Source organism: Pseudomonas sp. W5-36 (assembly GCF_046540455.1).
Classification (GTDB): Bacteria; Pseudomonadota; Gammaproteobacteria; order Pseudomonadales; family Pseudomonadaceae; genus Aquipseudomonas; species Aquipseudomonas graminis_B.
Window position 1 is genome coordinate 54899 of sequence record NZ_JAXCIQ010000015.1, and the last position, 56536, is coordinate 111434.

The 56536-nt window shown below is 62.5% G+C and carries 51 protein-coding genes, 3 pseudogenes and 1 riboswitch (1 of these 55 only partly in view); of the genes and pseudogenes, 28 read left to right on the top strand and 26 right to left on the bottom strand.

What is annotated here, in order from left to right; all coding sequences use genetic code 11:
• From SLW74_RS21000 to SLW74_RS21040, 9 genes are all read left to right on the top strand, one after another.
• A protein-coding gene (locus SLW74_RS21000) for an esterase/lipase family protein (protein ID WP_410929974.1) crosses the window boundary here: on the top strand, positions 1–68 show its 3' end. Its footprint begins 814 nt before the window's first position; the window shows 68 of its 882 coding nt (coding positions 815–882); its start codon lies off the left edge, out of view; the stop codon is at positions 66–68.
• Between the two features lie 108 nt (positions 69–176).
• Positions 177–458: a peptidylprolyl isomerase gene (locus tag SLW74_RS21005; RefSeq protein ID WP_065990442.1), complete on the top strand. Its 282-nt coding sequence runs from the start codon at positions 177–179 to the stop codon at positions 456–458.
• Positions 459–669: 211 nt separating this feature from the next.
• Positions 670–2538, top strand: a complete 1869-nt coding sequence (locus SLW74_RS21010) for an extracellular solute-binding protein (RefSeq protein ID WP_410929975.1) — start codon at positions 670–672, stop codon at positions 2536–2538.
• Positions 2538–3602 carry a microcin C ABC transporter permease YejB gene (locus tag SLW74_RS21015; protein WP_192131888.1) on the top strand — a complete coding sequence of 355 codons (1065 nt, stop codon included), beginning with the start codon at positions 2538–2540 and terminating at the stop codon, positions 3600–3602. The genes SLW74_RS21010 and SLW74_RS21015 overlap by 1 nt, the downstream gene beginning before the upstream one ends.
• A complete protein-coding gene (locus SLW74_RS21020; protein WP_065990436.1) occupies positions 3602–4624 on the top strand; it encodes an ABC transporter permease in 1023 nt (340 codons plus the stop codon). Before SLW74_RS21015 ends, SLW74_RS21020 begins: the two co-directional genes overlap by 1 nt.
• Before the next feature lies 1 nt (position 4625).
• Positions 4626–6209, top strand: a complete 1584-nt coding sequence (locus tag SLW74_RS21025; protein WP_410929976.1) for an ABC transporter ATP-binding protein — start codon at positions 4626–4628, stop codon at positions 6207–6209.
• 63 nt (positions 6210–6272) lie between these two features.
• Positions 6273–7688, top strand: coding sequence for a sigma-54 interaction domain-containing protein (locus SLW74_RS21030; protein ID WP_296315185.1), 1416 nt, complete (start codon positions 6273–6275; stop codon positions 7686–7688).
• A gap of 257 nt (positions 7689–7945) precedes the next feature.
• Positions 7946–9337 carry a GntP family permease gene (locus SLW74_RS21035; protein WP_410929977.1) on the top strand — a complete coding sequence of 464 codons (1392 nt, stop codon included), beginning with the start codon at positions 7946–7948 and terminating at the stop codon, positions 9335–9337.
• 10 nt (positions 9338–9347) lie between these two features.
• On the top strand, positions 9348–10118 hold the full coding sequence (locus SLW74_RS21040; protein WP_410929978.1) for a 3-hydroxybutyrate dehydrogenase: 771 nt from the start codon (positions 9348–9350) through the stop codon (positions 10116–10118).
• Positions 10119–10272: 154 nt separating this feature from the next.
• On the opposite strand, the gene SLW74_RS21045 is transcribed toward SLW74_RS21040, so the two are convergent.
• Positions 10273–11439, bottom strand: a complete 1167-nt coding sequence (locus SLW74_RS21045; RefSeq protein ID WP_065990428.1) for a PilT/PilU family type 4a pilus ATPase — start codon at positions 11437–11439, stop codon at positions 10273–10275.
• A 255-nt stretch (positions 11440–11694) separates the two neighbouring features.
• Here SLW74_RS21045 and SLW74_RS21050 point away from each other — a divergent pair, with 255 nt between their 5' ends.
• Positions 11695–11970, top strand: a complete 276-nt coding sequence (locus tag SLW74_RS21050) for a peptidylprolyl isomerase (protein ID WP_037009819.1) — start codon at positions 11695–11697, stop codon at positions 11968–11970.
• A 179-nt stretch (positions 11971–12149) separates the two neighbouring features.
• Here SLW74_RS21050 and SLW74_RS21055 read toward each other — a convergent pair whose 3' ends face one another.
• The 8 genes from SLW74_RS21055 to SLW74_RS21090 form a co-directional block, all read right to left on the bottom strand.
• Positions 12150–13091 carry a sugar kinase gene (locus tag SLW74_RS21055; protein ID WP_296313729.1) on the bottom strand — a complete coding sequence of 314 codons (942 nt, stop codon included), beginning with the start codon at positions 13089–13091 and terminating at the stop codon, positions 12150–12152.
• 12 nt (positions 13092–13103) lie between these two features.
• On the bottom strand, positions 13104–14309 hold the full coding sequence (locus SLW74_RS21060; protein ID WP_410929979.1) for an amino acid deaminase: 1206 nt from the start codon (positions 14307–14309) through the stop codon (positions 13104–13106).
• A gap of 40 nt (positions 14310–14349) precedes the next feature.
• Positions 14350–15111 (bottom strand): IclR family transcriptional regulator, encoded by a 762-nt coding sequence (locus SLW74_RS21065; protein WP_410929980.1) that lies wholly within the window; start codon positions 15109–15111, stop codon positions 14350–14352.
• Positions 15112–15268: 157 nt separating this feature from the next.
• Positions 15269–15655: a RidA family protein gene (locus SLW74_RS21070; protein WP_296313728.1), complete on the bottom strand. Its 387-nt coding sequence runs from the start codon at positions 15653–15655 to the stop codon at positions 15269–15271.
• Between the two features lie 24 nt (positions 15656–15679).
• Entirely contained in the window at positions 15680–16471 is a 792-nt protein-coding gene (locus SLW74_RS21075) for an amino acid ABC transporter ATP-binding protein (RefSeq protein ID WP_410929981.1), read from the bottom strand.
• Positions 16468–17130, bottom strand: a complete 663-nt coding sequence (locus SLW74_RS21080; protein WP_065990416.1) for an amino acid ABC transporter permease — start codon at positions 17128–17130, stop codon at positions 16468–16470. The genes SLW74_RS21075 and SLW74_RS21080 overlap by 4 nt, the downstream gene beginning before the upstream one ends.
• A gap of 12 nt (positions 17131–17142) precedes the next feature.
• Entirely contained in the window at positions 17143–17805 is a 663-nt protein-coding gene (locus tag SLW74_RS21085; protein ID WP_065990414.1) for an amino acid ABC transporter permease, read from the bottom strand.
• 75 nt (positions 17806–17880) lie between these two features.
• The gene (locus tag SLW74_RS21090; protein ID WP_410929982.1) at positions 17881–18729 is read right to left on the bottom strand and encodes a transporter substrate-binding domain-containing protein; all 849 of its coding nucleotides are present in this window, start codon (positions 18727–18729) and stop codon (positions 17881–17883) included.
• Between the two features lie 584 nt (positions 18730–19313).
• Here SLW74_RS21090 and SLW74_RS21095 point away from each other — a divergent pair.
• From SLW74_RS21095 to SLW74_RS21110, 4 genes and pseudogenes are all read left to right on the top strand, one after another.
• Positions 19314–19682, top strand: coding sequence for an NUDIX hydrolase (locus SLW74_RS21095; protein WP_065990412.1), 369 nt, complete (start codon positions 19314–19316; stop codon positions 19680–19682).
• A 319-nt stretch (positions 19683–20001) separates the two neighbouring features.
• Positions 20002–20688 (top strand): annotated as a pseudogene (locus SLW74_RS21100) (PAS domain-containing protein); the annotation flags it as partial.
• Positions 20689–20790: 102 nt separating this feature from the next.
• Positions 20791–21222, top strand: a pseudogene (locus SLW74_RS21105) (methyl-accepting chemotaxis protein); the annotation flags it as partial.
• 152 nt (positions 21223–21374) lie between these two features.
• Positions 21375–21905: a GAF domain-containing protein gene (locus SLW74_RS21110; RefSeq protein WP_065990408.1), complete on the top strand. Its 531-nt coding sequence runs from the start codon at positions 21375–21377 to the stop codon at positions 21903–21905.
• A gap of 120 nt (positions 21906–22025) precedes the next feature.
• Here the strand turns inward: SLW74_RS21110 and SLW74_RS21115 are convergent, their stop codons facing one another.
• Positions 22026–22643 (bottom strand): polyribonucleotide nucleotidyltransferase, encoded by a 618-nt coding sequence (locus SLW74_RS21115; protein ID WP_410929983.1) that lies wholly within the window; start codon positions 22641–22643, stop codon positions 22026–22028.
• Positions 22644–22760: 117 nt separating this feature from the next.
• Between SLW74_RS21115 and SLW74_RS21120 the strand changes: the two are divergent.
• From SLW74_RS21120 to SLW74_RS21135, 4 genes and pseudogenes are all read left to right on the top strand, one after another.
• Positions 22761–22976, top strand: a pseudogene (locus SLW74_RS21120) (site-specific integrase); the annotation flags it as partial.
• A 12-nt stretch (positions 22977–22988) separates the two neighbouring features.
• Positions 22989–24575 (top strand): ABC-F family ATPase, encoded by a 1587-nt coding sequence (locus SLW74_RS21125; RefSeq protein ID WP_410929984.1) that lies wholly within the window; start codon positions 22989–22991, stop codon positions 24573–24575.
• A 321-nt stretch (positions 24576–24896) separates the two neighbouring features.
• Positions 24897–26123, top strand: coding sequence for an MFS transporter (locus tag SLW74_RS21130; protein ID WP_410929985.1), 1227 nt, complete (start codon positions 24897–24899; stop codon positions 26121–26123).
• A 228-nt stretch (positions 26124–26351) separates the two neighbouring features.
• Positions 26352–27101, top strand: a complete 750-nt coding sequence (locus SLW74_RS21135) for an endonuclease/exonuclease/phosphatase family protein (RefSeq protein ID WP_410930014.1) — start codon at positions 26352–26354, stop codon at positions 27099–27101.
• Between the two features lie 12 nt (positions 27102–27113).
• Here SLW74_RS21135 and SLW74_RS21140 read toward each other — a convergent pair whose 3' ends face one another.
• Positions 27114–27278: a hypothetical protein gene (locus SLW74_RS21140; protein ID WP_410930022.1), complete on the bottom strand. Its 165-nt coding sequence runs from the start codon at positions 27276–27278 to the stop codon at positions 27114–27116.
• Between the two features lie 226 nt (positions 27279–27504).
• Here SLW74_RS21140 and SLW74_RS21145 point away from each other — a divergent pair, with 226 nt between their 5' ends.
• The 5 genes from SLW74_RS21145 (at position 27505) to SLW74_RS21165 (ending at position 32689) form a co-directional block, all read left to right on the top strand.
• Positions 27505–28500: an aldo/keto reductase gene (locus SLW74_RS21145; protein ID WP_410929986.1), complete on the top strand. Its 996-nt coding sequence runs from the start codon at positions 27505–27507 to the stop codon at positions 28498–28500.
• Between the two features lie 60 nt (positions 28501–28560).
• Positions 28561–29283 carry an aspartate/glutamate racemase family protein gene (locus tag SLW74_RS21150; RefSeq protein WP_410929987.1) on the top strand — a complete coding sequence of 241 codons (723 nt, stop codon included), beginning with the start codon at positions 28561–28563 and terminating at the stop codon, positions 29281–29283.
• Positions 29284–29503: 220 nt separating this feature from the next.
• Positions 29504–29698: riboswitch (cobalamin riboswitch) on the top strand.
• A 143-nt stretch (positions 29699–29841) separates the two neighbouring features.
• Positions 29842–30843: an ABC transporter substrate-binding protein gene (locus SLW74_RS21155; protein ID WP_410929988.1), complete on the top strand. Its 1002-nt coding sequence runs from the start codon at positions 29842–29844 to the stop codon at positions 30841–30843.
• An 11-nt stretch (positions 30844–30854) separates the two neighbouring features.
• Entirely contained in the window at positions 30855–31886 is a 1032-nt protein-coding gene (locus SLW74_RS21160) for a FecCD family ABC transporter permease (protein ID WP_410929989.1), read from the top strand.
• Entirely contained in the window at positions 31883–32689 is an 807-nt protein-coding gene (locus SLW74_RS21165; RefSeq protein ID WP_410929990.1) for an ABC transporter ATP-binding protein, read from the top strand. Before SLW74_RS21160 ends, SLW74_RS21165 begins: the two co-directional genes overlap by 4 nt.
• 556 nt (positions 32690–33245) lie before the next feature.
• Here SLW74_RS21165 and SLW74_RS21170 read toward each other — a convergent pair.
• Together SLW74_RS21170 and SLW74_RS21175 are read right to left on the bottom strand one after the other, a co-directional pair.
• The gene (locus tag SLW74_RS21170) at positions 33246–34520 is read right to left on the bottom strand and encodes a glucarate dehydratase family protein (protein ID WP_410929991.1); all 1275 of its coding nucleotides are present in this window, start codon (positions 34518–34520) and stop codon (positions 33246–33248) included.
• A gap of 31 nt (positions 34521–34551) precedes the next feature.
• Positions 34552–35895: an MFS transporter gene (locus tag SLW74_RS21175; RefSeq protein ID WP_410930015.1), complete on the bottom strand. Its 1344-nt coding sequence runs from the start codon at positions 35893–35895 to the stop codon at positions 34552–34554.
• Between the two features lie 169 nt (positions 35896–36064).
• Here SLW74_RS21175 and SLW74_RS21180 point away from each other — a divergent pair, with 169 nt between their 5' ends.
• On the top strand, positions 36065–36973 hold the full coding sequence (locus SLW74_RS21180; protein ID WP_410929992.1) for a LysR substrate-binding domain-containing protein: 909 nt from the start codon (positions 36065–36067) through the stop codon (positions 36971–36973).
• Between the two features lie 93 nt (positions 36974–37066).
• On the opposite strand, the gene SLW74_RS21185 is transcribed toward SLW74_RS21180, so the two are convergent.
• Positions 37067–38356: an MFS transporter gene (locus tag SLW74_RS21185; RefSeq protein ID WP_065990385.1), complete on the bottom strand. Its 1290-nt coding sequence runs from the start codon at positions 38354–38356 to the stop codon at positions 37067–37069.
• Positions 38357–38692: 336 nt separating this feature from the next.
• Here SLW74_RS21185 and uxuA point away from each other — a divergent pair, with 336 nt between their 5' ends.
• The gene (gene uxuA / locus SLW74_RS21190; protein ID WP_065990383.1) at positions 38693–39736 is read left to right on the top strand and encodes a mannonate dehydratase; all 1044 of its coding nucleotides are present in this window, start codon (positions 38693–38695) and stop codon (positions 39734–39736) included.
• Between the two features lie 43 nt (positions 39737–39779).
• On the opposite strand, the gene SLW74_RS21195 is transcribed toward uxuA, so the two are convergent.
• The 3 genes from SLW74_RS21195 to SLW74_RS21205 form a co-directional block, all read right to left on the bottom strand.
• Complete coding sequence (locus tag SLW74_RS21195; protein ID WP_410929993.1) at positions 39780–40487, bottom strand: FadR/GntR family transcriptional regulator; 708 nt, start codon at positions 40485–40487, stop codon at positions 39780–39782.
• Between the two features lie 223 nt (positions 40488–40710).
• On the bottom strand, positions 40711–41841 hold the full coding sequence (locus SLW74_RS21200; RefSeq protein ID WP_410929994.1) for a mannitol dehydrogenase family protein: 1131 nt from the start codon (positions 41839–41841) through the stop codon (positions 40711–40713).
• 11 nt (positions 41842–41852) lie between these two features.
• Complete coding sequence (locus SLW74_RS21205) at positions 41853–42863, bottom strand: zinc-binding alcohol dehydrogenase family protein (protein ID WP_410929995.1); 1011 nt, start codon at positions 42861–42863, stop codon at positions 41853–41855.
• 301 nt (positions 42864–43164) lie between these two features.
• Here SLW74_RS21205 and SLW74_RS21210 point away from each other — a divergent pair, with 301 nt between their 5' ends.
• Entirely contained in the window at positions 43165–43566 is a 402-nt protein-coding gene (locus tag SLW74_RS21210) for a hypothetical protein (RefSeq protein WP_192136043.1), read from the top strand.
• A gap of 45 nt (positions 43567–43611) precedes the next feature.
• Here SLW74_RS21210 and SLW74_RS21215 read toward each other — a convergent pair whose 3' ends face one another.
• Entirely contained in the window at positions 43612–44463 is an 852-nt protein-coding gene (locus tag SLW74_RS21215) for an urea carboxylase-associated family protein (RefSeq protein WP_065990374.1), read from the bottom strand.
• Positions 44464–44678: 215 nt separating this feature from the next.
• On the opposite strand from SLW74_RS21215, the gene SLW74_RS21220 reads away from it, so the two are divergent.
• Together SLW74_RS21220 and iolG are read left to right on the top strand one after the other, a co-directional pair.
• Positions 44679–45704: a LacI family DNA-binding transcriptional regulator gene (locus SLW74_RS21220; RefSeq protein WP_369319022.1), complete on the top strand. Its 1026-nt coding sequence runs from the start codon at positions 44679–44681 to the stop codon at positions 45702–45704.
• A gap of 58 nt (positions 45705–45762) precedes the next feature.
• Positions 45763–46761, top strand: coding sequence for an inositol 2-dehydrogenase (gene iolG, locus SLW74_RS21225; RefSeq protein WP_065990369.1), 999 nt, complete (start codon positions 45763–45765; stop codon positions 46759–46761).
• Positions 46762–46817: 56 nt separating this feature from the next.
• Here the strand turns inward: iolG and SLW74_RS21230 are convergent, their stop codons facing one another.
• The 8 genes from SLW74_RS21230 to SLW74_RS21265 all read right to left on the bottom strand — a co-directional run bounded on the left by SLW74_RS21230 (position 46818) and on the right by SLW74_RS21265 (position 56156).
• Complete coding sequence (locus tag SLW74_RS21230) at positions 46818–49919, bottom strand: error-prone DNA polymerase (RefSeq protein WP_410929996.1); 3102 nt, start codon at positions 49917–49919, stop codon at positions 46818–46820.
• The gene (locus tag SLW74_RS21235; protein ID WP_410929997.1) at positions 49916–51343 is read right to left on the bottom strand and encodes a Y-family DNA polymerase; all 1428 of its coding nucleotides are present in this window, start codon (positions 51341–51343) and stop codon (positions 49916–49918) included. The genes SLW74_RS21230 and SLW74_RS21235 overlap by 4 nt, the downstream gene beginning before the upstream one ends.
• 7 nt (positions 51344–51350) lie before the next feature.
• Positions 51351–51968, bottom strand: coding sequence for a translesion DNA synthesis-associated protein ImuA (gene imuA / locus SLW74_RS21240; protein ID WP_192136057.1), 618 nt, complete (start codon positions 51966–51968; stop codon positions 51351–51353).
• A complete protein-coding gene (gene lexA, locus SLW74_RS21245; protein WP_192136031.1) occupies positions 51968–52585 on the bottom strand; it encodes a transcriptional repressor LexA in 618 nt (205 codons plus the stop codon). The genes imuA and lexA overlap by 1 nt, the downstream gene beginning before the upstream one ends.
• A 120-nt stretch (positions 52586–52705) precedes the next feature.
• Positions 52706–53509, bottom strand: coding sequence for an isocitrate lyase/phosphoenolpyruvate mutase family protein (locus SLW74_RS21250; RefSeq protein ID WP_410929998.1), 804 nt, complete (start codon positions 53507–53509; stop codon positions 52706–52708).
• Positions 53510–53584: 75 nt separating this feature from the next.
• Positions 53585–54124, bottom strand: coding sequence for a methylated-DNA--[protein]-cysteine S-methyltransferase (locus SLW74_RS21255; protein ID WP_410929999.1), 540 nt, complete (start codon positions 54122–54124; stop codon positions 53585–53587).
• A gap of 216 nt (positions 54125–54340) precedes the next feature.
• Positions 54341–55261 (bottom strand): DNA-3-methyladenine glycosylase family protein, encoded by a 921-nt coding sequence (locus SLW74_RS21260; protein WP_296307150.1) that lies wholly within the window; start codon positions 55259–55261, stop codon positions 54341–54343.
• A gap of 250 nt (positions 55262–55511) precedes the next feature.
• Complete coding sequence (locus SLW74_RS21265; RefSeq protein WP_410930016.1) at positions 55512–56156, bottom strand: hypothetical protein; 645 nt, start codon at positions 56154–56156, stop codon at positions 55512–55514.
• Positions 56157–56536 lie beyond the last annotated feature (380 nt).

The window sequence follows — 56536 nt, forward strand, 5'->3', positions numbered from 1 at the left end:
GCAAGCAGGTGGACCCGGTGAAGCTGTACGTGGATCACGCCGCTCTGCTGTTCCGCAAGGGGCTTTGACCGGCGATGTCGTCTGTCACGGGCCGTCAAAGGCGCCTGAACTTTCTCGGGAAACGAGGCCCTTATTCCGGTACGCTTCGTTTCTTTTTTTCACAGGAGTCACCCAAAATGGCCAAAGCCACTGCCCGCCACATCCTCGTTTCCAGCGAAGACAAGTGCAACGAACTCAAAACGCAGATCGAAGGCGGCGCTGATTTTGCTGAAGTCGCAAAATCCAATTCCAGCTGCCCGTCCAGCCGTCAAGGCGGCGACCTCGGCTCCTTCGGCCCCGGTCAAATGGTCAAGGAATTCGACACCGTGGTGTTCAGCGCGCCGCTGAACGTTGTTCAGGGCCCGGTGAAAACCCAGTTCGGTTATCACCTGCTGGAAGTGACCAGCCGCCAGGACTGATCCTCCGCGCTGCTGCACCAACGGCCCGCCCTTGAAAGCGGGCCGTTTGTTTATCCGATGCCCGCTCGGCAATGCATTGTCCGGTTACAAAGACGCCGGCTTTGCGGTACCTTGCCTGCGGGGCAATCAATAAAAAACCGGACCGGCCACCCCGCGCCGTCATGACCTTCAACCCAGATGTTGCTCGCCGATGTCAGTCAGGATTCGTGCAATGCGTTTTGTTTTGTCATCGCTGATGGTCGCAACACTCGTCCTCGTTTCTGGTTTTCAGGTTTTATCCGCCGCCCCTCAACACGCATTGACCGTTTACGGCGAGGCGCCGCGTTACCCGGCGAACTTCGGGCATTTCGATTACGTGAATGCCGACGCCCCCAAAGGCGGAAGCATGCGCCGCTCGGCCCAGGAAATCGGTCAGTTCGATCACATCATGCCGTACCTCGACAAAGGCACCGGCGTGGCCCAGGTCAACGGCTTGCTGTACTCGCCCCTGGCGGTCAGGTCGCTGGACGAGCCCTACACCGTTTATGGCCTGATCGCAGAGAAAATGGAGCGCGCCCCCGACGGCCTGTCATTGCGTTTCTACCTGAGCCCCAAGGCTAAGTTTTCCGACGGCTCGGCCATCACCGCCGAGGACGTGCGCTTCACCTACAACCTGCTGATGACCCAGGGCAGCCTGTCGTACCGCACCGAGTTTCAAGACGTCAAAGGCGTCGAAGTCGAGTCGCCGACGCAGATCCGCTTTGATTTCAAAAGCAGTGAGAGCCGCACTTTGCCGCTGGATCTGGCTTCGCTGCCGGTGTTTCCCGAGCACTGGTGGAAGGACCGCGACTTCGCCAACGGCGGCGGCTTCGAGATTCCGGTGGGCAGCGGCCCGTATTGCATCGGCAAGGTCGACCCCGGGCGCAGCATCACCTTCGAACGCAACCCGGACTGGTGGGGCAAGGACCTGCCGGTCAATCGCGGCCTGTACAACTTCGATCACTTCAGCGTCGAGTATTTCGGCGACACCGACGTCGCCCGCCAAGTGCTGCGCGGTGGCGGTTATGACTACAACCGCGAATATTCCGCCACGGGTTACTCCATCGGCTACGACAGCCCGGCATTAACCGAAGGCCGTCTGCAGCGGGCGCACCTGGCCAAGGGCGCGGTGCAGAGCTCTCAGGGTTTCATCTTCAATCTGGACCGTCCGAAATTTCAGGATCGCCGCGTGCGTCAGGCGCTGGCGATGCTGTGGGATTTCGAATGGACCAACAAACAGATGATGCGCAACGTGTACGTGCGCCAGAACAGCTACTTCTCCAACAGTGACCTGGCGGCAACGGCCCTGCCCACCGAGTCCGAGCTGAAGATCCTTGAACCGCTGCGCGGTCAGGTGCCGCCGGAAGTGTTCACCACCGTCTTCCAGACCCCGAAAACCGATGGCAGCGGCTTCATTCGCGACAAACAGCTGCAAGCCCTGGCGTTGCTCGAAGAAGCAGGCTGGATGCCCCGGGGGGACAAGCTGGTCAACGCCCAGGGCGAACCGTTGAGTTTTACCTTCCTCAACGGGCAGAGCGGCTTCGAGAAAATCCTGTTGCCGTACAAGCGCAATCTGGCGCAGATCGGCATTGATTTCGAAATCCGCCGCATCGACTCGGCGCAGTACCTGAACCGGGTCATGGCCCGGGATTACGACATGATCGTCACCGGCTACGGCGTTTCGACCTCCCCGGGCATGGAGCTGTACAACAACTTCGGCTCGAAAGTCGCCACCGATTCCGGCTCCAGCAACTACATGGTCTTGCGCAACCCGGCCGTCGACACCCTGATCGAAGGCCTGGCCAAAGCCGACAGCAAGCCGGCGATGGTGGATTACGCCCATGCCCTGGACCGGGTGCTGCAGTGGGGCTTCTACTGGATTCCCAACTATTACCCGCCCGGCTCGTCCACGGTGTGGTGGAACCGTTTCGGCATTCCCAAGGTGCAGGCCAGCAACAGCGAAGCCATCGATACCTGGTGGGAAGTCAGCCCCCAGGCACTGACCAACGAACAGTTCGCCCAGCAACGGGGCGCTTCGGCCATTCCCTCGGAGGTCAAGTAATGCTCGGCTACCTGATGAGGCGCCTGCTGCTGATCATTCCGACGCTGCTGTGCATTCTGCTGGTCAACTTCTTCATCGTGCAGGCGGCGCCCGGCGGCCCCGTCGAGCAAGCCATCGCCAAGCTGCAAGGCGTCGCGGGCGGCACCATCGGCGCAGGCCACACCGAAACCATGAACGCCGGGCAGTCCCGGGCCAGTCGCGGGCTCGACCCCAAGCTGATCAAGGAAATCGAGCACCAGTACGGTTTTGACAAGCCCCTGCATGAGCGCCTGTGGCTGATGCTGAAGAACTACGCGCAACTGGATTTCGGCAACAGCTTCTTTCGCGGCGCCAAGGTCACGGACCTGATCCTGCAAAAGATGCCTGTCTCTATCTCGCTGGGGCTGTGGGCGACGCTGATCACCTACTTGGTGTCGATCCCCCTGGGCATCCGCAAGGCGGTCAAGCACGGCAGTCACTTTGATATTTGGAGCAGCACGGCCATCATTATCGGCTACGCGATGCCGGCCTTTCTGTTCGCCATGCTGCTGGTGGTGCTGTTCGCTGGCGGCACGTCGCTGAGCTGGTTCCCGGTCCGCGGGCTGGTGTCCGAGAACTTTGATCAACTGAGCACCCTGGGCAAGATCGCCGACTACTTCTGGCACCTGGTGTTACCGGTCACGTCGCTGGTCATTGGCGGTTTTGCAACGCTGACCATTCTGACCAAAAACTCCTTCCTGAACGAAGTCACCCGCCAGTACGTGGTGACCGCCCGGGCCAAGGGGCTGAGTGAGCGACGGGTCCTCTACGGCCACGTGTTCCGCAACGCCATGTTGCTGATCGTGGCGGGCATTCCCCAGGCGTTTATCAGTGTGTTCTTTGCCGGTTCGTTGATGATCGAAGTGATCTTCTCCCTCGATGGCCTCGGCCGCATGAGCTACGAAGCCGCGGTGTCGCGGGATTACCCGGTGGTGTTCGGCTCGCTGTTCATCTTCACGCTGTTCGGGTTGCTGATAAAGCTGGTCGGGGACATCTGCTACACCCTGGTCGACCCCCGGATCGACTTCAGCGCGAGGAATGCGTGATGCGCAGACTGTCTCCGGTGGCACGCCGTCGCTTCGAGCGCTTTCGCAATAACCGCCGGGGCTGGTGGTCGCTGTGGCTGTTTTGCGGGCTGTTCGTGCTCAGCCTGTGCGGCGAGCTGATTGCCAACGACAAACCCCTGGTGCTGAGTTATCAGCATGAGCTGTACTTCCCCGCCTTCAAGCGCCACACCGAGCAGGAATTCGGCGGCCAACTGCCCTTTCAGCCGGACTACCGCAGCGACTACGTGCGCCAGCTGATCAGCAAGGGCGATGGCTGGATGCTGTTTCCGCCGATTCCGTTCAGCGATGACACACCCAACTATGACCTGAACAAACCGGCGCCGAGCCCGCCCTCTTCGATCAACTGGCTGGGCACCGACGATCAGGCCCGGGACGTGCTGGCCCGGGTCATTTTCGGCGCGCGGGTATCGATTCTGTTTGCCCTGGCGTTGACGTTCATCAGCGCGCTGATCGGCATCGCAGCCGGCGCGTTACAGGGCTATTACGGCGGCTGGGTGGATTTGATCGGACAGCGCCTGCTGGAAGTCTGGTCTGGCCTCCCGGTGCTGTACCTGCTGATCATCCTGTCGGGCTTCGTCGAGCCAAACTTCTGGTGGCTGCTGGGGATCATGGCGCTGTTTTCATGGCTGGCGCTGGTAGACGTGGTGCGCGCCGAATTCCTGCGCGGGCGCAATCTGGAGTACGTCAAAGCGGCGCGGGCGCTGGGCCTGAGTGATCGCAAGGTGATCCTGCGGCACATTCTGCCCAACGCGATGAACGCCACCCTGAGCTATCTGCCGTTCATCCTCACCGGGGCGATTTCCACGCTGACCGCGCTCGACTTCCTCGGCTTCGGCATGCCTGCCGGCAGCGCGTCACTGGGCGAGCTGATTGCCCAGGGCAAACAGAACCTGCAAGCGCCATGGCTCGGTTTCACGGCATTTTTCACACTGGCGCTGATACTGTCGCTGCTGGTGTTTATTGGCGAGGCCCTGCGGGATGCCTTCGACCCGAGGTCCTGAGATGTCCGAAAACCTGATCGAAATCCGCGACCTTTCGGTGTCGTTCAACGGGCACACCGTGGTCAAGCACCTCAGCCTGGACATTCCGGCCGGCGAGTGCCTGGCACTGGTCGGCGAGTCGGGCTCGGGCAAATCGGTGACCGCCCATTCGATCCTGCAACTGCTGCCCCAGGCCGGCACGCTGAGCACCGGCAGCATTCGCTATCGCGGCAAAGAGTTGCTCGGCGCCGATGGCAACGTCATGCGCGAGCTGCGCGGCAATCAGATCGCGATGATCTTTCAGGAGCCAATGACCTCGCTGAACCCTCTGCACACGGTGTCCCGGCAGATCGGCGAGACCTTGTTGCTGCACAAGGGCATGGCAGGCAAGGCGGCCCAGGCAAGGATCATCGAGCTGCTGGAGCTGGTCGGCATTCAGCACCCGAAAAAGCGCCTAAAGGCCTATCCCCACGAGTTGTCCGGCGGCCAGCGCCAGCGGGTGATGATCGCCATGGCGCTGGCCTGCGAGCCGGAACTGCTGATTGCCGATGAGCCCACCACGGCGCTGGATGTGACGGTGCAGCGCAAGATCCTGCTGCTGCTCAAACAGCTCCAGCAACGGCTGAACATGTCGCTGTTGCTGATCAGCCACGACCTGAATCTGGTGCACAGCATCGCCCAGCGGGTGTGCGTGATGCGCGCCGGGGAAATCGTCGAGCAGTCCAACTGCCAGTCGCTGTTCAAAAACCCGCAACACGCCTACAGCCGCTTGCTGCTGGACGCCGAACCGGCGGGCGAGCCGTTACCCCGGGACACCCGCGAGAAGGTGCTGGAGGTCGATAACCTGCGCGTCTGGTTCTCCCTCGGCGGCGGGATTTTCAACCGGCACCACGAATACCTGAAAGCGGTCGATGACATCAGCCTCAGCATCGAGCGCGGCAAAACCTTAGGGATCGTTGGCGAATCCGGCTCGGGCAAGTCGACACTCGGTCAGGCCATCCTGCGCTTGCTCGAGTCCCGTGGCAGTATCCGCTTCAAGGGTCACGCGCTGGACAGCCTGAATCAAAAGCAGATGCGCCCATGGCGCAAGCATATGCAGGTGGTTTTCCAGGACCCTTACGGCAGCCTCAGCCCGCGCATGTCGGTGGCACAGATCATCAGCGAAGGGCTGGAAGTCCACAGCGACCTGGACCAGGCCAGCTGTGAGGCCGAAGTGATCCGCGCGCTGGAAGAAGTCGGCATCGACCCGTCGAGCCGGCACCGCTACCCTCATGAATTTTCCGGCGGGCAGCGGCAGCGGATCGCCATTGCCCGCGCGCTGGTGCTCAAACCTGCCCTGATACTGCTCGACGAACCGACGTCTGCGCTGGACCGCACCGTGCAGAAGCAGGTCGTCGCGTTGTTGCGGCAATTGCAGGAGCGGCATGGCCTGACCTATCTGTTTATCAGCCACGACCTGGCCGTGGTCAAGGCGCTGGCCCATGACCTGATCGTGGTCAAGGACGGCAAAGTGGTCGAGCGCGGCGCGAGCCACGACGTGTTCGATGCGCCGCAGCACCCTTACACCCGGGAATTGCTGGCGGCGGCCCACCCCGGTTTCAATTGAAGCTCGCCCCAAACAGTAGTCTGTGCGGCCAGATGCCGAGGAACAGGATGGATGGAACCGCACATGAACGACAATGAAAGCCTGAAGGATTACCGGCGCGTTCGGCGACTGGCGATCCGCTCGCTGTTCGAGATCATCGAGCAGTCCAGCGAGGGCACGGTCATCGTCGACCGCGACGCCCGCATCGTCTGGATCAACGAGCGCTACGCCCGCCGCTTTGGCCTGGAGGACCCGAGCCGCGCGGTAGGCCAGCCCTGTGAGCAGGTGATTCCCGGCAGCCTGCTGCGTCAGGTGGCGAGCAACGGCCAACCGATTCTGCTGGACATGATGGACACGGCGAAGGACCCGCTGGTGGTCATGCGCCTGCCGATCCATGACGACGGCGGCGCGGTGATCGGCGCCATCGGCTTCGCACTGTTCGATGAGCTACAGGCCCTGTCGCCGCTGCTCAAGCGCTATTCGAGCATGCAGCAGGAGCTTGCCTCGACCCGCTCGCTGCTGCGCGCCCGGCAAGCTAAATACACCTTTACCCACTTTATCGGCACCAGCGCCGCCAGCCTGGAAGTCAAACGCCGCGCCCGTCGCAGTGCCAGTACCGATTCCCCGGTGTTGCTGCTCGGTGAGACCGGCACCGGCAAGGAGCTTCTGGCCCACGCCGTGCACAACAGCTCGCCTCGGGCGCACAAACCCTTCATTAGCATCAACAGCGCGGCGATTCCCGAGGCGTTGCTGGAGGCGGAATTCTTCGGCACGGCCCCGGGCGCGTTTACCGGCGCCGATCGCAAGGGGCGCCACGGCAAATTGCACCTGGCCGAGGGCGGCACGCTGTTTCTCGACGAAATCGGCGACATGCCCCTGCCATTGCAAAGCAAGTTACTGCGGGTGCTGCAGGAGAAAGAATACGAGCCGGTGGGCTCCAACGCGATGATCAAAAGCGATGTGCGCGTGATCGCCGCGACCTCCACCGACCTTGAAGCGGCGATCAAGCGCGGCGAGTTTCGCGCCGACCTGTATTACCGGCTGAGCGTACTGCCCATAAAAGTGCCACCGTTGCGCGAACGTCTGGATGACATCCCAGCGCTGGCCGAGGCGATCCTTGAGGACCTTCATAGCCATCACGAACTGGCCCCCGCGGCCTTGGTGGCCCTCGCGCAGCACGCCTGGCCCGGCAATATCCGCGAGCTGCGCAACGTGCTCGAACGTGCCGCGCTGCTCAGCGACGATCTGCAGCTCAGCCCCGGCGACATCCGCGCCGCCATCGGCACGCTGGTGCCGGTCGCCAGCCCGCCGGTGGCAGCGTGGTCCGCATCCAATGACCAGACCTACAGCGAGGCGCGCCAGCATTTCGACCGGGAGCTGATTCAGGCAAAGCTGGCCCAGTGCGCGGGGAACGTGGTGCTCGCGGCACGGCAGCTAGGGTTGGGCCGTTCGACGCTGTACAAGAAGATGGCCGCGCTGGGCATCGCCGAGTCTCAATAAAGAGACTGGCTGTCTACCTTCCGGGATAACGGGCACCGGTTCCCGCAACAGAGCGGCTGCCACCCCGACACGATCGCTTTGGCGGTCCCCGTTCCGACCTTAACCGTCCCATTATCGGGACGCACATGATTGCCCCAATCGCCATTTTTAGATAAATCCAATAAAAATCAGCTAGTTAGCGCTCTGGCATGAATGTAGCTATACCTCCTGTGGCGCGGCCTCGCCGCACCCAAAACAAAAACAACAGGAGACACTCCATGAGTGTGATCATCGCTTTAGCGGCGCTTACGCTGCTGATGCTGGCTGCCTACCGGGGTTACAGCGTCATCCTCTTTGCCCCCATCGCGGCCCTCGGCGCCGTACTGCTCACCGACCCGTCAGCCGTGGCCCCCGCCTTCACCGGCGTGTTCATGGACAAGATGGTCGGCTTCGTCAAACTCTACTTTCCGGTGTTTCTGCTCGGTGCCGTGTTCGGCAAGCTCATCGAGCTGTCGGGCTTTTCGCGCTCCATCGTGGCGGCTGCCATTCGCATGCTCGGCACCCGCCAGGCGATGCTGGTGATCGTGCTGGTCTGCGCGCTGCTGACCTACGGCGGCGTGTCGCTGTTCGTCGTGGTGTTTGCGGTGTACCCGTTCGCCGCCGAGATGTTCCGCCAGAGCAACATTCCCAAACGGCTGATTCCGGCGACCATCGCCCTGGGTGCGTTTTCGTTCACCATGGACGCCCTGCCCGGCACGCCGCAAATCCAGAACATCATCCCCTCGACCTTTTTCAACACCACGGCGTGGGCGGCGCCGTGGCTGGGGCTGATTGGCACGGCGTTCGTGTTCAGCGTCGGCATGCTGTTTCTGCAGCGCCAGCGCAACAAGGCCCAGCGTGCCGGCGAAGGCTACGGCACCGAGCTGCGCAACGAGCCGGACACCCCGGCCGATATCGCGCTGCCCAACCCGTGGATCGCGCTGGCGCCGCTGTTGCTGGTCGGGATCATGAACCTGCTGTTTACCCAGTGGATTCCCCAGTGGTACGGCAAGACTCACACCCTGGCGCTGCCGGGCATGGCCACGCCTGTGCAGACCGACATCGCCAAGATCACCGCGATCTGGGCCGTGGAAGCGGCGTTGCTGGTGGGCATTGTGTTTGTGCTGCTGTTCGCCTTCAGGACGGTGAAATCCAAGCTGGCCGAGGGGAGCAAGGGTGCAGTCAGTGGCGCACTGCTGGCGGCGATGAACACGGCGTCGGAATACGGTTTTGGCGCTGTGATTGCTTCGTTGCCCGGATTCCTCGTGCTGGCCGACGGACTGAAGAGCATTCCCAATCCGCTGGTCAACGAAGCGATTACCGTGACGCTGCTGGCCGGGATCACCGGGTCGGCGTCCGGAGGCATGAGCATTGCCCTGGCGGCGATGTCCGACAGCTTTATCGCGGCGGCCCATGCGGCGAACATTCCGCTGGAGGTGTTGCACCGCGTCGCGGCCATGGCCAGCGGCGGCATGGACACCCTGCCGCACAACGGCGCGGTCATCACCCTGCTGGCGGTCACCGGCCTGACCCACCGCGAGGCCTACAAGGACATCTTCGGCATCACGATTATCAAGACGCTGGCAGTGTTCGTGGTGATCGGCGTTTTCTATGCAACCGGCATCGTATGAGGAATTGAACATGAGTCTGCAAGGCAAAACCGCACTGGTCACCGGCTCTACCAGCGGCATCGGCCTGGGCATCGCGCTGACGCTGGCCAAGGCCGGCGCACATCTGGTGCTCAACGGCTTCGGCGATGCGTCGGCGGTGATCGAGCAGGTCAAGCAGTACGGCAGTAAGGTCGGCCACCACCCGGCGGACGTCAGCGATGTCGCGCAGATCGCCGACATGATCGCCTACGCCGAGCGCGAATTCGGCGGCGTCGACATTCTGGTCAACAACGCGGGCATTCAGCACGTCGACGCGGTGGAGGATTTCCCCGTCGAGAGCTGGGACAAGATTATCGCCATCAACCTGTCGTCGGTCTTTCACAGCACACGGTTGTGCCTGCCAGGCATGCGTGCCAAGGGTTGGGGTCGGATCGTGAACATTGCCTCGGTGCATGGCCTGGTGGGTTCGACGGGCAAGGCGGCGTATGTGGCGGCCAAGCACGGCGTCATTGGCTTGACCAAGGTGGTCGGGCTGGAAACCGCGGCAAGCAATGTCACCTGCAACGCCATCTGCCCGGGCTGGGTGCTGACGCCGCTGGTGCAGAAGCAGATCGACGATCGCGCCGCGCAGACCGGCGATGTGGAAAAGGCCAAGCATGACTTGCTGGCGGAAAAGCAGCCATCGCTGGAATTCGTGACGCCTTCGCAGTTGGGGGAACTGACGTTGTTTCTGTGCAGTGAGGCCGGGGCGCAGGTGCGTGGCGCGGCGTGGAATATCGATGGCGGGTGGCTGGCGCGATAAGGGCGGCAAGCCCTGTAGGACCGGCTTTAGCCGGGAAGACGTCGGTCGCTACACCTCAAATGTGTGGTGTTCATACCGGCCTCTTCCCGGCTGAAGCCGGTCCTACAAGGGAAAGCGTCAGTGATGACACCGCACGATCATCACTGAGGAAACCTCAATTCCCCGGCTCGTCCCGCTCGTCCACCAGCCCCCAATCCTTCACATTCACCTGCGCGGCAGGCTGGGGCGCACGGGGGGCGCTGGCGATGGTCGATGGCCCGTCCTCACTGTGCAGTTTCAACCGCAGTCGCACGTTGTTGGCCGAATCCGCGTTCTTCAGGGCTTCGTCTTCAGTGATTGCGCCCTCCACCGCCAGGTCATACAGCGCGTTGTCGAAGGTCTGCATGCCGAGGTTGGTGGACTTCTCCATGATGCCCTTAAGCTCGGTCAACTCGTTGCGGTGGATCAGGTCGCGAATCGTCGGCGTGCCCAGCATCACCTCCACCGCAGCACGGCGTTTGCCGTCAGTGGTCTTGACCAACCGCTGGGAGACGAACGCCTTGAGGTTGTTGCCCAGGTCATGGAGCAACTGCGGCCGGCGCTCTTCGGGGAAGAAGTTGATGATGCGGTCCAGCGCCTGGTTGGCGTTGTTGGCGTGCAGCGTCGAGATGGCCAGGTGGCCGGTGTCGGCAAAGGCCAGCGCGTGCTCCATGGTTTCGCGGTCGCGGATCTCGCCGATCAGGATCACGTCCGGCGCCTGACGCAGGGTGTTCTTCAGCGCCGCATGGAAGCTGCGCGTGTCGACGCCCACTTCCCGCTGATTGATGATCGAGCGCTTGTGTTTGTGGATGAACTCCACCGGGTCTTCGATGGTAATGATGTGGCCGCTGGCGTGACGGTTGCGGTGGTCGATCAGTGCGGCCAGCGAGGTCGATTTACCCGAACCGGTGGCGCCGACGAACAGCACCAGGCCGTGCTTTTCCATGATCACATCGAGCAGGACCGGCGGCAGGTGCAGGTCTTCGAATTTGGGGATGTCGAGCTTGATGTTGCGCGCCACGATTGACACTTCGTTGCGCTGCTTGAAGATGTTGATTCGGAATCGCCCGACACCGGACAGGGAAAACGCCAGGTTCATTTCCAGGTCGCGTTCGAAATCCACGCGCTGTTCGGCGTCCATGATGCCGTTGGCAATCACCGCGACGTCACCGGGCTTGAACGCTTCGGTGCCCAGCGGCTTGAGCACGCCATTGAACTTGGCGCAGGGGGGCGCGCCGGTGGACAGGTAAAGGTCCGATCCATCCTGGGTGGCAAGCACCTTCAACAACGCCGGAAAATCCATAAGGCAACACCGCACATGAGGTTTGAGGAGACTGCAGGCCTACAGGTTGTGGACCTTCGACCGGTTTTAACGTTCGGGCTGTTTGCTGGCCGGGGCAAGGCCCTTGAACAGCCGGGTCAGGGCCGTGTGAAGAGCCGGGTCAGGCCTGTCTCAGCGCCGAGCCACACGTTCGTCCGGTCAAGGTGTGGGAAATTACCCGAAATCGCGCAGCAAAGGCATAATGCGCGGCTTTTTTATCGAGACGTCCGGTACCCCATGAAAGCCCAAGCCCGCCACATTCTGGTCAAGACCGCTGAAGAAGCCGAGCAACTGAAGCAGCGCATTGCCAAGGGCGAAGCGTTTGACGTGCTGGCGAAGAAGTATTCGACGTGCCCGAGCGGCAAGCGCGGCGGGGATCTGGGTGAAGTGCGACCGGGCCAGATGGTCGGCGCGATTGACCAGGTGATTTTCAAAAAACCGTTGCGGACCGTGCATGGTCCGGTCAAAAGCAAATTCGGGTATCACCTGGTGCAGGTGTTTTATCGGGATTGAGGGTTGGGGCCGGAATGTGTAGTGGTCGTTCTGGCCCCCTTGCCTTAGCAGGACTGGCTTTAGCCGGGAACAGGCCGGATTGAGCACCTTCGATTTTGCGGTGTGTCGCCTGGCCCCTTCCCGGCTGAAGCCGGTCCTACAGGGTGTGCGCGGCCCCACGCAGGGTTCTCGGCCCTGCCTCAAATCGGCATCACGCTTCTCGGGATCAACGCCCCCGGGTGCTGAATCACCAGGCTTGCCAACTGATGCCCGGCGTTGGCCGCATCTTTCGGACCGCCGCCGCGCAAACGCCGAGCCAGATAGGCCGCGCTGAAGGAATCCCCCGCCGCCGTGGTATCGATGACTTTCTGCACGGCGTGCGCAGGCACTTCGTAACGCCGGTCGTCGACGCTCACGAGACAGCTCTGCGCCCCGCGCTTGACCACCACTTCGCTGACACCCAGGTCGCGGTAGGTCTGCAAAATTTCCTCGCCGTCGGCGTAATCGAACAGCGCCTGCTCGTCCTCCTCGGTCAGCAGAGCCAGATCCACTTCGTGCATGACCGCGCGATACGCCTGCCGCGCTTGCTCGACACTGCGCCACAGGCGCGGGCGGTAGTTGTTGTCGAACACCACCCGCGCGCCACGGTCCCGGGCATCGCCGAGGGTCGACAGCAGCCGCGCCCGGCCCGTCTCCCCCAGCACCGCCAGGGTGATGCCGCTGAAATACAGCACGTCGTAATCCGGCAGCGCGGCCAGCACCGGCTCCGCCGCCGGCGTGGTGAAGCATTCGCGCACTGCCGCCTCGTTGCGCCAGTACAGGAAACGCCGCTCGCCGTTGGCGTCGGTTTGAATGCAATACAGCCCCGGCAGCCGCCCCGGCAGACGCTGGACCCGACTCAGGCCAATGCCCTCCTCCGTCCAGACCTGGCACATGGCGTCGCTGAAACTGTCATCGCCCAGCGCCGTGACGTAATCCACCTGCGCCGCCGAACCCAGCAGCCGCGACAGGTACACCGCCGTATTCAGCGTGTCGCCGCCGAAGCTCTGCTTGAGCGTGCCGTTGGCGTGCTGTTGCAACTCGATCATGCATTCGCCGATCAGGGCAACGCGCGGGTAGCTGTGACTGACCATTTCACTCATTGCAGACTCCTGTCAGAAGCAGGTATCGAAGGATTCGATGACGCGCAGGTCATCGCCGACCAGGCACCCCGTGCGCCATTTGTCGAAGGTCAGGCACGGGTGCGAGGTGCCGAACGAAACGATATCGCCGACCTTCAACTCGCAGCCCGGCGCGACGGTCATGAACGCATGCTGATCCATCACCGCCGTGACGGTGCAGGCGCTGACGTCCTCGCCAGTCGCCGGCACCGCCCCTGGCGCATATCGCTTGATCGGGTTGGGCATGCCGGCGTCGAACGCCACGTCGCGCTTGCCCATGGCAATCACCGCAAAACCTGGCTCAGGCATCGACTGCACATGGGCCCAGACTTCCATCGCCGGCCGTAAGCCTTCGCTCAGGTCGTGGCGTCGGTCGAGCACGCAGCACTGCGCGTCTTTGTAGATGCCGTGGTCGTGGACCACGTAACTGCCGGGGCGCAGCACGCTGAGGAAACGCTCGCGCACCTGTTGCTTGTCGAATTCCTCGGCGATCAGGTCGTACCAGGCCGAACCCGAGGCAGTGACGATCGGGCGATCGAGGGCAAACGCGCCCTTGTCCTGCAGGGTCACGGCCAGCCGCACCAGCGATGTGGCGAACGCGCGAATGCCGCTCACCGCCTGGTCGCCATGGATCACGCCTTCGTAGCCCTCGATGCCGGTCAGCTTCAACGCCGGTTGCGCCGCAATGGCGTCGGCCAGGGCCATGACCTCGGCTTCGCTGCGGCAGCCGCAACGCCCACCGACCACGCCGTACTCGATCATCACATTGAGGGTCAGGCCCTTGGCGGCGAAGAACTCGCCCAGCGCCTTGACGTTGTCCGGGTGGTCGACCATGCAGTGAAAGTCGAACATCCAGTCCGTGAGCATCTCGGCGATGATCGCCATGTTCGGCGCGCCGACCAACTGGTTAGCCATCAGCACCCGACGCACGCCGTGGGCATAGGCCGCGCGGGTCTGCACCGCCGTGGCGAGGGTCATGCCCCAGGCGCCGTGCTGCAACTGCCGCAGAAACAGCGCCGGCACCATGCTGGTCTTGCCGTGGGGCGCCAGTTCAGCGCCACTGTCGCTGACGAACTTCTGCATCCAGCGCAGGTTGTGCTCCAGCGCCGTGTCGTGGATGACCAACGCGGGCAGGCTGACGTCCCGCACCAGGTGGTCGCCGGGTTGCGTGGCGCCTTTTTCAATCGCGGCAATGCTCATCTCTGTTCTCCTGAATTTTTTGTTCGTGTGTGCGGCGACGCTATTCGATGACGCGCCGGGCCAGGCCGTTGGCGCTGTCGATCAACACGCGCCGGTAATGATCGTAGTGGGCCGTGGCGTCGGCCCGCGGGGCGACGATGCACAGGGTCGCGATGCAGATGCCCTGTTTGTCCCGCACGGGTGCGGCGAAGCAATGGGTGAAGGTGTCGGCGATGCTGTCGAAGGAAAAGAAGCCGTCGTCGTGGGCCTTGCGGATCTCGGCCAAGAACGTCTCGATGGGCAGGCGTTTGCCGTCCGGAAGGATGAAATCCTCGTCGTCGATCAGGTCGACGATCGCCTGATCCGTGAGGTGCCCGAGCAACAGACGGCCCGACGCGGTCCACGGGATCGGCGCGTCCTCGCCGATGTCCGACGAAATACGGAAATGCCGCGCGCCCTCTTTCATCAAGGCGACGGTGTATTTGCGGCCGTTTAGCAGGCACATCTGCGCGGTTTCCCGGGTCTGCTCGACGATTTCACCCAGGCTGACCTCGGCCTCGCGGGTGAAGTCGAAATGACGCAGATGCGCCTGCCCGAGGAAATACAACTGCCGCCCCAGGTAGACGTGGCCGTCCTTGCCGACGGTCTCGAGGATCCTTCGTTCCAGCAGCGAACTGACCAATTCGTACACCGTCGATTTCGGGCTGCCGATGCCGCTGGCGATCTCGTTCGGCCGCATCGGCGTGCCGGTTTCCTTGAGGAAATCGAGAATATCGAACGCTCGGTCTAAACCACGGGCCCGGCGTTTGATGTCTTCGGTCATGAGAGCAGCTCCAAGCTAGGCGGCGCCGATGCAAAAAGCGTCTTCAGCCATTGAAATTGGGTAGGCAGTTGAGCTGCAAGCTTCAAGCTAAAGGCGGCAACCGTTGGATCACCGCTGTATCGACTTGCAGCTTGTAGCTTGCCGCTCACAGCTCGCCTCACTTCTGTTTATAGGCAATGCAATCGATCTCGACCTTGCAGTCGACCATCATGCTGGCCTGCACGCAGGCGCGGGCCGGGGCGTGTTCCGGGGAGAAGTACTCGCCGAAGACCTTGTTGAAGCTCCAGAAATCACGCGGGTCTTCCAGCCACACGCCGACACGCACCACGTCTTCCAGGCCGTAACCGGCCTCGGTCAGGATCGCCACCAGGTTCTGCAGGGTCTTGTGGGTTTGCTCGACGATCCCGCCGTTGATGATCTCACCGTTTTCGGCCGGCACCTGACCCGACACATGCAGCCAGCCATCGGCTTCGACGGCGCGGGCGAATGGACGTGGCTGGCCGCCACCTGCGGTACTGCCGGCGCCGTAACGAGTAATGCTCATGAAAATCTCCTTTGAGTGAGCGTCTTAAAAACGAATGTTCTTGAGGAATTCAGCCAGACGCGCTGACTTGGGTTGTTCGAATAATGCCTTGGGCGGGCCCTGCTCTTCGATGCGGCCCTGATTCATGAACACGATCTGATCGGACACCTCGTAGGCGAAGCGCATCTCGTGGGTCACCAGCAGCATGGTCATGCCCTCTTCGGCCAGGCCCTTGATCACGCTGAGCACCTCACCGACCAACTCCGGGTCCAGCGCTGAGGTGACTTCATCGAACAGCATCAGGCTCGGGTTCATGGCAATGGCCCGGGCAATCGCCACGCGCTGCTGCTGACCGCCGGAGAGCTGGCCGGGAAAGTGATTGCGCCGCTCCAGCAGGCCAACGCGGTCCAGCCATTTTTCGGCCAGGGCGATGGCTTGGTCCTTGGGCAGCTTCTTCACTTTGAGCAAGCCGAGGGTGACGTTCTGCAGCGCGGTCAGGTGCGGAAACAGGTTGAACTGCTGAAACGCCATCCCGGTCATCGCGCGGTGCCGGGCGATGAGCTTTTCCGGGTGGCGCACGCGCTTGCCACTGACGTCGCTGTAGCCGATGTCCTGACCTTCGAGACGAATGTGCCCGCCCTGAAACTCTTCCAGCAGATTGACGCAACGCAGCAACGTGGTCTTTCCCGAGCCGCTGGACCCGATCAGCGTGACCACGTTGCCCTTGTTCATCTTCAGGTCGACGCCCTTGAGCACTTCGACCGGGCCATAGGATTTGTGCAGCCCTTCGATGCTCAACAGAGCCGGGGCGGCAGTCGCGGTGTGAGTCTGTGTCATGGCAAGGCCACCCGTTTTTCGATTTGCCGCCCGAGAAGCTCGATGGCGTAGTTGATGACAAAGAAGAGAAACCCCGCGAACAGGTAAAACTCAAGGGTCATGAAATTGCGCGCGATGACCTGCTGGGTGCTGAGCAGCAGCTCGGCCACGCCGATCACCGAGAGCAGGGTCGAGGCCTTGACGATCTCCGTCGACGAATTGACCCAGGTCGGCAAGATCTGCCGCAATGCCTGGGGCAGCAACACATAGCTGAGGGACTGGGGGAACGTCAGGCCGATGGCCTTGCCGGCTTCCAGCTGCCCGCGCGGGATGGCCTGCAAGGCACCGCGCACGATCTCGGCGACGTGGGAGCCGCAAAACAGCGTCAACCCCAGCGCACCGGCCTGAAACGCGCCGATCTGCCAGCCCAACGCTGGCGCCATGTAAAAGCAGGCCAGCACCAGCACAAACACGGGCGTGCCGCGAATCAGATCCACGTAGGCGCGAAACGGGAGGCGCGCCCACCATTTGCCGTAGGTCAGGATCAGCCCGGCAAATACGCCGATCACCGTCCCGAACACGATCGCCAGGCCCGCGCACTGGACACTGGTGAGAAACCCGGCCCACAGCGCTTCCCGCGCGACCCACAATTCATGCAACCAACTGGGTTGTTCGTACATGGTCCGGGCCTCCTAGCGGCGAATCGCCAGACGCTGCTCGAGGTAGCGCAGCAGCATGGCAATGAGGTAACAGGCCGCGACGTACAGCGCCGTGGTCACCAGCCAGGTTTCAATCACCCGGTAGCTCTCGACGTTGATCTTGCGCGCGTAATAGGTCAGTTCCGGCACCGCGATGGCAGCGGCCAGCGACGTGTCCTTGAACAGCGAAATGAAGTTGTTCGACAGCGCCGGCAGCACGTTGCGCAACATCACCGGGACGACGATGTACGCGCGCACCTGCCATTCGCCGAGGCCGATCGCCAGGCCCGCTTCGCGCTGGCCCTTGTGGATGCTCAGCAGGCCAGCGCGGAACACTTCGGTCAGATAGGCCCCGGCATACAGCGACAGGGTGACGATGAACGACGGGATCTTGTCCAGACGAATGCCCAGGCTGGGCATGGCAAAGTAAATCAACAGGATCAGCACCAGAATCGGCGTGTTGCGCACCACGGTCACGTAAATTGACGCGACGATCCGCAGGGCGCGGTAGCGGGACAGCATCGCGAATGCTGCCAGCATGCCGATGACGCAACCGATGGCGATGGAAATCAGGGCCAGTTCCAGGCCGAGCCCCAGCCCCGCCAGCAGACTGGGGAAATCCCGCCAGACCGCTGCAAAATTCAGCTGATAATTCATGGTCAGCAGTACCTGGGGCGGGACGGCATCGCGGCCGTCCCCGCCCCCTTCAGTGGGCGACGCGAGCGGCGCGGGTTATTTGTATTCCATCGGGAAACCGATCGCCGGGGTCGGCAGGTCCACGCCGAACCACTTCTTGAACGACTCGGCGTACATCGGGAATTCAACGCCGGTCATGGCTTCATGCAGGGCGGTGTTGGCGAAGTTCAGCCAGTCCTGATCGCCACGTTTGACGGCGCACGCGTAGGTTTGCGGGCTCCAGGCGAACGCGGGCGAACGATAGCGACCGGGGTTCTGCACCATCAGGTATTTCACCGACGACTGATCGGTGGCCGCCGCATCGGCGCGACCGGAGTTGATGGCCTGGTACATCAGGTCGACGCTGTCGTACTGGTCGACCTTCGCCTTGGGCAGCGCCTGATGCACCAGCTCTTCGGCGTAGACGTTCTGCAGCACGGCAACGGTGACGCCATCACCCGCGCCTTTCAGGTCGTCGATTTCCTTGTACTTGCTGTTGGTCGGCAGCAGCAGCGCCACGCCTTCGCGGTAATAAGGCAGCGTGAACGCCACCTGCTGGGCGCGGCTGGCAGTCACCGTGATGAACTGGCAGCTCATGTCGACTTTATCCGTCAGCAGGTTCGGAATCCGCGCGTCGGAGGACTGCACGACAAACTCGACCTTGCTCGGATCATTAAACAAGCCCTTGGCGACGATGCGCGCGATGTCGATATCAAAACCCTGCAACTTGCCGTCCGCACCCTGAAAGTGCCAAGGGGCATTGGTGCTCCCGGTACCCACGATGAGATGGCCGCGCTGCAGGACGTTGTCCAGCTTGCTGTCGGCGGCATATGCCGTCGTTGCCAACGTTGCTGCCGTTATCAGGGCCAATGCAAAAGCTTTCAAAGAAAGGGATCCGCGCCGCATGAGAGAAACTCCGCCGGTTGTATTTATTCCGCTATAGCGGAACCTTGTGTGCCACAACGGAATAGACAGCAGAAAGTGTGCCACAGAGTCAGGCGGTAAAAGAAGCGGCGAGAATCACCGGTGTTTTCAATCACATGGGTTGAAATCCAGGTGCGTGCAGGTCGAAACGCCACGCGGGCTGACCAGACTCCGCGCTACGGATCACCCCACACAGTGCGCACAGGGCCCCATCGGCGTGCACTCCGCGCCAATAACGCGCATCACGGTTTGCGTGCCAAGACCGTTCATCGCGCCAAGGGCACGATCCGCCCGCCAAAGAACCCAATCAGCGCGTTGGTTAAGTAGTGGCATTTTGGTTCATGTTGGCACCCCGCCCATCAGGCTGAACAAGACACCGTCTGGCTGGTTATCCCGACACACCCCTCAATCGAGCTATGGTTTTCTTAATACCGGCCGATTCAGGAGGATGAAGGGAACATTGGCACCGTTACTGCTTCAAACGTCTTTATGAAGCTTTTATGACAGCCGCGTGAATACCCAGGGACGGCGGCATTTTTACGGGTTGTACGGTGGAGGAACCCCCAATGAAACAGCGAGCCACAGTCATCTGCCGCAGGGACAACCAGATCCTTTACGTGCGCAAATCCAACGCCCGGTGGAACCTTCCCGGCGGCAAAGTCGAAGCCGATGAATCGCCTGCGCAGGCCGCTGCGCGCGAATTACGTGAAGAGACCGGTCTGATCCTGGAAGACCTGGCGTACATCACTCGCTATGAGGGCGGTGCCGTGTTGCATCACGTGTTCGAAGTGTCGGTGACGATGATCGCCACCCCTGCCCCCCACAACGAAATTGCCGACTGCAAGTGGTTCACCAGCAAAGAGCTGGGCGACCAGAAAGTCAGCCCAGCGGCGAAGTCCATCGTGAAGGCTTTTCTGACCAACGCCATTTATTAAGTGTTGTTGAGAGGCGTTCACAGGTTTTTCACATCGGGGGCGATACTCTTCACTTGCTCCTCCAAGACTGACTTTAAGCCCGCACCCCCCATCGCGGGCTTTTTCTTGCCCAAAATTCCTCCCGCCCCCCTCCTTTTCTCCCTGCCTGATCTATAAACATTCTGACGACCGGGCTTAATTTCGGCATCCGAACGCCGACAGTTAAGTGAGCATATCCAAGGAGCGGCAGATGTTTAATTCCAAAATCAAAAAGCAAATGTCCACTCTGAGCTCGGAGCTGGTCGCGCTGAAAAATTTTCACGACGCCCTCATGCAGCAAATGCTGTCGCTGACCGTGGATGCCGACCTGCGCATCACGGACGCAAACAGCAAATTCTGCGCAGCCATCGGTTACTCCCATGACGAGCTGGTTGGCCAGCCCATGGCGGCGTTCATTCCGACCTACGTCGCAACCATGCCGTGCTTCCGCGACTTCAAATTAGCGGCCGTCAACGGCACTGCGGTCACTGACGACTACCGCTTCATCAGCAAAGGCGGTTCGCTGATCTGGATTCACGCCACGTGGTCGCCGCTGAAGGATGATCAGGGCCGTGTGGCCGCCCTCAAATGTCTGGCCACCAACGTCACCGCCGAAGTCAACAAGGCCCGGGAAAACGAGTCGTTCATCAACGCCCTGCTGCGCTCGACAGCGGTCATCGAATTCGACCTCGGCGGCCACGTGCTGAAGGCTAACCAGTCCTTCCTCCAGGAAATGGGCTACAGCCAGGATCAGATTCTCGGCAAGCACCACAGCCTGTTCTGTGACCCGAAATTCGCCGCCACCGAAGACTACAAAGCGTTCTGGAAACGCCTGAACAACGGCGACTTCGTGGCCGACCGGTTCAAACGCATCAACAGCCGTGGCGAGGACGTGTGGCTGGAAGCGACCTACAACCCGGTCCACGACACCCAGGGCAAGCTTTACAAGGTGGTGAAATTCGCCACTGTCATTACCGATCAGGTACGTCGCGAAGCCGAAATCAGCGTCGCGGCCGGCACGGCCTTCGAGATCTCCCAGCGCACCGACGTCTCGGCGCAGCGCGGGGCAGCGGTGATCAACAACACCGTGGAAACCATGAACGGCATCGCCGACCAGATGCTCTCTGCCTCCCATGGCATGGAAGCGCTGGGCAAGCAGTCGTTGCTGATCAGCACCATCGTGCAAACCATCGGCGGCATCGCCCAACAGACCAACTTGCTCGCCCTCAACGCCGCCATCGAAGCCGCCCGTGCCGGCGAACAGGGCCGGGGGTTCGCCGTGGTGGCCGATGAAGTGCGTCAGCTGGCCGGACGCACCAGCACGGCGACCGAAGAGATTGTCGCGGTGGTGCAGCAGAACCAGAAACTGGTGGATGATGTGGTCAAGGACATGGGCAGCACCCGCGCCCAGGCGGAGCAAGGCCTGTCGCTGGCCAACCAGGCCGGCAGCGTGATCGTTGAGATCCAGGAAGGCGCGCGTCAGGTGGTGGGTGCCGTCCAGCGGTTCAACCACCAGCTCTGACAGCGGCCGCACCCGCCTTTAACTCGGGGTCCCCCATGACAAATGGTCGCAGCGCGCCGAGCGGGAGATACGCTTGCCCTACAAAATGCTAATCTGCGCCACATATGTGGCCCCATCCGGGTATGCCACCCCACGTTGACATGGAGCCGACAATGGCTTTGGATTCCCTGCTCTGCCCGGATTTGCTGACCATCGCAGAGCGTTCGGCGATCGCCGAGGTTGAAGCGACGACGAATATCCTCAGGCTCGTGACGCGGCTGACCGGCATGCGCTTTGCCGGTATTGCCAAGTTCACCGACTCCGAGTGGGTCGCCTGCGCGGTTTATGACGAGATTCACATCGGCATCCAGGAAGGCGAAGTGCTGGAGCTGGAAACCACGCTGTGCAACGAACTGATCGCAAACCCGAAAGCGCTGATCATCCCCAGCATCAGCCAGAGCGAGCGCTATGCGGGTCGCCCGGTGGTCAAGCAATACGCCATCGAGAGCTACATCGGCGTGCCGATCAGCCTGCCCGACGGCCAGCTGTTCGGCGCCCTGTGCCTGCTCGATTCCAAAGCCAGCACCTTCGAAAGCCCGGACCTCGTCGAAACCCTGGGCCTGTTCTCCCGGCTGATCGGCTGCATCGTGTTCTCCCATTACAGCACGGTGAACAAGGTCAGGACGCAGGTTGAGCACGCTTGATCAGGTGATGCAATTCGGGAGCGGCGTCAGGGCCGCTCACGCTTAGCCACCTTCATCTGGCCACGTCACCTCATCGGTGACGTGGCGTCGTAGTCCCTGAGCGCCAGCGATAGCGTTTACTCACTCGCCGGTAACGGTCTTCACAAGTGCAGAGTGGCCTTTAGGGTTGTCCGCGTTGGTAATCACTGTTACGACTGCGGACTGTGTACCAGAGGCAGCGGCCACGGTAGTCGCGAGCATCGGCTTACCACCCGCACTGAATGAGGCATCGAGCTGACGCAAGCCCAACCCACTGGCTTTAACGATGCTTTTTTCCCCAAGTTTTTTATAGTTTTGGTAATCGGTACTTTGTTGCAGCGCCGTGCCGGTAAGTAGACCGCTCAAGGCGGTTTCGTCGTTGTCGGAATCGACGGCGGTCGCAAGGGGAACCTGCCCGGTGATCAGCACGCTTTTTTCTGCTTTGTTGAGGTAGTTGGCGCCGGTCATGCCCATGGCAGTCGCTCTAGGGTCGATTGGCGTAGGATCTTTTACAAACCCCGCCGGTACGTTGACTGAAAGTTTGCCCCCTAACATCGAGACCTGCTGGGCGGTGTAACTGCTCTGCGCCTCGGGCGGTGAGGCCGCCAGAGCGGCCGTGACGCCAACGGTCATTGACACGGCCAGGCTTAATGTGAGATTCAGCGCGGCTTTTTTTAGCGATCGGTTCGTCACGGCAGGCAAATTCCATTTATTCAACATAGTCGATTCCAGAAATGATCACAGGGAGATTCAGGAGACTCTAGCCAATACAGAGCCCAGCGTAGAGCCACCTTCACGCATTCAGCTGACAGGTCCTTCAGACATTTGTTCCAGAGTCCGCCATACAACTGTCGTCATAGTTATGCGACACTACGCGCAATGTCTGGAACGAATCCCTCCTTTATCGCCCAACAGCTCGGACGCCCCGTCAAGATGCTGCTCTCGACATATGCGCGCTGGCTCAGCTCCAGCCGCGACTGGGGGGAAATGGAAAAACTCAGAAATGCCCCAGGATTGGCCCAAGGCCACATCCAGCAACCCGCAACCCATTGATAGGTAAGGTAATTGATTTCCACAGCTAACATCACCATGCAGTTTGGCGCCAAGCCGCTGTTCGAGAACGTTTCGGTCAAATTCGGCGGTGGCAACCGCTATGGCCTCATCGGCGCCAATGGCTGTGGCAAGTCCACCTTCATGAAGATCCTCGGCGGCGATCTGGAGCCGTCCGGCGGCCAGGTGATGCTCGAGCCGAACGTGCGCCTGGGTAAATTGCGTCAGGACCAGTTCGCCTACGAAGACTTCTCTGTCATCGACACCGTGATCATGGGTCACGAAGAGCTGTGGAAGGTCAAGGCTGAGCGCGATCGCATCTATTCGCTGCCGGAAATGACCGAAGAAGACGGCATGGCCGTGGCCGAGCTGGAAACCGAATTTGCTGAAATGGACGGCTACACCGCCGAATCCCGCGCCGGCGAGCTGTTGCTCGGTCTGGGCATCGGCATAGAGCAGCACTTCGGCCCGATGAGCGAGGTCTCCCCTGGCTGGAAACTGCGCGTATTGCTGGCCCAGGCGCTGTTCTCCGACCCCGAAGTGCTGTTGCTCGACGAACCAACCAACCACCTGGACATCAACACGATTCGCTGGCTGGAAAACATCCTGACCCAGCGCTCCAGCCTGATGATCATCATTTCTCACGACCGTCACTTCCTCAACAGCGTGTGCACCCACATGGCTGACCTGGATTACGGCGAGCTGCGTCTGTTCCCGGGCAACTACGACGAGTACATGACCGTGGCGACCCAGTCCCGCGAGCAGTTGTTGTCGGACAACGCCAAGAAGAAAGCCCAGATTTCCGAGCTGCAGTCGTTCGTCAGCCGCTTCTCGGCCAACGCCTCGAAAGCCAAGCAGGCCACCTCCCGTGCCAAGGCGATCGACAAGATCCAGCTGGCCGAGGTCAAGCCTTCGAGTCGCGTCAGCCCGTTCATCCGCTTTGATCAGAACAAGAAGCTGCACCGTCAGGCGGTCATCATTGACCAAATGGCCAAAGGCTTCGACGGCAAGCCACTGTTCAAGAACTTCAGCTTCCAGGTTGAAGCCGGCGAGCGCGTTGCGATCATCGGCCCGAACGGGATCGGTAAAACCACCCTGCTGCGCACCTTGGTCAATGAACTGACCCCGGATGCCGGCACGATCAAGTGGACCGATGCGGCAGAGCTGGGTTACTACGCCCAGGACCACGCCCACGACTTCGAAAACGATGTCACCCTGTTCGACTGGATGGGGCAATGGACTCAAGGTGAGCAGGTCATTCGTGGCACCCTGGGCCGGATGCTGTTCTCCAACGACGAGATCCTCAAGTCGGTCAAGGTGATCTCCGGTGGTGAGCAAGGCCGCATGCTGTTCGGCAAGCTGATCCTGCAGAAGCCGAACGTGCTGATCATGGACGAGCCGACCAACCACCTGGACATGGAGTCGATCGAGGCGCTGAACCTGGCGCTGGAGAACTACCCGGGAACGCTGATCTTCGTCAGCCACGACCGCGAGTTCGTATCGTCCCTGGCCACCCGCATCATCGAGTTGAGCCCAAGTGGCGTGACCGACTTCAGCGGCACCTACGACGATTACCTGCGCAGCCAGGGCGTCGCGTTCTGATCAGGGCAATCCGCTGACAGAGTGAAGCTGAAACCAGGGAGCCCCGTCCACCGTGACGGGGCTTTTTTGTGACAGTGGGACCGGCGTTGGCCGGGAAGACGCCAGGCCAGGCGCCGCCAATCCTGCGGTGTGACCTCCGACGCTTTCCCGGCTAAAGCCGATCCTACGAAGGCAAATGCGAACACTCGTAGGACCGGCTTCAGCCGGGAACGGGCAAGTCCGGCCGCCGTCTGACCCCGGATAAAAACCGTTAGCCAGCTTTCATTTCCCGACCCCACGGGCGATGATGCGGCACTCCCACCGCTCCAGCGAAGAGTCCCCATGTCTGCCGCCCAGCCGCCTGTTTCGCCTGTCAACACGCCTGCCAGCGACGCCAGTTCGATGGCGATCACCCTGCAAATCATCTCCATCGTCGTCTACACCTTCATTGCCTTCCTGTGCATCGGTCTGCCCATCGCGGTGATGCCCGGTTACGTGCACAACCAGCTGGGTTTCAGCGCGGTGGTCGCGGGGCTGGTGATCGGTGCGCAGTACCTGGCGACACTGTTGAGTCGCCCGGTGGCCGGGCGTATCTGCGACACCATCGGCACCAAGCGCGCCATCGTTTACGGGCTGTCCGGCATCGCGTTGAGCGGCGTGCTGACCCTGGCGGCGATCCTCCTGGAGCGTTTCGCAGACGTCAGCCTGACAATCCTGATCATCGCCCGCCTGTTTCTCGGCGCGTCCCAGGGCTTGATCGGCGTGGGCACCATCAGCTGGTGCATCGGCCAGGTCGGCTCGGAGCACACCGCCCGCTCGATTTCCTGGAATGGCATTGCGTCATACGGCGCCATCGCCATTGGCGCTCCCCTTGGCGTGGTGATGGTCGGGGCGCTGGGCTTTGCCAGCCTTGGGTTGGTGCTGTTCGTCCTGGCGGCCGGGGCGTTGCTGTTGATCCGCAACAAAACGGCGATCCCGGTGGTGCGCGGCGAGCGCCTGCCGTTCTTCTCGGTGTTCGGCCGGGTGGCGCCGTTTGGCCTGAGCCTGACCCTGTCCTCCATCGGCTACGGCACGCTGACGACGTTCATCACGTTGTTTTACGTGGCCCGTGGCTGGGAAGGCGCGGCCTGGTGCCTGACGGCGTTCGGCATCTGTTTCATCGTCGCGCGTTTGCTGTTCATCAACGCGATCAACCGCTTTGGCGGCTTTCGCTCGGCGATCGTCTGCATCACCGTGGAAACCCTGGGTCTGTTGCTGCTCTGGCTGGCACCCGACACCACCTTCGCCCTGATCGGCGCAGGGCTGACCGGTTTTGGTCTGTCGCTGGTCTATCCCGCGCTGGGCGTCGAAGCCATCAAGCAGGTGCCCAACAGCAGTCGCGGTGCCGGGCTCAGCGCTTACGCGGTGTTCTTCGACCTGGCGCTGGCCATTGCCGGACCGCTGATGGGTGCCGTGGCGCTGGGCATGGGCTATGGCTGGATTTTCTTTTTCGCTGCAGTGTTGTCGGTGGCGGCGCTGACGCTGGCGGTGGTGCTGTCGCGCAGGACGCCGGTCGATACGCGGGTGTAGAGGACGCGCGGTATAACGGCTTCCCGGCTAAAGCCGGTCCTACAGAGGGAAGCGGCCGGCGATCATGCCACTAAATGGCTGTTGAAATCCCCCGGCTAGAGCCGGTCCCACCTAAAAGCTGAACTGCCGCCTCGCGTCCCGGTCGGAATAGCACATCCCCCGAACAGGAGTGAGGGCGTGACCCACGACCCCTCTGGCTCGAACGCTACCCCTCCGGACCCGGCCACGTTGCGCGAAGTCCACAAACTGCGCGTGCTGACCGTGAACACCCACAAGGGCTTCACCGCACTGAACCGGCGTTTCATCCTGCCGGAATTGCGTGAAGCCGTGCGCAGCACCGGTGCCGATCTGGTGTTTCTCCAGGAAGTCCTCGGCGGGCATGACCGCCATGCCGCCAAGTACGAAGACTGGCCCGACACGCCGCACTACGAATTCCTCGCCGACAGCATGTGGACGGACTTCGCCTATGGCCGCAACGCGGTCTACCCCGACGGTCACCACGGCAACGCGCTGCTGTCCAAATACCCGATCCTCCATTACCGCAATCTGGACATTTCCATCACCGGGCCGGAGCGCCGCGGCCTCTTGCATTGCGTGCTGCAGGTGCCGGGGCATGCGGAAGTCCATGCGATTTGTGTGCACCTCAGCCTGTTGGAGAGCCATCGGCAATTGCAGCTGAACCTGCTCTGCGACCTGCTTGACTCCCTGCCCGAGGACGCCCCGGTGGTCATCGCCGGCGATTTCAACGACTGGCAGCTGCAGGGCAACAAGCGCCTGCAGCGCTGCGGCTACCTCCACGAAGCCTTCGAGCGCAGTCAGGGGCGGTTGGCGAAAACGTACCCCGCGCGCTTTCCGATGCTGCGCCTTGACCGTATCTATTTGCGCAACGCCACCAGCCACCACCCGAAAATCCTCGGCACGCGGCCGTGGACGCATTTGTCCGATCACCTGCCGCTGGCGGCCGAAGTGCATCTGTAATGAGCTACGCCGTCATTTATCCGGATCAATCAGGGGAACCGTGGCGTCGCGATCAAACTGGGAACCCGGGTCTTCGTTACCCGGATCCATATCGGCATCGAGTTCCGTTTCCGGCTCATCGGGCTGATGCCCAGGGTGCGGTGCAAGCGGCGCAGCATCGGGGGACTGAGATTGCATGGCAGTTTCCTCGTTTCGGTAGGTTTGCTGAAGACTCTATTCAATGCGTGGAGCTTAGCAGGCGCCTCAGGTGCAACAAGACCGGTCGACACTATCAAGAACACCTATGGCAATCAGCAGTCAGTAAACAAGCCTCGCCGCTGTCGTCGCGCTGTTCCTTATCGGGCGAAGACGGCGTCATGAGCCGCGCATCCAGACACGCCTCACCGCACAGGAAAAAATCCCCATGAGTCTGCACGACAAGATCATTGGCCGCCTCGGCTTTGGCTCCGCGCCCTTGGGCAATATGTTTCGCACCATTGACGAAGACGAAGCGGCAGCCACCGTTCAGTCCGCCTGGGACCAGGGCATCCGCTATTTCGACACCGCACCCATCTACGGCGCCGGCCTGTCCGAGCAGCGTGTGGGCAAGGCACTGGCGGGCATCCCCCGCGACCAGTACACCTTGAGCACCAAAGTCGGCCGGCTGATTTCCGATGAGATCGACACCGAAACGCGCAGTGGTCCGTTCGCCGAAGGCCTGAAAAACAAGATTGTCACCGACTACTCCGCCGACGCCACGTTGCGTTCCATTGAAGCGAGCCTGATACGGCTGAACACTGACCGACTGGATATCGTGTTTGTCCACGACGTCGCCCAGGACGCCCATGGCGATGCCTGGATCGAGCATTTCAACATCGCTCGCAACGGCGCTTTCCGCGCCCTCAGCCGCCTGCGCGAAGAAGGCGTGATCAAGGCCTGGGGCCTGGGCGTCAACCGCGTCGAGCCGTGCGAACTGACCCTGGACCTGGAAGAAGCCCAGCCCGATGGCTTTCTGCTCGCCGGTCGTTATTCCCTGCTCGACCATGACCAGCCGCTGCAACGGCTGTTCGACAAGGCCCGCCAGCACAACGCCGAGTTCGTCGTCGGCGGGCCTTACAGCTCCGGCGTGTTGGTGGGCGGCAAGCATTTCGAGTACCAGGAAGCGTCCCAGGCGATGCTCGACAAGGTCGCGCACATCCAGGAAATCGCTCGGCAGTATCAGGTCGACATCAAGTCCGCAGCGCTGCAGTTCGTCCTCGCCAACCCCCTGGTGGCAGCGGTGATTCCAGGCGCCAGCCGGCCGTCGCGGATCATCGAAGACGTTACTGCGCTCAACGCACAGGTGCCGGATGGTTTCTGGCAAGCCATGCGCGATCAGGGCTTCATTGCGCTGCAGGCGCCAGTCCCCGGCAAAGACTGATATCGTGCCCAACGACGCCGGGCCAGACGCCCGGCTTTGTTCCCTGCGCGAGATCCGTCCATGCGAATTCTGATCGTCAACGTCAACACCACTGAATCCATGACCGAGACCATCGCCGAGCAGGCCCGCAGCGTGGCCTCGCCCGGCACCGAGATCATTGGCCTGACCCCGCGCTTCGGCGCCGAGTCGGTGGAAGGCAATTTTGAAAGTTACCTGGCGGCCATCGCGGTGATGGACCGGGTCATGTCCTACGAAGGGCCTTATGACGCGGTGATTCAGGCCGGTTACGGCGAGCATGGCCGCGAAGGCTTGCAGGAGCTGCTCGACGTGCCGGTGGTGGACATCACCGAAGCGGCGGCCAGCCTGGCGATGCTGCTGGGGCATAAATACGCGGTGGTCACCACGCTGGACCGCACCGTGCCGCTGATCGAAGACCGCCTGAAGCTGGCCGGGGTGTACGAGCGCTGCGCCTCGGTGCGGGCCAGCGGCATGAGCGTGCTGGAGCTGGAGGAATCGCCGGAGCGTGCGGTCGAGGCCATCGTCGAGCAGGCCATCAAAGCGGTGAACCGGGACAAGGCCGAGGTGATCTGCCTGGGCTGTGGCGGCATGGCCGGGCTGGATCAACTCATCCGCGAACGCGCGGGCGTGCCGGTGGTGGATGGGGTCACCGCAGCGGTGGCACTGGCGGAATCGCTGGTGCGTCTGGGACTGAAGACCTCCAAAGTGCGGACCTACGCCACGCCACGGCCGAAGAAGATCGTCGGTTGGCCGTTTAAGCTCTAAGCCGGTGGTGTTGAGCTCACGCCGATGGCGCTGCAAACACATACCTTGTGGGAGCGAGCTTGCTCGCGAAGACGGCATTCCAGCCGCTGAAGATCAAGTGAATGTACCGCCTCTTCGTGAGCAAGCTCACTCCCACAGGTGTTGCGTCCGTCCAGTTACTGCGAGGTGCCAATACATCTCCGGCACACCACCACCGCATTCGCCTCCACCCGCCGAATCGTTTAGTATCCCCGCCGCCGGTTTCCACTCGGAATTAATAGGGAATCCCGGGCGCATCATCGCGCTTAAACGGAACTGTCCCCGCAACTGTAGGCGCCGAGCCCTGCTTCCTGTTTGCCACTGGGTCACCCCGGGAAGGCCGAAGCATGGCAATGAAGCGCCAGTCAGGAGACCTGCCGGCCAGCATATTCATTCACCGGCGGGGTGTCCGGGGAAGGACTCCCGTTCGTGCGTCGTTTCGCGCACGCTGTGGGCGCCCCCACTTTCAGGGCGCCTGCCGGGATGGACTTTCCAGCGCCTGCTTCGCCAAGCAATCAGGCTTTCTGGAGATCGCTGTTCATGCCGCTGCGCCGCCTCGCCGCCCTGTTCGTCACGCTGACCTTGCCCACCGCCGCGCTCGCGGCGTCGACGGCCTACCCCTTGACCGTGGACAACTGTGGCGAAGCGCTGACGTTCAACCACGCGCCGCAGAAAACCGTGACCATCGGCCAGGCCGCCACCGAAATGCTCTATGCCCTTGGCCTGGGCCCGAAGGTCGTGGGCACGTCACTGTGGTTCAACCCCGTCCTGCCCCAGTACCAAACCCTCAACGACGGCATCGAGCGCCTGGCCGACAATGCGCCGAGCTTCGAATCGGTGATCGGCAAACGCCCGGATTTCGTCCCGGTGCAGTTTGAGTGGATGGTCGGCCCACAGGGCGCGGTCGGCACCCGCGAGCAGTTTCGCGATTTAGGCATTCCCACCTACATCCTGCCCTCCGATTGCGAGGGCAAGAACAACCGGGTCGGCGCCGACGGCACGCGCCTCGAAGCCTTCCGCATCGAAACGCTGTACAAAAGCCTCGGTCAGCTGGCGCAGATCTTCGATGTGCAAGACCGTGGCGAGCACCTGATCGCGGATTATCAGGGGCGGCTGGCCAAAGCTGTGGCGCAGGCAAAAGCCCATGCCAACCCACCCGTCTCGGCGGTGTTCTGGTTTTCCAGCCCTGACATCAACGTCGATCCGTACGTGGCCGGGCGCAAGGGCATTCCCAACTTCATGCTCGACACCCTCGGCATGCGCAACGTCATCGAATCCGATGAGGAATGGCCGACAGTGGGCTGGGAAACCATCGCCAAGGCCAACCCGACCGTGCTGGTCATCGCGCGCATGGACCGCCGCCGCTTCCCGGCCGACGATCACGAAAAGAAGCTGGCCTTCCTCCGCTCTGATCCGGTCACCCGCAATATGGATGCAGTGAAAAACAATCGCATCGTGATCATGGACGCCAGCGCCATGGAGTCCAGCGTGCGGCTGTTTGACGGTATCGAACAGCTGGCCGGGGCCACTCTCGCGCCATGACGTCTGTCGGCATGCTCCGGTCGAGCGTCGTCCGCATCTTCGGGCATGGCGCCTGGGCCATCGCGTTGCTGGCGTTGGCGGTGCTCGCGGGCGTGGCGATCGGCGAGACGTCGATCAGCCTGCCGGTGATCGTTCAGGTAATGGCGAACAAGCTGTGGGCCGCGGGTTTTCCTCTGGACCCGATCGATGAGGGCATCGTCTGGAATTACCGGCTGACCCGGGCCATCGTTGCCGCCACCTGCGGCGCAGGGCTGGCGGTGTCGGGCGTGGTTTTGCAATCGCTGCTGCGCAACCCCCTGGCCGACCCCTACTTGCTGGGCATTTCTGCCGGCGCTTCAACCGGCGCGGTCTTGGTGGCGATCATCGGCATCGGTGCCGGGACGATCTCCCTGTCCACCGGCGCCTTTGCCGGGGCGATTGCCGCCTTTGCGCTGGTCGCCCTGCTCGCCCGCTCCTCTCGGGGCCAGACCGCTGCGGGCCAGATCATCCTGGCGGGCATTGCCGGGTCCCAGCTGTTCAACGCCCTGACGTCCTTCCTGATCACCAAGTCGGCCAATGCCGAGCAGGCCCGCGGGATCATGTTCTGGCTGCTGGGCAATCTCAGCGGCGTGCGCTGGTCGTCGGTGGCGCTGTCGGTGCCGGTCGTGGTCCTCGGCTTGCTGGTGTGCCTGTGGCATCGGCGCGCGCTGGATGCGTTCACGTTTGGCGGCGATTCGGCCGCGTCCCTGGGCATTCCGGTGCGCCGGGTGCAGGCGGTGCTGATCCTCACCGCCGCACTGATGACGGCGGTGATGGTGTCGATTGTCGGCTCCATCGGCTTCGTCGGTCTGGTGATTCCCCATGCGGTGCGCCTGGTGGCGGGCGTGCGTCATGCACGGTTGCTGCCCTTGAGCGCCCTGATCGGCGCGCTGTTCATGATTGCCGCCGATGTGCTGTCGCGCACCTTGATCAAGGGTCAGGTGTTGCCGATCGGGGTCATCACGGCGCTGGTGGGCGCGCCGGTGTTTGCCATGATTCTGGTCCGTGGGAACCGTGCTAGATGAACGCCCGCCAGGAGGTGTCCGGCGCCATGCTGGAAGGCAGTGACCTGAGTTACTCGGTCAAGGGCGCGCCACTGCTCAGCGGGGTGAGCCTGGCGATTCGGCCGGGGGAAAACCTGGGGGTGGTCGGGCCCAATGGCTCGGGGAAGTCGACGCTGCTGAAGTTGCTGGCGGGGATTCAAAAGCCGTCCCAGGGCGACGTTCGCCTGGGTGGGCAGCGCTTGTCGGCGTTGAGCCGGCGAGACATTGCGCGGCAGGTGGCGGTGGTGGAGCAGCATGCGCAGACGGGGGATTCGATCAGTCTGTTGCAGGCGGTTGAGCTGGGCCGTACGCCGTGGCTGTCGGCGCTGGCGCCGTGGGGTGAGGTTGATGACCGGATTGTGGCGCAGGCGTTGGCGGATGTGAGTTTGCAGCATCTGGCGCATCGGGCGTGGCATACGTTGTCGGGCGGGGAGCAGCAGCGCGGGCATATTGCACGGGCGCTGGCGCAGCGGCCGCAGGTGTTGTTGCTGGATGAGCCGACGAATCATTTGGATATTCAGCAGCAGTTGTCGATTTTGCGGTTGGTTCAGCAGTTGCCGGTGACGACGGTGGTGGCGTTGCATGATTTGAATCAGGCGTTGGGGTGTGATCGTCTGGCGGTGATGGACGGGGGGCGTTTGGTGGCGCTGGGTTCGCCGTTTGATGTGTTGTCGCCGGAGCTGTTGAGTGACGTGTTTGGGGTGCGGGGGCATTGGTTGGTTGATCCGTTTGACGGGGCTCGTCTGCTAAGGCTGAGGGCGCCAGAATCACAAGCGTCTGCCTAGGGGCAGACTGTTTCGCCTTCGGCGAGTTACTTTTAAAAAGCACTAAAAGTAACCAAAAGTGCCTGCTCTCGGCTTGGCCCGACTTCGTCGGGTTCCCTCACTCCGACGACGCTCCGTGGGCCCGCGCCGAACGGACATCCATGTCCTGACGGCGCTCTCGCCGCATCCATGCGGCTCGGCCCACTCCGCGTCGTCTACGTTCGGCCTGCACCAAAGTCGCGATTGGCGGTGTCTGGACCTTCTGCGCAGGAAGATCAAAAGCAGATCAAAAGCAAAGCAAAAGCTTCCCGGCTGAAGGCGGTCCTACGGGCGCGTGCGGTCTGTTAGTGGGACCGGCTTTAGCCGGGAAGAGGCCGGTGACGGCAACGGAAATTTCGCTGCCCAACGCCGATCGTTCCCACGCTCTGCGTGGGGATACATCCGGCACTGGAGGATCTTCGGGTTTTTCCAAAGGGGACTGATTTATTTACAACGCTTCACCGTAAATTAATCTGTCCCCGGTCTGTCTGTGTCTGGTCTCGCTTCCGACCCGCCCTGGTAATGACTCCCTCCAACCTCAATACCGTGGCTTCACCGCCTTCCACTCCGGTTTGTATTTCTGCATTTCCCGCACGTCGTCACGCCGGCGAATGCCACACGTTAGATATTGGTCGTTGAGTTTGCCCAGCTGGTCGTAGTCCAGCTCCAGTCCCAACCCGGGCTCGCGGGTGAGGTGGACGCAGCCGTCGATGATGGGGAGTTTGCCGCCTTTGATGACCTCTTCGTCCGGTTCTTGCCACGGGTAGTGGGTGTCGCAGGCGAAGTCGAGGTTGGGGACGGCGGCGGCGACGTGGGTCATGGCCATGAGGCTGATACCCAGGTGGGAGTTGGAGTGCATGGAGACGCCGAGGCCGAAGGTGTCGCACATTTTTGCCAGCGCCTGGGTGTCGCGCAGGCCGCCCCAGTAATGGTGGTCGGCGAGGACGATCTGCACGCTGTTCAGCGCGACGCTGCGGCGGAATTCGTCGAAGTCGGTGACGACCATGTTGGTCGCCAGCGGCAGGCCGGTACGTTTATGCAGTTCGGCCATGCCGTCCAGCCCGGGGGTCGGGTCTTCGTAGTATTGCAGGTCGTCGCCGAGCAGTTCGGCCATGCGGATCGAGGTGTCCAGGGACCAGTTACCGTTGGGGTCGATGCGCAGCGGATAGCCCGGGAATGCCTTTTTCAGCGCCTTGATGCACGCCACTTCGTGTTCCGGGTCCAGCGCGCCGGCTTTCAGTTTGATGCTTTTGAAACCGTAGGCGTCGATCATCCGCCGCGCCTGGGCGACGATCTGTTCTTCGCTCAGCGCTTCTCCCCAGCTGTCCGGCGCGTAGGGCGAGTCGGCGTGTTGGGCGTATTTGAAGAACAGGTACGCGCTGAACGGCACGCGGTCGCGAACGGCACCGCCCAGCAGGTCAACCAGCGGCAGATTCATGGAACGTGCCTGCACATCGAGAAACGCCACTTCGAACGCCGAATAGGCATTGCTCACCGCTTTGCTGGCGTGAGAACCCGGCGCCAACTCGGCACCCGCCATTGAAGCAGGTTTGTTAGCCGCCACCGTAGCGTTGACCACCGCCCGCAAGTGGTTGAGGTTGAACGGGTCCATGCCGACCAACTGGCTTTGCAACTGCTGCTGGATCGCCAGGGCCGGCGCATCGCCGTAGCTTTCGCCGAGGCCGAGGTAGCCGTTGTCGGTTTCGACTTCGATGATCGAGCGCAGGGCGAAGGGCTCGTGGATGCCGCTGGCGTTGAGCAACGGCGGATCGCGGAAGGCAATCGGGGTGACGGTGACGCGTGTGATTTTCAAATGACTTCTCCCGGTCAATCAGGGTTCGAGGCTAGGGTTTAAGACTTGAATGGGGGCTGAGCGCGCTGGCTGCAGGCCGTGGCGCAGCGTCTTCAAGCTTTGGGCGGTATGGGTCGCCCTTCGGCGTGGTACGGACGAAGAAGATCACCACGGCCGCTACCAGCGAGGTCAGTGCCAGGCCGTACATGCCGCCTTGAATAGAGCCGGTTTTCTGCTCCAGAAAGCCGAACGCGGTGGGCGCCACGAAGCCGCCGAGGTTGCCGATGGAATTGATCAGCGCGATCACGGCCGCAGCGATGCGCGCGTCCAGATAGCCTTGGGGAATGGGCCAGAACAGCGCCGACGCCGCCTTGAAACCGATGGCCGCAAAGCAGATGGCGACGAAGGCGAAAATCGGCCCGCCGACGGTGGACATGAACATCCCGCACGCGGCAACCACCAAGGTGACCGCGACCCACGCCTGTTGATGCTTGAAGCGTGCGGCCAGCGCCGCGAAGCCATACATGGCGACGATCGAGATGATCCACGGAATCGAGTTGAACAGGCCGACTTCGAAATCGCTGAGGCTGCCCATCTTCTTGATCATGCTCGGCAGCCAGAAGGTCGCGCCGTAGATGGTCAGGGCCACGGAAAAGTAGATGAAGCAAAACAGCATGATCTGCCGATCGGCGAGCAGCTTGAAGATCGACGGTTTGATCACTTGTGCCGCTTCCCGGGCGCGCTGTTCGGCGTCGATGGCGCTGATCAGTGCGCCCTTCTCTTCTTCGCTCAGCCACTTGGCGTCGCGGATATGGGACTGCAGCCAGAACCAGACGAAGCCGCACAAGGCGATGGAAGCAAAGCCTTCGATGATGAACATCCACTGCCAGCCGTGCAGGTTCAGACCGCTGACGCCGAGCAATGCACCGGACACCGGCCCGGAAATCACCGACGCAATGGCCGAGCCGCTGAGAAAGATGGCCATGGCCTTGCCGCGTTCGCTGGAAGGCAGCCATTGGGTGAAGTAATAAATGATGCCGGGAAAGAACCCCGCTTCCGCCGCGCCGAGGATGAAGCGCAACACGTAGAAACTGGTTTCGCCACGGACGAAGGCCATGGCCATTGCCGCAGCGCCCCAGGTGAACATGATGCGCGTCAGCCAGGCGCGGGCGCCGAAGCGTTGCAGGAGCATGTTCGACGGGACTTCGAACAGCGCGTAGCCGACGAAAAACAGACCGGCGCCGAGCCCGTAGGCGGCGGCGCCGATGCCCAGGTCGGTTTCCATGTGGCTGCGGACGAAGCCGATGTTGACCCGGTCGATGTAGTTGACGATGAACATGATCACGAACAACGGCAACACATGACGCTTCACCTTCGTGGCCGCACGGGCCAGCACGGTGGGATCGGCGCTGCTGAGGGGTGCAGGGGTGGGAACGGTGCGGTTCAAGGTGCGACTCCCGGTCTTTGTATTTTTTGTGGGATAGCGTGGAATGAACCGATCATGGACCGAGGCATTGTTCCCGTCTAATCTAGATTAACTGTTGATTGATACCTGGATTAGATCAATGTTCGAGCTCGCCCAGCTGCGCTGCTTCACCACCGTCGCCACCGAACTCAACTTCCGCCGGGCGGCCGAGCGGCTGAACATGACCCAGCCGCCCCTGAGTCGGCAGATCCAGTTGCTTGAGCATTCGCTGGGGGTTCAGCTGTTCAACCGCAACACCCGCAGCGTCGCGTTGACCGCGGCGGGCCGGGCGTTTTTCATCGAAGCGCAGACGCTGCTGGAGCGGGCTCATCAGGCGGCCATCGCGGCGCGGCGCTTTGCCGAAGGCGACATCGGCTCGGTAACCATCAGTTTCGTCGGCAGCGCGGTGTACGAGTTTCTGCCACGGGTCATCGCCGAAGCCCGGCAGAACCAGCCCCACGTGAAAATCTCCCTCACTGAACTCAACACGTACCAGCAACACGAAGCCCTGCGCGCCCGGCGCATCGACCTGGGCATCGTGCGGGCGCCGCTGCTGCAGCCCGGTTACGAGACCGAATGCCTGGTCCGCGAGCCGTTCGTGCTGGCGGTGCCCAGCAGTCATCCGCTGGCGAACGCACGGAACATCAGCGTGCAGGACCTCGACGTCCAGCCCTTCCTCATGTACTCGCACTCGGCCTACCCGCCGTTCAACGAACTGCTCACCGGCATGTTTCGCTCGGCGCAAGTGGCGCCCGAGTACGTGCAGTGGCTGGGTTCGTCGCTGACCATTCTGGCGCTGGTGAACGCCGGCATGGGCCTGGCGCTGGTGCCACGCTGTGCCACCAACGTGGTGTTCAAGGGCGTGACGTTTCGCGACATCGATCTGGGTGAAGGGGTGCAGAGCGAGCTGCATCTGGTGTGGCGCTCGGACAACGACAACCCGGCGTGCCAGATGCTGCTGGAAGCGATTCGCGCGGCAGTGAAAGCCGAAGGGCGCACCGCGCAGTAGGACCGGCTAGAACGCCGACTTGTGGGACCGGCTTTAGCCGGGAAAGCGTCAGTGGGCACCCCGCAGAAGTGGTGCCCGCATCTGTTTCAACATTCAGGTGCGCTGGGCGACCGCCGACGCGTCCAGCGGCGCGGCATCCTCCGGCGTCGTGGAAAACGGCTCGATCTTGCCGACGATGAACAAATAGCTGAACGCCCCCAACAGGGCAAACGCCCCGGCGGTCATCAGCGGCGCGGTGAACGAGCCGTTGCCGATCACCAGCATGAAGCCGGTGAAGGTGGTGATGAAGATCCCGGCGGTGTTCGACGCGAAGTTCTGGATGCCGCCGATCGACGCTACGTGGGCAGGCGACGGCGCCACATCAGCCGGCAGGCACCAGATGCTCGCGCCGGCGAACGCCAGGCTGGCATAGGCCAGACTGAAAAAGCCGAGCATCGCCCAGGTGCTGTCAACGAACACCGACAGCGAAATGCTCGACGACATCAACATGCCGCCGACGATGCAGGTCTTGCGCGCGGCGGTCAGGCTCCAGCCCCGGCGGTACAGCGCGTCGGAGGTCAGTCCGCCGATCCAGCCACCGACGATGGACGCCACCGCCGGGATGGTGCCCAGCGTACCGAGGGATTTCAGCGAGAAACCGCGCTCGGTGACCAGATAGGTCGGGAACCAGGTGATGAAGAAATAGATCACGAAGTTCAGGCAGAAGAAGCCCAGCATCATTCCCCACAGGGTGCGGTGGCGAAACAGCGAGGCCCATTTCACTTTCGGCCGCGCGGCGAGGGTTGCCGCCTTGCCTGCCTCATGCTGCTCGATGGCGGCAACGGCTTGGGGCTCTTTGTAGATCAGGAACCAGCCCACGACCCAGATCAGGCCCACCGCGCCGGTGATGATGAACGACGCGCGCCAGCCCCACAGCTCAATGATCAGCGCCACCAGCGGGATGGACAGCGCCGAGCCGACCCGCGAACCGCTGTCGAAGATGCTGGTGGCAAAGCCGCGCTCCTTGACGTCGAACCACTGGCTGACGATTTTCGCGCAGGACGGATACGCCCCCGCCTCGCCCACGCCGAGCATCAGCCGGCAACCGAACATCGACGCCAGGCTGCTGGCCGCCGCCGTGGCCGCCGTGAACAGCGACCACCAGGCCACCGCGAGGGGCAGCGCGATGCGCGCGCCGACCTTGTCGACGAACCAGCCAAACGGCATTTGCATGAGTGCGTAGGTCCAGAAGAAGCCGCTGAGCAGCAGGCCCATTTGCCCTGAGCCCAAGGCGAGCTCTTTCTGGATGTAAGGGGCGGCAACCGCGAGGTTGGCCCTGTCGATGTAGTTGATGGCCACCGCGAGGAAGCACAGAAAAATTACCAACCAGCGCCCTTTCTGCATGGCGAGTCCTCCTAATTATTTTTATGAGTAAGACTTCGTTTGAGCTTCGCATAGCGCCCTGGCCTTGATTCGTACGCTGCTCAACGAGGGATAAAGCACCCGTCGAGAACCGCGGAATTGGCCTGACCAAATATCCGAATGCAGCGGATACTAGACCCGAAAACCAGGTTATGGAAATTGAAAAGGCGATTTATTTGCGGTTTTGTGGCTGGACGGTCGGTATTTGCATAATTTGGCCTGACCAATCTATCCTGCTGCGCAAGCCACCTCGGGCCGCTGGCGGCGAGGCACTGGCGGTCTTGAGCGGACTGCCCCCATAACAACAAGGACTGCGCAATGAAGATGACCTTCCGTTGGTACGGCGACAGCGATCCCGTCACCCTGCCCTACATCCGCCAGATCCCCGGCATGACCGGCGTGGTCTCGGCCATCTACGACATCCCGGTGGGCGAGGTCTGGCCGCTGGACAAGATCGCCGCCCTCAAGGCCACGGTGAATGCCCACGGCCTGGAGCTGGAGGTCATCGAGAGCGTGCCGGTCCACGAAGACATCAAGCGTGGCCTACCTTCCCGCGATCAACTGATCGACAATTACGGCCAGACCTTGCGCAACCTGGCGGCCTGCGGGATCAAGGTGGTCTGCTACAACTTCATGCCGGTGTTCGACTGGACCCGCTCGACCCTGGCCATGGAGCTGCCCGACGGTTCGACCACCCTGGCGTTCGACGTGGCGGTGATCGAGCAGGCGAACCTGGACAACGGCATCAGCCTGCCTGGCTGGGACGTCAGCTATGAGCCGGAGGTCCTGCGCGCGTTGATCAACGAATACGCCCAGGTCGACGAAGCCACCCTGCGCGAACGGCTCGCATACTTTCTGGAGCGCATCATCCCGGTTGCAAAAGACGCCGGCATCAAGATGGCCCTGCACCCGGACGACCCGCCGCGCTCGATGTTCGGCATGCCGCGGGTGGTGAAGAATCGCGAAGACCTCGCGCACATTTTGGCCATGGTCGATGACCCGGCTAACGGGTTGACCCTGTGTTCAGGCTCCCTCGGCGCCGATCTGGGCAATGACATCCCCTCGCTGGTGCGAGAATTCGGCGGTCAGGGTCGCATTCACTTCGCCCATCTGCGCAATGTGAAGGTCAACGAAGCCGGCGATTTTTTTGAGACCGCACACCGCTCGGAGGACGGCTCGCTGGACATGGCCGAGATCGTCAAGGCCTACGTCGAGACCGGCTTCGAGGGTTATTACCGCCCTGACCACGGACGCATGATTTGGGGCGAAACCGGCAAGCCAGGCTACGGCCTCTACGACCGGGCGCTGGGTGCGGTGTACCTGAATGGCTTGTGGGAAGGGATCCGCAAAACGATGGCGTGAGGCTGAGGACTTTTGAACAGCACCGCCTTGCGGCGGGCGCCTGTTAACGCAGCTCCGCATCCCTGCCATCGAGCCAGCGCGCTTCGGAGCGGCGCAGGTGTTCGCGCATGGCGGTCTGGGCGCCAATCAGGTCGCGGGTCTGGACGGCGTGCAGAATGGCTTCGTGTTCGGCCACGGCCATGGCCCAGGTTTCGGTGGTTTCGGAGTGTTCGCTGACATGGGCGGTCAGCGGGCTGTACCGCTCTTCGAACAATGAGGTGATGATGCGCACCAGGGTCGAGTTGCCGCTCATTTTCGCCAGCCGCTGATGGAACTTGCGGTCGTCATCCAGCGCCGGCACGCCTTTGAGCGCCCCCTCGCGCATCTTGTCGATGCAACCCTGCAGGTAGCGAAAATCAGCCTTGCTGCCGTGCAGACAGGCCAGCATCACGCTCTCACCTTCGATCAGTGCTCTGGCCTGCATCAGCTCGGACGGGCTCTCGCCCAGCGTGCGGGTTTTGCCTTTGACCCCAAGCAGGTGCTCACAGACGTAGATGCCGGAACCCATGCGGATTTCGACGCTGCCTTCGATTTCCAGGGCGATCAGGGCTTCGCGAAGGGATGGCCGGGAGACGCCGAGCAACTGCGCCAGATCGCGCTCGGGAGGCAGGCGCGCGCCAGGGGCGATGCCATGCTTGCGAATGTGCTCGCGCAATCGGTCGGCGGTGATCTGGTACAGGCGGCGTTCGGGGGCAGGGCTTGGCGCGGTCATCAATCACGTTCCATCAGGATGCGCCGGAGGATATCACAGGCTTCGGGGCGCCTTGTGGCGGGACCATGGACGCGGTCATCACTGGATGCACGCGATCTTTTAGTGGGACCGGCTTCAGCCGGGAAGAGGCCAGTGCGTTCACCCTCGATTTTGCGGTGTGCTAATTGACGCCTTCCCGGTTAAAGCCGGTCCCACTATGGAATCTTGGTGTGTCAGGCGGGAATCAATCGGCCAACGCGCCCTTGAGCAGCGGCTGCTCCAACCCCACAATTCGCCGCCCCATCTCCACCACCGGCAAGAACCTGCGGCGTTTCTTCTCTTCGTGGTTTTGCGCGATGTCGGCAATCCGGTGCTGCAGGAACGGGTTGAGAAAACGGTCGCGGACGCTGGCCAGATAGTTGTGCGCCTGATCCCCTTTGCCCTTCGCCGCAAACACGGGCAGCACCTCCCGCTCCCACAGATCCTCCAGGCTCCCGCGCAGCAGCGGGTCGTTCATGGCCTCAAACACCGTCTCGCCCTCAGGCCGGCCATCTTTCAACCAACGTTCGGCCAGCCAGGTGTGCCCCAAATTCAGCATGAACAGCTTGAACTGCTCGTACTGCTCCAGCTCATCCGTCACCACCATACAAGGATGCCTACACGGCACCACCAGCCCAGGCTGACGCTCAATCGCCCAGATCGCGTACGGCTCGGCAATGGCGCCTACCGGCTGGATGGGCTGCGAGACGATGCGATCCACCAGGGAATTCGCCCAGCGGCAGGTGTCGCGCAGGTAGTGCGCAAACCCGGCGTCGATGCCCCACGCCACCGCCAGTTGAATGATCAGGTCGCGCAGCACATCGCCATTGCGTGACACCAGCTCACAGGGAAACAGCGACAGCGGCGCATCAGGATTCTCCAGCCAGCGGTCATGGAGCAACACCAGCAGTTTCGCCGGAAAACTCCGGGGCGTCGGCGCATCGGCGGCCAGGCAAGACGCCGTGTCCGCCGCCTCCAGCACATAGCCTTTGTCGCCAGTGTTGGAGATCACCACCTGCACGTCGTGCCGAATCGCCTGACGAATCACCGGCCAGTCAGGGCCGGCTTGCAGCGCGCCGGCAATGGAAGTGGACCAAAACTCCTCGTTCACCGTGCGACCGTTTTCTGCGCCCTGAATGCGCACCGGATAACCCGTGCCACCGGCCAGCGCCTGCACCCGCTGCGCGCTGTCGGCGCTGCCAGTGGTTTGCACGACGGTGATTCTGCCCAGCGCTTGGCCCTTCTCCAGGGCCTGGGAAATGAACAGATCGGCATGGGCCTGAAGAAAACGGCTGGTGCCGAACTGCAGGATGGGGGTGAACGGGGTTGCCTGCATGCCCGCGCCTCCTAGCATTCGACGATGGCTTTGACGACCCGCTGCGCAGGGTCGAGCAGCGTGGTGAAGCGCTCGGTCACTTCGCTCAGGGCCATGCGGTGGGTATTGAGCGCGGCGTCCGGGATCAAGCCGTCGCGCAGGCATTGCTCGACGTAGCGGAAGTCTTCGACGGTGGCGTTGCGACTGCCCATGAGCGTCGCTTCGCGCTTGTGAAATTCAGGGTCGGAGAAGCTGATGGTGTCGCGGACGATGGACACCAGCACGTATTTGCCGCCGTGGGCGATGAATTCGAAACCGCGCTCCATGGCCTTGGCGTTGCCGGTGGCGTCGTACACCACATCGAAGAATTCGCCCTCGGTCAGTTGCTCCAGTTGCTGCTTGTCGTCTTCGCCGATCAGCACGGCCGAGTCAATCTGCAGGTGCTGCTTGCAGAACGTCAGGCGGTCCTCACGGGTGTCGAGCACCGTGACTTTCGCGCCCCGCAGACGGGAGAAAATTGCCACCGCCATGCCAATCGGGCCGGTGCCGACCACCAGCGCCCGCTGGCCGGCTTGCACGTCCGAACGACGCACCGCATGGGCGCCAATGGACAGAAATTCGATCATGGCCGCCTGATCCAGCGTGACCCCGTCCGCCTTGAGCACGAAGCCGTGGGGCAGGCTCAGGTATTCGGTGAATGCGCCGTCGCGATGGACGCCCAGCACTTGAATGCGCACGCAGCAATTGGTCTTGCCCTGACGGCAGGCTATGCAGTCGCCACAGGACAGGTACGGCATCACATAGACCACGTCGCCCGGCTCAAGCCCGCTGCCCGCCTCGCTTTGCTCGACAATGCCGGAAAATTCGTGGCCCATGACCCGGGGGTATTCGAGGAACGGCTGGTTGCCGTTGAAGATATGCAGATCTGTGCCACAGACCCCGACCCGCTTGATGCGGACCAGCGTCTCGCCGGGTGCCCGTTCGGGTTTCGGACGGTCAAGGGCCAGCAGGGAACCGGGTTTTTCGCAGACGACGGTGAGCATCTTCTCTCTCCAGACCAGGCACGCCGGCATCGCTGAAACGGCCAGAGCCGCAGGTTACCGGGCAGTGATCTTGTTGTTGTGAGGTGGCGGATGGATTCTGGAAGCGCGGGCCGCAGGTGCAGTGGCTGCAGCCATGACAAGCGCGGCGCTGCAGGAAAAAATGACACAGCCGCCTGACCATTGGCAAGACCAATTAATCTATTTAGGTATTGGCCTTACCAAATCAGCCATTTGAGTTTTCAGCGCGATCACCAGCGCTACGGCTGTAAATCCCAACAGCCCATGGTTATGATCGGAGCCCATGACTTCCCCATTGCCGATCCGCTCACCCTGCCCGCCCGGCGCCTGTAAATGCGACCGCGACCGACTGTTGGAGCTGGAGGGCGCGGACGTGCGCATCCTTCGCCTGACCCGTCAGGAAGAGAAACGTCTGCTTGAGCGTCTGGAAAATATCGCCACGCTGGAAGATCTGCAGCGCCTGCAAGCGCGGATGTTCGACCAGTTGGGCATCCGCCTGGACATTGGCCCCGGCTTCAATGAAGTGCGCAGCATGCGCGGCATGGTCATCGACATCGCCGAACTGCCCGGCATGTGCCGCAAAACCCGCGCCGCCATCCCCGCCGCCATCCGCCGCGGCCTGGAAAAGAATCCCGAAATCGCCTGGCGCCTGCTCGACGCCCACGACTTGTTTCGGGATGCGTGAATGCGGTGAGGACCTGGTATTAGAAATACCAGACTCAGCGCGGCCTTACTCCTCCCAGTCCGCCTTGTCGATCTTCAACCCGTGCAAGCCGTTGTAGGCCGCTCGTTTTGGCTGCTCCCAGCCTTGCAGCAACGCCGCATCAATGTCGTAGATTTCTACACCCAGCGGCCGGCAAACGGTCAGCGGGTCCTGGGCATCCGGGCCCCACATCGGCAGGGAAAGGTCGCCGCCGGGACACGTCGACAGCGCGCAGAGCAGGTCGATTTCGGCGAAGAATTCCAGGTAATCCCCCTGTTTGGCCGGGCACGCTTTCATGAAGTACAGGTCGTCGTGATTCAAGCCGGTGCACTGGAAGATATTCAGCACGTCGTGCACGTCGAATTCAGTCAGGCCATGGGGCAACACGGCGCGGGTCAGATTCGAATGGCAGTGGTGGTGAAAGTCTTCGCCGGTGAGCATCTTGTTCACGTAGGGATCGCAGCGGGTGCCGAGCAGGTCATGCAGCCGACCGCCGTGCTCGTCGATGCCGTAACTGGCGAGGCTGTCGTCGGTGATGGTGATCATCGGCCGCAGGAACGGCAGGTTCGACCACAACCGGTCGTGGGTCGTGACATGGGCGCCCTGCAATTGCCGGGTGCGCGCCGCCCACAGGCGCTCGCGGGGATCATCGGCGCTCCAGACGTTGAAGTCGCCCACTTGCGGGCCCACCGGGGTGGTAACGCGGAACACCTGACCGGCCTTGACCTTCCACGCTCGCCCGGTGCGGATCGGCACTTCGAACTGCTCGACCAAGGTGCGACTGTCCTGCGCCTCGCGGATGTGTTGGTAAAACGCCGTGTCGACTTGCAGCGCCGAGCCTTTGCTGACCTGATAAGCAGCGGGATAGTCTTTGAACATGGGTGCTCCTGGCGAATGATGGGGTCGGACGCACTGAGCACAGCACACCCCGTGCCAAATGCATTGAGTCGTTGAACACGCAAAACCACGACGTTTATTTGGAATTTAATTTCCATCTGTACAAGCAATAGAACTGCGATTAGCATTGCGACAGCCTCACCGAGGCCCCGAATCGACCTCAACAAGACCTCATCGAGAGGCTTCAGGGGATTCACATGCTCGACCGCGCCAGACGTTTTTCCATCAAGCAGATCGCGACTCAAGCCGGCGTGAGCAAGGCGACGGTCGATCGCGTCCTGCATCAGCGCGGCAGCGTGCATTACCAGACCCACCGCCGCATCCATCAAGCCCTCGAAGAACTCGAAGCCCAGGAAAAGTCCGGGCCTGCGGTGGGCCGCACCTTTCATATCGACGTCATCCTGCACACGCCCAAGCGTTTCAGCGATGCCGTGCAAGAGGCGGTTCTCGCCCAGCTCGGCAGTCTGGCGCCGTTTCGTATCTTTCCGCGCTTTCACCTCCATCAGGCCATCGGCCCGCAGCAGATGCACGACCTGATTCTGCGTTGCGTCGGCAAAGGCAGTCAGGGCCTGATCATCAAGGCCGCGGACGAGTTGCCGATCAACGAAGCGGTGAATCAGGCGACGGCGGCGGGTGTGCCGGTGGTGACGTTTGTTTCCGACCTGCCCCAGAGTGAGCGCATCGGTTACATCGGCATGGACAATCGCACGGCCGGGCAAACGGCGGCGTATCTGATGTCGCGCTGGCTGGCCGACGAAGCGCAAGACGTGGCCGTGGTGATCAGCAGCGAGCTGTTTCGTGGCGAGGAAGAGCGCGAGATGGGTTTTCGCACCTGGCTGCGCAGCCGTGCCGCCCATCTGCGCGTCGTTGACGTCACCGGAGGGTTCGGCGTGCATGAGCCGACCTTTGAAAAAGTGACCCGGGCGCTGCAGGACAATCCGTCGATCAAAGCCATTTATAGCGTCGGCGGCGGTAACCGCGCCATCGTCGAAGCCTTCGCCGCCCTGGACCGCCCCCTGGAGGTGTTCATCGGCCACGACCTCGATCAGGAAAACCGGCAACTGCTGGCGGAAGAAAAGATTGCCGCGATCATCGATCACAACCTGCACGTGGATGCCCGCAATGCGTTTCTGCACATCCTGCAGTTCCATCGCCTGTGGAAGGCGGTGCCGATTCCCGTGTCCCACGTGCAGGTCGTCACGCCGTTCAACCTGATGCACTGATGTGCAGCCGCACCCGTTACGCCGATCACCCCATAACAACAATCCCGGAGATCCACCCATGCTACGCATTGCTGTCCTCGGCGCAGGCCGTATCGCCAACATCCACGCGGCCAACGTGGCCGCCAATCCCGACGTGAAACTGGTGCTGATCGCTGACCCATGGCGCGAAGGCGTCGACGCCCTGGCCGGCAAGCTGGGTTGCGCCGCGGCCTACGATTGCGCCGAGGCCATTGCCCGGGACGATGTGGACGCGATTGTCATCGGCACGCCGACCGACACCCACATCGACCTGATGCTGCGGGCGGTGAAACTGGGCAAACCGGTGCTGTGCGAGAAACCCATTGATCTGGATTTCGCCAAAGCCGCCCGCGCGGTGGAAGAGATCGAGCGCCTGAACGGCAAGGTGATGCTTGGGTTCAACCGCCGTTTTGACCCGGACACCCTGCAGATGCGCAAAGCCATTGCCCGTGGGGACGTCGGTGAGGTCCGCCAGGTGGTGATCACCAGCCGCGATCCAGGGCTGGCGCCGGTGGAATACCTGACCCACTCCGGCGGCATCTTCCGCGACATGACCATCCATGATTTCGACACCGCACGGACGTTGCTCGGCGAAGAACCCATCGAAGTCATCGCCATCGCCAGCCGCCTCGTGGAGCCCGCACTGGCGCAGATCGACGACTACGACAGCGTGATGGTGCTGCTGCGCACCGCCTCGGGTAAACAGTGCCACATCAACTGCTGCCGCGAAGCCGTGTACGGCTATGACCAGCGCCTGGAAGTGTTCGGCTCAAAAGGCATGATCCTCAACGACAACCATCGCCCGAGCACCGTGCGCAGCTACAGCGCCACGCAGACCGAAGTGCGCGAGCCGCTGGAGAACTTCTTCCTCGAGCGCTACGCCGCTTCCTACCGCATCGAGCTGAACCAGTTCATTGACGCGGTGCGCGGCAACCAGACCCTGCCGACCAACGCCCGGGATGGCTTGAGAGCGCTGCATCTGGCCAACTGCGCCATCGAGTCGATCAAGACCGGGCGAGCGGTGAAAGTGGACATGTGAATCCTGCGGTGCCCATCGCCCGTACTTGGGTGCGGGCATGATGAACGCCCGGCGGATCACTTGAAATCGCGACTGCGCACGTCGAGCCCGGTGAGCATCGGCGTGAGGTCGAACAATCGCTGGGCGATGACGTGGCGTACGCCCTTCTGGAATTCGAACTTGCCGAACACCTGCATCAATTGTGACCCCACCAGCACCTTGCGTTGACGCTCGGCCAGATCACGCCAGACCACCACGTTGATCATGCCGTGTTCGTCTTCCAGGGTCACGAAGGTCACGCCGCTGGCGGTGCCGGGCCGTTGTCGACCGACGACAAGCCCGGCGACGCTGAAGCTGCGGCCGTGTTCTTCATCCAGCAAATCCTTTGAACTGCTAAAACGCTTCGCCGCCAGCTTATGGCGCAGCAGGGCCAGCGGGTGCGGGCCGAGTGTGGTGCCGAGGGTGTCGTAATCGGCAGCAAGGTCCTGGGCGACACTGGGCAGCGGCAGCGCGACCTGGGCCTCTTCGCCAAAACAGTCGTCGCCGAACAACGGACGCTGCATCTCGACGCCGGCGATCTCCCAGCGCGCCCGGTGCCGATGCCCCACCAGCCCCCGCAGCGCACCGGAATCGGCCAGCGCAGCACGGCCCCGATTGTCCAGTTCGGCGCGGATGCACAGGTCGGCCACGTCCTTGAAAGCACGTATGCCGCGCGCCTGTTCGATGCGCCTGGCGTCCTCCTCGCGAAAGCCGCGAATCATGCGCAGACCCATGCGGATCGCCAGGTTCTGGTTGTATTCCCGCCCGGCCACCGGTTCGAGTGAACAGTCCCAGTCGCTGTATCGCACGTCCACCGGGTGCACGTCGATCTGGTGGCGCCGGGCGTCCTGGAGCAGTTGATCCGGGCTGTAAAAGCCCATGGGCCAGCTGTTGATCAGCGCGCAAGTGAACGCCGCCGGCTCGTGGCATTTCAGCCAGCAACTGGCGTAGGTCAACAGGGCGAAACTGGCGGCGTGGGATTCCGGAAAGCCGTAACTGCCGAAGCCCTTGATCTGCTCAAAAATCCGCTGGATGAACTCGTCCGGGTAGCCCTTTTCCTTCATGCGCTCGCTGAGGCGAATGCGATGGGGCTCAAGACCGCCGTGGCGTTTCCAGGCCGCCATGGAACGGCGCAACTGGTCTGCTTCGCCGGGCGAGTAATCCGCGGCGACGATCGCCAGTTGCATGACCTGCTCCTGAAACAGCGGCACGCCCAACGTGCGCTCGAACACCGCTTTCAGTTCTTCGGACGGGTACGTCACGGCCTCTTCGCCGTTCTTGCGGCGCAAGTACGGATGCACCATGCCGCCCTGAATGGGCCCGGGCCGGACGATGGCCACCTCAATCACCAGGTCATAGAAAGTGTTGGGCTTCAGGCGCGGGAGCATGGACATCTGCGCCCGGGACTCGATCTGGAACACGCCGATGGTGTCCGCGCGGGTGATCATGTCGTAGGTCGGTTTGTCCTCGGCGGGGATGGTCGCGAGGGTCAGGTCGTAACCGCGGTAACCCCTGACCAGGTCGAAGCTCCGGCGCAGCGCGCTGAGCATGCCCAACGCCAGAATATCGACCTTGAGCAGGCCCACCAGATCGAGGTCATCCTTGTCCCACTGAATGATGGTGCGGTCCGCCATGGCGGCGTTTTCCACGGGCACCAGGGTTTCCAGCGGATGCTCGGAAATCACAAAACCGCCGGGGTGCTGGGACAGATGCCGGGGGAAGCCGATCAGTTCGCCGGTCAACGTCAGCACCCGGCGCAGAATCGGGCTGTCAGGCTCGAAACCGCATTCCCGGAGCCGTTCGGCGGGCGGCATGTTGTCGCTCCAGCGGCTGAAACAATCGGCCAACGCGTTGATCTGGTCGGGCGGCAAACCAAGGACGCGGGCCACATCCCGGACGGCCCCCGCACCGTGGTAGGTACTGGCAACGGCGGTGAGCGCCGCCCTGCCCCGGCCGTATCGACGGAAGACGTATTGCAGCACTTCCTCGCGCCGTTCGTGCTCGAAATCCACGTCGATGTCCGGGGGCTCGTCGCGTTCTTCGGAGATGAAACGCTCGAACAGCAGGTTGCTCTTTGACGGGTCCAGCTCGGTGATGCCCAGGGCGAAACACACCGTGGAGTTAGCCGCCGAGCCACGGCCCTGGCAGAGGATGTGCTGACCGCGGGCGAAGCTGACGATGTCGTGCACCGTGAGGAAGTAACTCTCGTACCGCTTGGCCGCGATGACCTTCAGCTCTTTTTCGATGTTGCTGCGGGCGACCTCCGGCACGCCCTGAGGCCAGCGCCGACTGGCGCCCTGCTCGGTCAGGTGCCGCAGCCAGCTGCTGGGGGACTGGTCAGGCGGCACCAGCTCATGGGGGTATTCGTAGCGCAATTCACTGAGGTCGAAGGTGCAGCGCCGGGCGATGTTCACGGATTCAATCAGCAGGCTCGCCGGGTAAACCTCGCTCAGTGACGACAACGGCCGCAGATGCCGCTCGCCATTGGCAAACAGTCGATGCCCTGCCTCGGCCACGGTGGTGTGGTGGCGGACGGCGCTCATGGTGTCCTGCAACGCCCGACGACCGCGGGCGTGCATGTGCACGTCTCCACTGGCGACGGCAGGAATCGCCATGGCACGCGCCATACCGAGCAAGGTGTTGAGGCGCTTTCGGTCATCCGGACCGCAATGCAGTTCGACGCTCAGCCACAGATTCTGCTGAAAGATCCCCCGCAGCCATTCGCCTTGCTCCCGTCGGGTCGGGATGTCCTGATCAAGATCCGGCAGCCACAGCGCCAAAAGCCCTGGGACCGGCTGCTGAAAGTCCTCGTGCAGCAGCCGGTATTCGCCTTTCTTGCTGCGGCGCCGCCCTTGGGTGATCAAGCGACACAAGGCCTGGTAGCCGGCGAGATTCTCCACCAGCAAGACGATTTTCGGCCCGTTCTCGATGGTGATTTCGCTGCCTATGATCAGTGGCAGCTCACATTCCTTTGCGGCCTGCCACCCACGCACGATGCCCGCCAGGGTGCATTCATCGGTGATCGCCAGCGCTTGATACCCATGCAGCTTTGCCCGCTCGAACAGCTCCTTAGCACTCGACGCCCCGCGCTGAAAGCTGAAATTCGACAGGCAATGCAGCTCGGCGTATCCCCCGCTCATGCGAACCAGCCGTGCAGCAACAGACTGCTGTCGCCGACGCTGCGGTACGCCCAGCCGCGCTGGCCGTTGCGGGTTTCGACGAGGTAATAGTCGCGGTGTACATCGCCGCCGTCCCACCAGCCCGACTCGATGCGCTCCGGCCCCGCCAGCACACGCAGGCCGGGCTCGGTCAGTAACTCGGGCTCCGGCAATAGCCAGCCGGGGCGCGGTACTTTGTGGAGCAGCGCCGGCGGTTTGCCCGGGCACGCGGGCAACGAAGCACACTCGGGGCGATGGTCGGCTTGAAAGCCCAGACCGGCGACCGCTTCGTCCCCAAGCCGTGCGCGCAGGCGCTCGCGAAGCTGCTCCCACGGCATGGTCTGCTGCGGACGGTCGTCGAACAGCTCGCGGTGGGTCGGCACGAACGCCGGCAGGTCCTTGGCCTGCAATCGCAACGCGCGGACCGGAGACGGCACTTCAATTTGTTCCAGACGACCCCGTGCCAGCTCGAACAGCATGTTGGCTTCGCGCTCGGCGCTGAGCAGGCCGACGGGAATTTGCGTGTCCGGCGCAACGCTACCCACGCTTGGCACGTGTTCCAGATGAATCACAAAACGTTGCACGCCGCTGTCGCGTCCGGCCAGAAAAACCGCCAGATCGGCAATCATGCGCTTGAGCGGGAACAGCAGCGCCTGATGGGATTCGACGTCGAAGTTGAGCTCGATGCGGGTATCGAAACGGTCAGGCGGCACATAACACTCCAGCCCCATGGGCCTGCGCCCGAACAGCGTATCGAGGTGTTGCAGCACGGCCGCCGGAAAACGCCGGGCCAGGGTGTCACGGGGCAAGCCATGAACCTGTCGCACGCGATGCAAACCCATGCGCGCCAGTGCGCTGGCCACCTCGGTCGGCAGGCCGATGCGGTTGACCGGCATCTGTGCCAGCACCTCCTGCAGCGTGTCGGCATCGGTCACGGCCAGACCGTCATGGGCGTTGGCGAGCATGCGGGCCGCCAGCGGATTGGGCGCCGCGACGATGCGATGGGTGAAGCCCAGCTCGGTCAGCTCCTGACGCAGTCGCGCCTCGAACACCGGCCACGGACCGAACAGGCCGAAGCTGGATTCCACCTCCATCAACAGCACGCGCGGGTACTTGAGGCTGACATGGGAACTGAAACGGTAGGCCCAGGCCGCCAGCAAACGGTGCCAGCGCTCGGTTTCGTCCGGGTCGTATTCGACGGTGGCGAATTCCCGGGTCATGGCGTGGGCTGCGGTCAGAGACTGGCCGGCACGCAAGCCCATCGCGCGGGCGGCCGGGTTGACCGTCTGCAGCACCCGGCGCTGGGCCGTGCCGCTGATCAGAGCCAGCGGTTCTTCAGGGTTTTCGCGACGGCGCATGACGCCGTCCAGCGCCAGCTGCGGCAGGAGGACACAAGCCCAGAGCATGGCAACCTCAAGCGTCAGCGATGAACGGAACGGGGGAAGAAGGCGCCAGCCCGCCGCGACACTTGAGCACCCGCAACTGACTGGGGCGCGCGTCGATGGCAATGCGCAGCGCGGCCGGAGACGGATTGGCTGCCGCCTCATGCCCACGGCAGGCAAAGGCCAGGGTTTCACCGGTTTCGGCGGCCACCTGCAAACGACGCAAGGCACGGTCGTCGACCTTGGTCGGCCAGCACAGCACCGCGCCGCAACTGCCCGAACGGAGGCATTGCTCCACCGCCCACAGGGCATCGCGCTCGTTGGCGTGGATGATCGACAACTGCTTCAGGTCGATGCCCGCCATCTGCCACGCCTGGGCATAGGGCAAAAAAGGAGGCGCAACCAGCACGATGCGCTCGCCGCTGTCCGCCAGTCGCGCCAGGGTCGGCCACATCAGACGCAACTCGCCGCTGCCGTTGGCCGCCACCAGCACTTCAGTCATTGCTGCAGGCGGCCAGCCTCCCATGGGCAACGCCGCATCGAGGGCGGCATGGCCGGTAGGCTGGGCGGCAACCGAGGCAACGTGCTGACGCCCCTTCCAGACGCGTCGCTCGTCCAGCAGCGCGTCGAGGCTGACCACCGCGCCCATCATTCCCGGCGCACCAGGCCACAGAACACGCCTTCGATGGCGAAGTCCTGGTCGGGCCGCACGATAATCGGTTGATACGCAGGGTTACGCGGCAGCAAGCGAAGCTGATCATCGCCGCGCTCAAGGCGCTTGATGGTCACTTCGCCGTCCAGCCGGGCGACGATGATCTGACCGTCGCGGGCCTCGGCGCTTTGCAGGATGCCCACCAGATCACCGTCGAAGATGCCGTCGTCGATCATTGAGTCCCCGCTCACCCGCAACAGGTAATCCGGGACGCGCATGAAGGTGCGGCTGTCGAGCGTGAAGGTGTCGTGATTGTCGAGGTCGGGCCCGATGGGCGCGCCGGCGGCCACCCGACCGAGTACGGGAATGTCGAGCATCTGCGGCCGTGGCCCAGTGTCCAGCAGGCGGATGCCGCGGGCCTGATTGGCGACGACTTCGATCAAGCCGGCGTCGGTCAGGGCGACGATGTGCTTGCGCGCGACACTGCGGGAAGCAAAACCGAAGGCTTCGGAAATTTCAGCCAGGCTGGGAGGCTGGCCATTCTGGGCGATGCGATCTCGTATGAACGTGAGGATGGCAGCGCGTTTGGGGGATAGGGTCGTCATGGAGCACATTTGTACTCTTTTCGACTAATCCTGACCAGCGCCTCCTGTCGATCCCTTGGCAATTTTTGTAACAGAGCGGCGAATCCCAACAATCGCCACCCCTTACTTCATTGCCTCCTGTCACCGCACTCAGCGCTCAAACAACGCCTGGATCTGCGGGTAGGTCAGGCTGCCTTCGGTGACCGCTTCCGATCGCCCCTCCTGCAGAAAGCCCCGCGCCAGTTGCTCGGCCTGTCCCCATAAGGTCTGCGTGATGGTGGACCCGGCGCTCAAACGGCGCACGCCCAGCTGCGCCAGCGCGTCGGCGGCGGGCAGCCCCTGTCGCGCCAACAGATTGATGGGGAGGTCGATGCCTGCAACGACGGTCTTGATGTGCTCGACATCCACCAATGCCGCCACGAACAGGCCGTCTGCACCTGCTTCCCTGTAAAGCTGGCCGCGCTTCAGTGTTTCCTCCAGACGCAACTCTTCAGCGACCAGACTCGCCAGGTAAACGTCGGTGCGGGCGTTGATAAAGACGTCCAGCCCGTTGCGGGCCGCCATGCTTTTGATCGCCTCGATCTTGCGGGCCAGCAGCGCCGGCGGGTCGGAAGCGTCCTCGATATTGATGCCGATCGCGCCGACGTCCAGCACCCGCTTGACGTTTTCCGCCACGGTTTGCGGGTCGTCCGAGTAGCCGTTTTCCATGTCCACCGACAGCGGCACGTTGATCAGCCGCGCGATGCTGGCCGCGACGGTTACCGCGATGTCCACCGGAAACACACGGCCATCGGCATAGCCCTGGGCCCAGGCGACCCCGGCGCTGGTGGTCGCGATGGCGGTGGCGCCGAGGCTTTCGAACAGCCGAGCGCTGCCGGCATCCCAGGCATTGGGCAGGCGCAAAACGGTGGACTGGTGGTGCAGTGAGCGAAACGTCTGAGCGGAACCGGGCATGATCATCTCCATTGATTCGGTTTCTGTGCGGGTTTTTACTGACAGGGGGTGCGTGTGTGTATGTGGGGGGCCAGTCTAGAACAGTGACGCCTGAGTCGAAGCCGCCGCCGCAATGCCCTTGCCACGCGACGCGGGCTGATACCCCTCAAGCGTCAGCAGCAGGTGCTTGGCGTCGAGGCCACCGGCAAAACCGGTGAGCGCGCCGGAACTGCCGATCACCCGGTGGCACGGGGCGATGATGGAAATCGGGTTCTTGCCATTGGCGGCACCGACGGCGCGCACGGCGGCGGGGTTGCCGATCTGCACGGCAATGTCGAGATAACTGCGGGTTTCGCCGAAAGGAATATTCAACAAGGCCTGCCAGACTTTCTGCTGAAATGCGGTGCCATGGAATTCGAGCTCAAGGTCGAAGCGCTGTCGGCGACCGGCAAAGTATTCGCCGAGCTGGCGCTCGGTCCGGTCAAGGATATCGCTGTTGGCATCTTCGCTCATCGGCCCGAGCAGCACGCGGTTGGGGCGGTCGTTTTCCCAGAGCACGGCGGCCAGACGCGGGCCCTTGGCGATCAGCTTCAACTGACCGACCGGGGAATCGATGAAGCGGTAGGTGAAAATCATCGTCTGGCTCCTGCTCTGACTTGTGGCCTGGCTTGCGGTATTGCGCGTGTTGCGGATTTCGCACTGGATCGTGGTGCGCCTTGGTCATCCGCAATGACCCGACATGATCCGTGATCATGCGGCATGACCCAGACCGTCCGGGCGCCGGGTCGAATGCCGACATACTACTCGCGCGCCCGGTTCGAACCACCCGCTTCTTGCGCTCGAACTCACAGGTCAGCCGCCCTTCTGCTTGCCCGCCGCGTCCGCCGCGGAATTCCAGATGTGAATCGCGGCGTAGGCGCGCCAGGGTTTCCAGGCTTCGGCCCGCGCCTTGTGCTGCGGCAGGCGCAGCAGGGTCGGCTCCTGCAGGGTCATCAGATTCATCAGCACCAGATCGGCGGCAGGCCAGGCGTCCGGGTCACGCCAGGCGCGCATGGCGATGTATTCCACGGTCCAGGGGCCGATGCCGGGCATGGCCAGCAACTGTCGCCGTAAATCGCCAATGCCGCCATGACGAACGTCAAGGCACAGCTCGCCACTGGCCACCGCCGCCGCGAGACGCTGCAGGGTCTCGACGCGCTTGCCGGGCATGCCGATCTTGTCCAGGTTGGCCTGCGCCAGGGCCTCAGGCGTCGGGAAGCGCCAGGCCAATTGTTCATGCAGCCCATCGTGGAACTGAACCCCGGCGCGCTGCACGAGGCGACCGACAATCGTCGTCGCACCCTTGACGCTGACCTGCTGCCCGACAATCGTGCGCACCGCCAGCTCGAACCCGGAAAACGCCCCCGGCACGCGCAGCCCCGGGCGACGCTGCACCAGCGAGGCCAGCCACGGGTCTTGCGAGAGGGCCTTGTCGATGATGGGCGGTTCGGCGTACAGATCGAACATGTGCGAAACCGGCACGATCAGCTCATCAATGTGCTGGCTGACCTCGCCATGGACGGTCGCCAGCAATTGCTGCCCGTCCGGCGCCAGTGCGACCGACAAGGCACCTTGGCTGCCCTTGAAGTCGATAGTGCGCATGTACACCCCATCGACCACCGCCTCCACGCCCGCCGTCATCCGCGCCGCAAAGAAATCGAGCATGCGCTGCCAGTCGAACGGCGGGTTGAAGGGGATCAGGCGCGAGGCGTGGGGCTGGAGAGGTCGAAGCATGGGGAACCGCCGGCAGTCAGGTCGGCTGACGCTAGCGTAATCGATGAAGGCGTACAAATTTTTTGGGCTCGAACACATCAGGCGGTGTCGACCCCAAGACCGGATCGCGCCCCGACTGTAGGACCGGCTTTAGCCGGGAAAGCGTCAGGCGTCACACCGCAGAATTGAGAGTGAGTACACTGGCCTCTTCCCGGCTGAAGCCGGTCCCACAATGGCATCGCGTCCTACGATGGGATCCCATGCATTCCCGTCAGCTCGGGCAGCCCACTGCGCCGCCGTTGAGGTTCTGCTTGTAGTTTTCGTACTGCAGCGTGGCTTTGCCGTCGTTCCACTTGAGCGTCAGAACCAGCACGGAATCGAAGTCCTCGGCCACCCAGTCGTCGACCAGTTTGAGTTTCTCGCCCGATGCCTCCTCGGCGACTTTGTTGATCAGCTCCGGCAGGTAACCGTGGGACCAAGCCGTGTAGATAGTGGCGTCGTGGTATTTGTCGCGCATCAACTCATCGGCCAGATCACCGGTGTCGTTGGCAGCGAAGTCGATGTTCACCGGCAGGCCCAGCTTGATCGCGCTGGGACCAACGGTCATGAGCGGGCGAAGGTAACTGTAGGAATGATCATGTTCGCCCTCTTCTACATGGCGGCTGGGGTTCGCCGCGAAGATGAAGTCGGCCTTGCCGAAGGTGTTCGGCAGCACTGTGGACAGGTCGATAGCGCGATTAAGACCCTGACAATTGAGCTGACCCAGGCCGGTTTCGGGCTTCTCGGCGTGGCGTAGAAACACCAGCGTCTGAGTGCCGTTCTTGGACTCGGCGTGCACGCCTTTACCGGCGGCGAACCAGAAAATGGCGGACGCGATCATCAGGGTCGGCAACAGAAAATAGGTCATGCGCTGCATTGCGCGGGACAACAGAGGAGGCGTTGAAAGGCTCATATCGGCATGGAATTCTGATGGTTCGTGATGGGCGTGACGCCCGATGCAACGTCCTTGTCAGCGTGTGGCTCGGCGCAGTATGGCGAGCGAATGTTTCCGTATAACGAATGCCCATCAGATGAGTAAATGCTCAAGAGGTTGCACGCAACCACCTGATTTCCCGAATTAATCGCCGAACGGTCAAATGGCGTTGTTTTGAGTCAACGGTGTGTAGCCGCTGCGGACCACCGCGCTGAGCAGTACAGCGACCTCCGCGGAGGTGCCAATTACCTTTGTTCGCCCAGCAACAGTCAATCAACAGACTGTTGTTTCAGAAACCCCGCTGCCTCTGTTCTGCCCCGCAA

Bases quoted from the DNA above. Each gene is read 5' to 3' on its own strand.
- SLW74_RS21025 (WP_410929976.1), top strand. From the start codon at position 4,626: ATGTCCGAAAACCTGATCGAAATCCGCGACCTTTCGGTGTCGTTCAAC.
- lexA (WP_192136031.1), bottom strand. From the start codon at position 52,585: ATGTGCTCCATGACGACCCTATCCCCCAAACGCGCTGCCATCCTCACG.
- SLW74_RS21030 (WP_296315185.1), top strand. From the start codon at position 6,273: ATGAACGACAATGAAAGCCTGAAGGATTACCGGCGCGTTCGGCGACTG.
- SLW74_RS21075 (WP_410929981.1), bottom strand. From the start codon at position 16,471: ATGACACAGACTCACACCGCGACTGCCGCCCCGGCTCTGTTGAGCATC.
- SLW74_RS21260 (WP_296307150.1), bottom strand. From the start codon at position 55,261: ATGCTTCGACCTCTCCAGCCCCACGCCTCGCGCCTGATCCCCTTCAAC.
- SLW74_RS21205 (WP_410929995.1), bottom strand. From the start codon at position 42,863: ATGCTCACCGTCGTCTGCGAAAAACCCGGTTCCCTGCTGGCCCTTGAC.
- SLW74_RS21185 (WP_065990385.1), bottom strand. From the start codon at position 38,356: ATGCAGAAAGGGCGCTGGTTGGTAATTTTTCTGTGCTTCCTCGCGGTG.
- SLW74_RS21055 (WP_296313729.1), bottom strand. From the start codon at position 13,091: ATGAGTGAAATGGTCAGTCACAGCTACCCGCGCGTTGCCCTGATCGGC.
- uxuA (WP_065990383.1), top strand. From the start codon at position 38,693: ATGAAGATGACCTTCCGTTGGTACGGCGACAGCGATCCCGTCACCCTG.
- SLW74_RS21215 (WP_065990374.1), bottom strand. From the start codon at position 44,463: ATGTTCAAAGACTATCCCGCTGCTTATCAGGTCAGCAAAGGCTCGGCG.
- SLW74_RS21155 (WP_410929988.1), top strand. From the start codon at position 29,842: ATGCCGCTGCGCCGCCTCGCCGCCCTGTTCGTCACGCTGACCTTGCCC.
- SLW74_RS21110 (WP_065990408.1), top strand. From the start codon at position 21,375: ATGGCTTTGGATTCCCTGCTCTGCCCGGATTTGCTGACCATCGCAGAG.
- SLW74_RS21070 (WP_296313728.1), bottom strand. From the start codon at position 15,655: ATGAGCATTACTCGTTACGGCGCCGGCAGTACCGCAGGTGGCGGCCAG.
- SLW74_RS21200 (WP_410929994.1), bottom strand. From the start codon at position 41,841: ATGCAGGCAACCCCGTTCACCCCCATCCTGCAGTTCGGCACCAGCCGT.
- SLW74_RS21060 (WP_410929979.1), bottom strand. From the start codon at position 14,309: ATGAGCATTGCCGCGATTGAAAAAGGCGCCACGCAACCCGGCGACCAC.
- SLW74_RS21115 (WP_410929983.1), bottom strand. From the start codon at position 22,643: ATGTTGAATAAATGGAATTTGCCTGCCGTGACGAACCGATCGCTAAAA.
- SLW74_RS21005 (WP_065990442.1), top strand. From the start codon at position 177: ATGGCCAAAGCCACTGCCCGCCACATCCTCGTTTCCAGCGAAGACAAG.
- SLW74_RS21230 (WP_410929996.1), bottom strand. From the start codon at position 49,919: ATGAGCGGGGGATACGCCGAGCTGCATTGCCTGTCGAATTTCAGCTTT.
- SLW74_RS21220 (WP_369319022.1), top strand. From the start codon at position 44,679: ATGCTCGACCGCGCCAGACGTTTTTCCATCAAGCAGATCGCGACTCAA.
- SLW74_RS21090 (WP_410929982.1), bottom strand. From the start codon at position 18,729: ATGCGGCGCGGATCCCTTTCTTTGAAAGCTTTTGCATTGGCCCTGATA.
- SLW74_RS21195 (WP_410929993.1), bottom strand. From the start codon at position 40,487: ATGACCGCGCCAAGCCCTGCCCCCGAACGCCGCCTGTACCAGATCACC.
- SLW74_RS21095 (WP_065990412.1), top strand. From the start codon at position 19,314: ATGAAACAGCGAGCCACAGTCATCTGCCGCAGGGACAACCAGATCCTT.
- SLW74_RS21235 (WP_410929997.1), bottom strand. From the start codon at position 51,343: ATGCTCTGGGCTTGTGTCCTCCTGCCGCAGCTGGCGCTGGACGGCGTC.
- SLW74_RS21265 (WP_410930016.1), bottom strand. From the start codon at position 56,156: ATGCAGCGCATGACCTATTTTCTGTTGCCGACCCTGATGATCGCGTCC.
- SLW74_RS21250 (WP_410929998.1), bottom strand. From the start codon at position 53,509: ATGCCCGGTTCCGCTCAGACGTTTCGCTCACTGCACCACCAGTCCACC.
- iolG (WP_065990369.1), top strand. From the start codon at position 45,763: ATGCTACGCATTGCTGTCCTCGGCGCAGGCCGTATCGCCAACATCCAC.
- SLW74_RS21210 (WP_192136043.1), top strand. From the start codon at position 43,165: ATGACTTCCCCATTGCCGATCCGCTCACCCTGCCCGCCCGGCGCCTGT.
- SLW74_RS21015 (WP_192131888.1), top strand. From the start codon at position 2,538: ATGCTCGGCTACCTGATGAGGCGCCTGCTGCTGATCATTCCGACGCTG.
- SLW74_RS21160 (WP_410929989.1), top strand. From the start codon at position 30,855: ATGCTCCGGTCGAGCGTCGTCCGCATCTTCGGGCATGGCGCCTGGGCC.
- SLW74_RS21080 (WP_065990416.1), bottom strand. From the start codon at position 17,130: ATGTACGAACAACCCAGTTGGTTGCATGAATTGTGGGTCGCGCGGGAA.
- SLW74_RS21040 (WP_410929978.1), top strand. From the start codon at position 9,348: ATGAGTCTGCAAGGCAAAACCGCACTGGTCACCGGCTCTACCAGCGGC.
- SLW74_RS21050 (WP_037009819.1), top strand. From the start codon at position 11,695: ATGAAAGCCCAAGCCCGCCACATTCTGGTCAAGACCGCTGAAGAAGCC.
- SLW74_RS21140 (WP_410930022.1), bottom strand. From the start codon at position 27,278: ATGCAATCTCAGTCCCCCGATGCTGCGCCGCTTGCACCGCACCCTGGG.
- SLW74_RS21165 (WP_410929990.1), top strand. From the start codon at position 31,883: ATGAACGCCCGCCAGGAGGTGTCCGGCGCCATGCTGGAAGGCAGTGAC.
- SLW74_RS21085 (WP_065990414.1), bottom strand. From the start codon at position 17,805: ATGAATTATCAGCTGAATTTTGCAGCGGTCTGGCGGGATTTCCCCAGT.
- SLW74_RS21010 (WP_410929975.1), top strand. From the start codon at position 670: ATGCGTTTTGTTTTGTCATCGCTGATGGTCGCAACACTCGTCCTCGTT.
- SLW74_RS21045 (WP_065990428.1), bottom strand. From the start codon at position 11,439: ATGGATTTTCCGGCGTTGTTGAAGGTGCTTGCCACCCAGGATGGATCG.
- SLW74_RS21150 (WP_410929987.1), top strand. From the start codon at position 28,561: ATGCGAATTCTGATCGTCAACGTCAACACCACTGAATCCATGACCGAG.
- SLW74_RS21255 (WP_410929999.1), bottom strand. From the start codon at position 54,124: ATGATTTTCACCTACCGCTTCATCGATTCCCCGGTCGGTCAGTTGAAG.
- SLW74_RS21145 (WP_410929986.1), top strand. From the start codon at position 27,505: ATGAGTCTGCACGACAAGATCATTGGCCGCCTCGGCTTTGGCTCCGCG.
- SLW74_RS21130 (WP_410929985.1), top strand. From the start codon at position 24,897: ATGTCTGCCGCCCAGCCGCCTGTTTCGCCTGTCAACACGCCTGCCAGC.
- SLW74_RS21065 (WP_410929980.1), bottom strand. From the start codon at position 15,111: ATGACCGAAGACATCAAACGCCGGGCCCGTGGTTTAGACCGAGCGTTC.
- SLW74_RS21180 (WP_410929992.1), top strand. From the start codon at position 36,065: ATGTTCGAGCTCGCCCAGCTGCGCTGCTTCACCACCGTCGCCACCGAA.
- imuA (WP_192136057.1), bottom strand. From the start codon at position 51,968: ATGGGCGCGGTGGTCAGCCTCGACGCGCTGCTGGACGAGCGACGCGTC.
- SLW74_RS21035 (WP_410929977.1), top strand. From the start codon at position 7,946: ATGAGTGTGATCATCGCTTTAGCGGCGCTTACGCTGCTGATGCTGGCT.
- SLW74_RS21020 (WP_065990436.1), top strand. From the start codon at position 3,602: ATGCGCAGACTGTCTCCGGTGGCACGCCGTCGCTTCGAGCGCTTTCGC.